Below are 57174 nucleotides of genomic sequence, written 5' to 3' on the forward strand. Positions count from 1 at the left end.
GGGTGGTGGTTCCGGCCCAAGGCGTTAGTGGTCTAGCGCCCTCAGGGGGTAGAATGCCGCTTTTGCCAGTCTGCGACCCGCCATGACCTCGCCAATCGACACCCTTGAGCAACACCTGCTCGCCGCCCTTGACCCCGCCCCACAGGAAACCCGCCGCGTGTTCCACGGTCGCGGCCGCTGCTGGCCGGGCCTGGAGCAGGTCACCGTCGACTGGCTGCAAGGCGTCCTGTCGGTCGCCTTGTTCCGCGAGCCGCCCGAGGGCCAGCTGGCGGAACTCGAGGCCATGCTGCGCCGCCTGGCCGAGCGCCCGCAGTGGACGGCTCAGGCTGTCATCATCCAGCACCGCTACCTGCCCGACAGCCCAGGCCAATGGCTGCTGGGCGAGCCATGCCAGCAACGCGAGGTGGTCGAGGACGGCCTGACCTACCTGCTGGACCTTGGTGTGCGGCAGAACAATGGCCTGTTCCTCGACATGCGATACGGCCGGCGCTGGGTGCGCGAGCAGGCGGCCGGCAAGCGCGTACTGAACCTGTTCGCCTACACCTGTGGTTTCTCGGTCGCGGCCATTGCAGGCGGCGCCGAGCAGGTGGTTAACCTGGACATGGCCAAGTCGGCACTTTCGCGGGGCCGCGACAACCACCGCCTCAATGGCCATGATGCCTCGCGGGTGGCCTACCTTGGGCATGAGCTGTTCAAGTCATGGGGCAAGGTGCGCAAGTACGGGCCTTATGACCTGATTATCATCGACCCGCCGACCTTCCAGCGCGGCAGCTTTGTGCTGACCCAGGACTACGCGAAGATCCTGCGGCGCCTGCCGGAATTGCTGAGTGCGGATGGGACAGTGCTGGCGTGTGTCAACGACCCGGGGATCGGGCCGGAGTTTCTGATTGAAGGGATGGCAGAGCAGGCGCCTGCGCTGGCGTTTGTCGAGCGGCTGGAGAACCCGCCGGAGTTTCCGGATGTGGACCCGGCGGGGGGGCTGAAGGCCTTGGTGTTCCGCCAGGGTTGAGGTTGCCCTTTGCGAGCGGGTTATCCGCGAACAGGCCAGTACAGGCGACATCAAGCCCCGAGGGCCTGCACGGGCAATGGATACACTTGGGCAAAGCTGACATTGTCAGTCTGGTCCACCCGCTTCTTCAGCCGTTCGTTGAATGCCCGGCTGACCGCATATTGCCCGCCAGAAATGGTGCGGAACTGCGCAGTCAGCACAAACCCGTTCAAGTCCATGCGGTCCACCCCGAACACCTGTAGCGGCCCCTGGAGGTTGATGCGCAGCAGCGGATCGTCGCTGATCGACTTGCCCACCTCATGAATCAGCGCCAGGGACGCATCCACATCACTGTCGTAGGTGAACTGCACCGAGAAGAACGCATAGGCAAATTGCCGCGACTGGTTGGTAACCGCCTTGATCTGGCCGAACGGCACCGAGTGCACGAAGCCTTTGCCATCGCGTAGGCGCAGGGTACGGATGGTCAGGCTTTCGACGGTGCCAGCGTGGCCGGAATCCAGCACCACCCAGTCGCCGATGGAAATGGTGTCCTCGATGAGGATGAACAGCCCGGTGATCACATCCTGCACCAGCTGCTGCGAGCCGAAGCCGATGGCCAGGCCGATCACCCCGGCACCGGCCAACAGCGGCGCAACGTTGATGCCCAGGTTGGCCATGGTGGTGATGGTGCAGATGACGATCAGGATCACCTTGATCGCATTGCGCAGCATCGGCAGGATGGTCCGCACCCGGGTGCTTGGCTGGCGCGAGCTGCGGCGGCCGACGGCAGGCTTGAGCGCTTCCTGGATGGCGGTGTCGAGTACCACCCACAGCAGCCAGGTTACCAGCAGGATCAGGCCGATGCTCGACAGCGAGTTACTGATGGCCTGGCCCAGGCTGTTGCTGAGGGCGAAGTCGATCACCGAAAAACCCCAGATGCGCCCCAGCAGCTCGATGAACGCCACGGCCATGACAATGCGCAGCAGAGCGTGGGCGAGGCTGCGCAGCAGTTCCTTGTAGGGCCGCACACGCTGCGTCGGGTCACTTTCGCGGGGTGCCAGCAAGTGCTGCAGCAAGGTGCTGAGGAACACGGTCGAGACCAGCAGCACGGTGGTCAGCAAGGCTTTTTGCAAAGCCTTCTGGCTTTCTGCGCCGGCCCCCACCAGGTGAACCGCCGAGACCAGGATCATCAGCAGGATCGGCAGGTACCACAGTGCCGAGAAGATCCGCAGGGTTTCCTGCACCGCCCGGTGCTGTACGCGGTCTTTGAGTGCGCGGTTGCGGATCAGGTGGGCCACCGGCCGGCGCAGGCGGATGACCAGGCTGGCGAAGATGAAGGTGGCGGTGAGGCCGGTGAGCACGGCAATGCTGGCCGTGATGTTGCCGCCCAGCTGGCGGGCGATCTGCGGGCTGGTCAGGGCGTCGCTCCAGGCGGCAAGAAAGCCGATCAGGAACAGCGGGTGCGGCGCCAGGCGCTTGATCACCCCAACCGCCGCGCGCTTGTGGCCGGCGTCGAACAGCGTGACCAGGCAGAGAATGATCGACGTGGAGAACAGGCCGCTGCTGGTGGCGTAGGCCAGGCTCAGCCCCAGTGCGCGGGCCACCGACGGCTCAAGGAAGCGGCTGATGTACAGCGTCAGTGGCAGGCTGGCCAGGGCTGGCAAGGTATAGGGCAGCAGGTACCCCAGCAGGCTGCTGGCGCGTTTGCGCTCACGCAGCCAAAGGGTAACGGAGGTGCGCTTGGCGACCCAGCGGCCCAGGCACGTGAGCAGGCCGAAGCTGGCAGCCCAGATGAAGCTGAGCAGCAGGAAGTTGCCGGCCAGTTGCAGCGAGTCGCTGGCGGAGTGGCGATCGACCAGGCGTTCGACCTCTTTGGCAGCGCGGTCGGTGCGCAGGCGCCAGGCATCGACCAGGTGGGCGTCCAGGTCCAGTTCCTGCGCCGCGCTGTCCAAACCATCGGCCAAGGCGCCAAGCAGGCCGCCTTGCAGTACCGGTTCGGGGTCGGCGGGTGGTTGTTCGGTGGGGGCGGGGTCGGCAGCCAACAGGTGAGTGCTCAGCAGGCAGCCGAGCAGCAGGGTCGAGAGAAAGCGCAGCACTGGAGTACTCCTTGGGCCGGGGTGAGCGGGGCAGGGTTACTCAAGGAACTGAGGGCGCAAGGGTGGGGAAAGTTCGATCGGGTGTTGCAGGGGCCGGCTTTTTCTAGGGCAAGCCGGCCCTGTTCAGGTCAATTACTGATTGTTGGTGTAGATCTGGTCAAACACGCCACCATCATTGAAGTGGGTCTTCTGCACGGTGCGCCAGTCACCAAAGGTTTTTTCCACCGACAGGAAGTCCACTTTCGGGAAACGGTCGGTGTATTTGGCCAGCACCGTGGCGTCACGCGGGCGCAGGTAGTTGTTGGCGGCGATCTCCTGGGCCTCTGGCGACCACAGGTACTTCAGGTATTCCTCGGCCACGGCCTGGGTGCCTTTCTTGGCCACGACCTTGTCAACCACGCTTACCGGCGGTTCGGCTTCGGCCGACACGCTCGGGTAGACCACTTCGAACTGGTCGCGGCCAAATTCGCGGGCGATCATTTCGGCTTCGTTCTCGAAGGTGACCAGCACGTCGCCGATCTGGTTGGTCATGAAGGTGGTGGTGGCGGCACGGCCACCGGTGTCCAGTACGGGCGCCTGCTTGAACAGCTTGCCGACGAAGTCCTTGGCTTTGGCTTCGTCACCGCCTTGCTTGAGCACATAACCCCAGGCCGACAGGTAGGTGTAGCGGCCGTTGCCCGAGGTCTTCGGGTTGGGCACGATCACTTGCACACCGTCCTTGAGCAGGTCGGGCCAGTCTTTCAGGGCTTTCGGGTTGCCCTTGCGCACGATGAACACAGTGGCCGAGGTGAACGGCGCGCTGTTGTTCGGCAGGCGGGTAACCCAGTTGTCGGGCACCAGCTTGCCGTTGTCGGCCAGGGCGTTGATGTCGGTGGCCATGTTCATGGTGATGACATCGGCCGGCAGGCCATCGATCACCGCACGCGCCTGCTTGCTCGAGCCGCCGAAGGACATCTGCACGTTGACTTTCTCTTTGTGCTCGGCTTCCCAGTGCTTCTGGAAGGCCGGGTTGTAGTCCTTGTAGAAGTCGCGCATCACATCGTAGGAAACGTTGAGCAGGGTCGGGGCGGCCTGGGCGAGGTTGCCCAGGGCCAGGCCTGCGGCGAGCAGCGAGGCGGTGAAGAGTTTTTTCACGTTGCTTCCTTGTTCTTGAAGGGTGTTGGGGCAGATTGCCAGCGACTATAGCGGGTGGGTTCAGACGGGTTAAAGAACAAAAAATGCTTTGGTTATGCTTCTGCCCGTACCGACCTTTTCGCAGGCGCTATTACGTTTTGGGAAACAACCCACTTCCGCAGCGAGAACAGAACGCCGCCCCATGCTCGTGGGTCTTCTTGTGGCAGGTCGGGCAATTATGCTGCAACTGCTCCCCGCGCATGGCATTGGCCAGCTCTGCCGTGAAGATGCCGGTTGGCACGGCAATGATCGAGTAACCGGTAATCATCACCAGGGACGACAGCACCTGCCCAAGCGGGGTCTTCGGCACGATGTCGCCAAAGCCCACCGTGGTCAGGGTAACGATGGCCCAGTAGATGCCTTTGGGGATGCTGGTAAACCCATGTTCCGGGCCTTCGATTACATACATCAGCGTGCCGAACACCGTTACCAGGGTCGATACGCTGACCAGGAACACGATGATCTTCTGCTTGCTGCCGCGCAGTGCCTCCATCAGGTAGTTGGCCTGCTTGAGGTAGGGGCTGAGCTTGAGTACACGGAAGATCCGCAGCATCCGGATGACCCGGATGATGAGCAGGTACTGGGCGTCGCTGTAGTACAGCGCGAGGATCCCCGGCACGATCGCCAGTAAATCGACCAGGCCGTAGAAACTGAAGGCGTAGCGCAGCGGCTTGGGCGAGCAGTACAGGCGGGTGATGTATTCGGCCAGGAAGATCGCGGTAAAGCCCCACTCGATGCCGGCCAGCAGGCCGGCGTAGCCCTGGTGCACCTCATCGATGCTGTCGAGGATCACCGTGACCAGGCTGGCCAGGATGATCAGCAACAGGATCTTGTCGAAGCGGCGACCGGCTACGGTGTCGGTCTGGAAGACGATGACGAAGAGCCGCTCGCGCAGGCTCGCTGGGTTGTTCATTGGCTCGTTCCACAAAAGCGATGGGCTGAGCCTAGGGGTTGCGTATCAGCCGTGCAAGCGGCTGGCGTTGCGCTGCCTGGGTTGCGCCAGGTGACTGCCCAAGTGCATCAGCCAGCAGGCGGCAACGAAGGGGGCGGTCAGGCCAGGCACTGGCAGCAGCTTGAACAGCGGTTGCAACAGCAGGGCCAACGCTATCGCCAGCAGCGTCACCCAAGGTTTTTCACCTTGCCTGCTGAAGGCCAGTGCCGCCAGTGCGCCATTGAAGCCGTACAGGCCTAACCAGGCGGCTTGCGCCTGATCGGTGAGCAACGCCACGCCGCCACCAATGGCCGAGCCGATCACCGCCCACAGCGCCGCATAGGGGTTGGCGATGAACATGCCGACGATGATCAGCAACCCGGCCAAGGGCTGGTCGAGCAGGAAGATCTGGGCCACGCCCCGGGCCAACGCGTACAGCGGGTCAGCTTCGCCGAAGCCGCTGGGCGAGGGGCTGACGACTAGCAGTGTGCCCCAGCCCAGCAGCACGAATGGCGCGGTATAGGCGACCAGCAACTTGCCGCCGCGCTTGCGCCACTGGTGGGTGATGATACTGGACAGGCCGCCGGCGGCGATGATCAGGGGGGGCAATATGACCGACCAGGGCAGCACGGCGCTGATCAGGATGCCGATCAGCACGCCATTGTAGCAATACAGCCCGGCCTGGCGGTCGGCACGGTCATAGCCGCGTGCCTGGGCGGTGAGCAAGCCGGCCAAGGCGCCAAGCAGCGCGCCGCCGACCAGGTTGGGCGCCGTCAGCAGGATGGCCAGCAGGCAGCACAGGCCGCACAGGGGGTTGCGCAGCAGCAGCACCTGGCTGAAGCCGTTGAGTAACGCCGTGGCCCAGTCGGGGCACGGGTTGACGAGATTTTTGGTGTACATGGGGCAGTCAGTGAGGTTGATGGGGGAGCGGTGGGCCTCTTTGGGCCTCGGTTTTCCGCGGTCGGGTAGAGCGGTATTCGGGGAGGGCTTTGCCCTCCAATCGTGACACAAGGCCGCTCCCACAGGGATCGCATGCCCTTGTGCCAGCGTGGCCCTGTGGGAGCGGCCTTGTGTCGCGAAAGGGGCGCAACGCGCCCCCGGCAATCTCAGATCAAAGTCTCGATCCGCAGCGTGTTAGTCGTACCCGGCTTGCCGAAAGGCACGCCAGCGGTGATCAGCAGCGTGTCGCCGCGGCTGGCCATGCCTTGCGCCTGGGCAATCTCCAGGGCGGTGGAAACCACCTCGTCGACCTGACGCAGGCGGTCGTTCACCACCGAATGCACACCCCAAGCCACGCTCAGGCGGCGCGCGGTGTTCAGGTTCGGCGTCAGGTTGAGGATCGGTGCCCGTGGCCGTTCACGTGCCGCGCGCAGGGTCGAGGCACCCGACTCGCTGTAGTTGACCAGCACCGCCACCGGCAGGATGCCGCTGATGCGGCGGATGGCGCAGCTGATGGCGTCCGACACGGTGGCCTCGGCTTTTGGCCGGCCGACGTCGAGCTGGGCCTGGTAGTCCGGGCCGTTCTCAACCTGGCGGATGATCTTGCTCATCATCTGCACGGCTTCGAGCGGGTAGTCACCCGAGGCGGTTTCGGCCGACAGCATCACTGCATCGGCACCTTCGGCCACGGCGTTGGCCACGTCGGTGACTTCGGCACGGGTTGGCGCTGGCGAGAAACGCATCGACTCGAGCATCTGCGTGGCCACCACCACCGGTTTGCCCAGCTGGCGGCAGGTGCCGATGATGCGCTTCTGGATCTGCGGCACGCTCTCGGCCGGCACTTCCACGCCCAGGTCACCACGGGCCACCATGATCGCGTCTGCCAGCTCGGCGATGGCTTGCAGTTGCTCGACGGCCGATGGCTTCTCGATCTTGGCCATCAGGTAGGCGCGGTCGCCAATCAGCTGGCGCGCTTCAACGATGTCTTCAGGGCGCTGGACGAACGACAGGGCGACCCAGTCCACGCCCAGCTCCAGGCCAAAGGCCAAGTCGCGGCGGTCTTTTTCGGTGAGCGGGGAGAGGTCGAGCACCGCTTGCGGCACGTTGACACCTTTGCGGTCGGACAGCTCGCCACCGTTCAGCACTTCGGTATCGATCGCGTCGTTGTGCTTGGCGGTCACCCGCAGGCGCAGCTTGCCGTCGTCCAGCAGCAGGTCCATGCCGGGTTCGAGGGCGGCGATGATTTCCGGGTGCGGCAGGTTGACCCGGCGACTGTCGCCGGGGGTGTTGTCCAGATCCAGGCGCAGGGCCTGGCCGCGTTGCAGCTGCACCTTGCCTTCGGCAAAGCGGCCGACGCGCAGCTTCGGCCCCTGCAGGTCCATGAGGATGCCCAGCGGGTAGTTCAACTGCTGCTCGACTTCGCGGATCCACTGGTAGCGCAGGGCGTGGTCGGCGTGCTCGCCGTGGCTGAAGTTGAGGCGGAAGATGTTCACCCCCGCTTCGACCAGCTGGCGGATGTCGTCGATGCCTTTGATCGCAGGGCCGAGGGTGGCGAGGATCTTTACTTTTTTGTCAGGCGTCATGATTGGGCAGTCTCGAGGATCAGGATGGCGCGGAAGTCGTTGACGTTGGTGCGGGTCGGCTCGGTGACGATCAGTGCATCCAGCGCGGCGAAGTAGCCATAGCCGTTGTTGTTGTCCAGCTCGTCGCTGGCCGACAGGCCCAGGGCTTCGGCGCGGGCGTAGCTGGCCGGGGTCATGAAGGCACCGGCGTTTTCTTCCGAGCCGTCGATGCCGTCGGTGTCACCGGCCAGGGCGTATACGCCTGGCAGGCCTTTGAGGCTTTCGGTGAGGCTGAGCAGGAATTCGGCGTTGCGCCCGCCGCGGCCGTTGCCGCGCACGGTCACGGTGGTTTCGCCGCCGGAGAGGATCACGCAGGGCGCCTTCAGCGGCTGGCCGTGCAGCACGATCTGCCGGGCGATGCCGGCGTGGACCTTGGCCACTTCGCGCGATTCGCCTTCCAGGTCACCGAGGATCAGCGGGCTGAAACCGGCTTGACGGGCTTTGACGGCGGCGGCTTCAAGCGACTGCTGGGGCTTGGCGATCAGCTGGAAGTGGCTGCGGGCCAAGGCCGGGTCATCGGCCTTGACGGTTTCCGAGGCGGGGTTGTTCAACCAGTCGATGACCGCTTTGGGCGCTTCGATGTTGTAACGCTTGAGGATGGCCAGGGCATCGGCCGAGGTGCTCGGGTCGGCAACGGTGGGGCCGGAAGCGATGACCGTGGCGAGGTCGCCCGGTACATCGGAAATGGCATAGGTGTAGACCGTGGCCGGCCAGCAGGCCTTGGCCAGTCGCCCGCCCTTGATCGCCGAGAGGTGCTTGCGCACGCAGTTCATCTCGCCGATGGTGGCGCCGGATTTCAGCAGTGCCTTGTTGATCTGCTGCTTGTCGGCCAGGGTCAGGCCTTCGGCAGGCAGGGCGAGCAGGGCCGAGCCACCGCCAGACAGCAGGAAGATGACGCGGTCTTCTTCGTTGAGGTTGCTGACCAGTTCCAGCACGCGCTTGGCCACAGCCAGGCCGGCAGCGTCGGGGACCGGGTGGGCCGCTTCGACCACCTCGATCTTCTGGCAGTTGGCGCCGTGGCCGTAACGGGTCACGACCAGGCCGGAGACTTCGCCCTGCCAGCTTTTCTCGACCACTTCGGCCATGGCAGCTGCGGCTTTGCCGGCGCCGATGACAATGACCCGGCCACCGCGGTCGGCGGGCAGGTAGGGTTCGAGGACTTGGCGGGGGTGGGCGGCGGCGATGGCTGTGTCGAACAGCTCGCGGAGAATTTTTTGCGGATCGACCGACATGGCAGGCTCCCAATTATTGTTGTTCTGCAAAACCAAAAACGCCCCTGGAACTGCCTCCGTGCAGGCTGAACCAGGGGCGGGTGTTGCTCGGTGTCGCTGGCTGATCTGTGGTCGCAGGTCAGGCGGCGTGTGCTTCATCGCGACCGTAGCGCGCGCTGAAGCCGATAAGGCTTACACGTTATTTTTCGTCGCGGATCGAGAAGTTGGCCATGTGTTCCAGGCCTTTGATCAGCGCCGAGTGGTCCCAGTTGCCGCCACCCAGGGCCTGGCAGGTGTTGAACACTTGCTGGGCATTGGAGGTGTTGGGCAGGTTGATGCCCAGCTCCTTGGCACCTTGCAGGGCCAGGTTCAGGTCTTTCTGGTGCAGGTTGATGCGGAAGCCCGGGTCGAAGGTGCCCTTGATCATGCGTTCGGCGTGTACTTCGAGGATTTTCGACGAAGCAAAGCCGCCCATCAGTGCTTCACGCACCTTCGCAGGGTCGGCGCCGTTCTTGGCGGCGAACAGCAGGGCTTCGGCCACGGCCTGGATGTTCAGGGCGACGATGATCTGGTTGGCAACCTTGGCGGTCTGGCCGTCACCGTTACCGCCGACGCGGGTGATGTTCTTGCCCATGGCTTCGAACAGCGGCAGGGCGCGCTCGAAGGCTTTCGGGCAGCCACCGACCATGATGCTCAGGGTCGCCGCCTTGGCGCCGACTTCACCACCGGACACCGGGGCGTCCAGGTAGGCAGCGCCGGTAGCCTTGATCTTCTCGGCGAAGGCTTTGGTAGCGGTAGGGGAGATCGAGCTCATGTCGATCACCACCTTGTTCGGGCTCACGCCTTCGGCCACGCCGTTCTCACCGAACAGGACGCTTTCGACCTGCGGGGTGTCGGGAACCATGACGATGATGAATTCGGCTTCCTGGGCAACTTCTTTCGGGTTGGCCAGGGCCACTGCACCGGCGGCGATCAGGTCGGCTGGCGCAGCGTCGTGGTGGGTGGAAACGAAGATGCTGTGACCTGCTTTTTGCAGGTTCTGAGCCATGGGCTTGCCCATGATGCCGGTGCCGATGAAACCGATTTTAGCCATGAGAAATTACCTCTTTGTAATTGTGATATCTCAAGCAAGCTTTGGCCCCCTGTGGGAGCGGGCTCGCCCGCGAAGCAGACAACTCGGTGGATGGCACCGGCTTTGCCGGTGTTCGCGGGCGAGCCCGCTCCCACAGGGTCCCGAGTTGTTCCTCAGATTGCGTTGTGGGTTTTCAGCCAGCCCAGGCCCGCTTCGGTGGTGGTCTTGGGCTTGTACTCCGCGCCCACCCAGCCCTGGTAACCAATGCGGTCCAGGTGCTCGAACAGGAAGCGGTAGTTGATTTCGCCAGTACCAGGCTCGTGACGGCCCGGGTTGTCGGCCAGCTGGACGTGGTTGATCAGCTTCAGGTTGGCTTCCAGGGTGCGAGCCAGGTCACCTTCCATGATCTGCATGTGGTAGATGTCGTACTGCAGGAACAGGTTGTCACTGCCCACCTCGGCCTGGATTTCCAGGGCCTGCTGGGTGGTGTTCAGGTAGAAGCCTGGGATGTCGCGGGTGTTGATCATTTCCATGACCAGGCGAATACCGGCGCCCTTGAGCTTGTCAGCGGCGTAGCGCAGGTTCTCGACGAAGGTCTTGCGCACGGTGGCGCAGTCCGGGCCTTGTGGGCGGATACCGGCCAGGGCGTTGACCTGGGTGTTGCCCAGCACCTTGGCGTATTCGATGGCCTTGTCGACACCGGCACGGAATTCTTCGATGCGGTCGGGGTGGCAGGTGATACCGCGCTCACCTTTGGCCCAGTCGCCGGCAGGCAGGTTGAACAGCACCTGGGTCAGGCCGTTGGCTTCCAGCTGCTGCTTGATGTCGGCAGCGCTGAAGTCGTATGGGAACAGGTATTCGACGCCGCTGAAACCAGCATCGGCGGCAGCCTTGAAGCGGGCCAGGAAGTCCTGTTCGGTGAACAGCATGGACAGGTTGGCAGCGAAGCGAGGCATGAGTTGTCTCCTTGCGATGAAGGCCCCCAGGGCGTGCCTGGGGGCGTCAGGCGATCAGTCCAGCATCGAGATGGCGGTTGGCGCGTCGTTGCCGACCAGCGCCAGGTCTTCGAACTCGTTGACCGCGTTGATCTCGGTGCCCATGGAAATGTTGGTCACACGCTCGAGAATCACCTCGACCACGACCGGCACGCGGAACTCTTCGGCCATCTTCTGTGCCTTGAGCAGGGCAGGGGCGATCTCGGCCGGTTCGAACACGCGAATGGCCTTGCAGCCCAGGCCTTCGACCACTGCAACGTGGTCGACGCCATAGGTGGCAGCGTCGGTCGAGTTGATGTTCTCGAACGCCAGTTGTACACAGTAATCCATGTCGAAGCCACGCTGCGCCTGGCGGATCAGGCCCAGGTAGGCGTTGTTCACCAGTACGTGAACGTACGGCAGGTTGAACTGCGCACCCACCGCCAATTCTTCGATCATGAACTGGAAGTCGTAGTCACCCGACAGCGCCACAACCTTGCGCTTCGGATCGGCTTTGACCACGCCCAGCGCAGCAGGGATGGTCCAGCCCAGCGGGCCGGCCTGGCCGCAGTTGATCCAGTGGCGTGGCTTGTACACGTGCAGGAACTGCGCGCCGGCGATCTGCGACAGGCCGATGGTGCTGACGTAGCAGGTGTCCTTGCCGAATACCTGGTTCATTTCTTCGTAGACGCGCTGCGGCTTGACCGGCACGTTGTCGAAGTGGGTCTTGCGCTGCAGGCTCGCCTTGCGCTGTTGGCAGTCTTCCAGCCAGGCCTTGCGGCACTTCAGCTTGCCGGCGGCTTTCCACTCGCGAGCCACTTCGAGGAACACGTCCAGCGCCTTGCCCGCGTCGGAAACGATCCCCAGGTCCGGGGTAAACACACGGCCGATCTGGGTCGGCTCGATGTCCACGTGCACGAACTTGCGGCCTTCGGTGTAGACATCGACCGAGCCGGTGTGGCGGTTGGCCCAGCGGTTGCCGATACCGAACACCAGGTCGGACTTGAGCAGGGTGGCGTTGCCATAGCGGTGCGACGTCTGCAGGCCGACCATGCCGACCATCTGTGCGTGGTCGTCCGGGATGGTGCCCCAGCCCATCAGGGTCGGGATGACCGGTACGCCGGTCAGTTCGGCGAACTCGACCAGCTTGTCGCTGGCATCGGCGTTGATGATGCCGCCACCGGCTACCAGCAGTGGGCGCTCGGCGTCATTGAGCAGGGCCAGGGCTTTCTCGGCCTGTACGCGGGTGGCGGATGGCTTGTTGACTGCCAGTGGTTCGTAGGCGTCGATGTCGAATTCGATTTCGGCCATCTGCACGTCGAACGGCAGGTCGATCAGTACCGGGCCAGGGCGGCCAGTGCGCATTTCATAGAACGCTTTCTGGAAGGCGTAAGGCACCTGGCCTGGCTCCAGAACGGTGGTCGCCCACTTGGTTACCGGTTTGACGATGTTGGTGATGTCGACGGCCTGGAAATCTTCCTTGTGCAGGCGGGCACGTGGGGCCTGGCCGGTGATGCAGAGGATCGGGATGGAGTCGGCCGAGGCGCTGTACAGACCGGTGACCATGTCAGTACCGGCTGGGCCGGAAGTGCCGATGCACACGCCGATGTTACCCGGGTTGGCACGGGTGTAGCCCTCGGCCATGTGCGAGGCACCTTCGACGTGGCGAGCGAGGACGTGATCGATGCCACCGACTTTTTTCAGGGCCGAGTACAACGGGTTGATGGCAGCCCCCGGGATGCCGAACGCGGTATCTACACCTTCACGGCGCATGACCAGAACGGCTGCATCGATTGCTCTCATTTTGCTCATGGTTTGTGCCTCATCGATTTTGTAATTGTATACAACTTGCTTTGCGACAGAGTGTATTCACGCCTGGCGGCTCAGGTCAATGGGTTTTCATCGGGTAGGCTCGCTTTCGTCAAAGCGGCCGTGAAAACGGCTATTTGCGCCATCGCATACGATCGTTTCAAAATATTGTATACAAAAATACATTTCGTTGTGTTCTATTTGCTCTATCGGTTTTCAACTGCCCTTAGGGCTTCTCACAACAAGAAGAGGACCTTTTCATGAACGTCTTGAACCTGAAAGTCGCTGTCAGCCTGGTGAATGCCGCACTGGCGGCGGGCCGCAAGATCAACGCCGCGCCACTGACCGTGGCGGTGCTGGATGCCGGTGGGCACCTGCTGGCGCTGCAGCGCGAGGATGGCGCGAGCTTGATTCGTCCTGAAGTGGCCACTGGCAAAGCCTGGGGTGCGATTGCCCTGGGCAAGGGGTCGCGCTTGCTGGCGCTGGATGCGCAGCAGCGGCCGGCTTTTTTTGCCGCGTTGAACGGGATGGGTGAGCGGCCGGTGGTGCCGGCGCCGGGTGGGGTGCTGATTCGTGATCAGGACGGCAAGGTGCTGGGTGCCGTGGGGATCAGCGGCGATACGTCGGATATCGACGAGCAGTGTGCGATCAGTGCGATCGAGGAGGTGGGGTTGCGGGCAGATGCCGGGGTAGCGGCGTAAGGCTCAAGTCAGCTGGGGCCGCTTTGCGGCCCATTCGCGACACAAGGCCGCTCCCACAGGGGCGTGCGACCCCAGTGGAATGCGGTCCCCATTGGCCATGTCAGGCCACCTCTGGCTCACAACCCTTGAGCACCATGCGGATAATGGTTTCGGCCGCCGCGTCATAATCACTGTCGGCCAGCTTGGCCTTGCCGGTCACCGCAGAAATCTGCCAGTCGAAGTCGGCATAGGTCTGGGTCGCTGCCCAGATGCTGAACATCAGGTGATGCGCGTCCACATGGGCGATCTGCCCTCTGTCGATCCAGCGCTGGATGCACTCGATGTTGTGGCGGGCCTGTTCGTTCAGTTGCTCTACCTGGTTTGCCGACAGGTGCGGGGCGCCATGCATGATTTCGCTGGCGAACACCTTGGAGGCATGCGGCAGGTCGCGCGAAATGCGGATCTTCGAACGAATGTAGGCGCTCAGCACTTCTTTCGGGTCGCCGTCGGCATTGAACGGCGTAGATGCCTGCATGATCGGCGCAATGATGCTTTCCAGGACCTCGCGGTAGAGATTGTCCTTGGACTTGAAGTAGTAATACACGTTCGGCTTGGGCAGGCCGGCCTTGGCCGCGATATCGCTGGTCTTGGTGGCAGCGAAGCCCTTGTCGGCGAATTCCTCGCTTGCCGCGCGCAGGATCAATTCCTTGTTGCGCTCGCGAATGGTGCTCATGGTCAGGGATCTTCCTCGTGTCTGGCCACCTCTAAGAGGGATCGGGCATGGTAGCACCGGCCTCGACGGGCGCTCAAGGCAGCGGCTTTGGGCTAGAATCCGGCACATTGACTTATTTGGATACAAGCAAACATGGCAGGAAGCAGTCTACTGGTACTGATCGACGATATCGCCACGCTGCTGGACGACGTCTCTCTGATGACCAAGGTAGCGGCAAAAAAAACCGCAGGCGTGCTGGGTGATGACCTGGCGCTGAATGCCCAGCAGGTCACTGGCGTGCGTGCCGATCGTGAGTTGCCGGTGGTGTGGGCGGTGGCCAAAGGGTCGTTGCTGAACAAGGCCATTCTGGTGCCGGCGGCCTTGCTGATCAGCGCCTTCATCCCCTGGGCAGTGACGCCCCTGCTGATGCTGGGCGGTGCGTACCTGTGCTTCGAGGGTTTCGAGAAGCTGGCGCACAAGTTCTTGCACAGCAAGGAAGAGGATGAGGCGCAGCACGCGGCGCGCAAGGAGGCCGTTGCCGATGCCAGTGTGGACCTGGTGGCTTTTGAAAAAGCCAAGATCAAGGGAGCGGTGCGTACCGACTTCATCCTGTCGGCGGAAATCATCGCCATTACCTTGGGCATCGTGGCTGACTCGCCGCTGACGCAGCAGATCATCGTGCTGTCGGGCATTGCGGTGGTGATGACCATTGGTGTGTATGGGTTGGTGGGCGGGATCGTAAAGCTTGACGACCTTGGGCTGTGGATGGCCCGCAAAACCTCCAGGCTGAGTCAGGCAGTGGGTAACGGCATCCTGCGGGCGGCACCGTACATGATGAAAAGCCTGTCGGTGATCGGTACTGCGGCGATGTTCCTGGTAGGGGGTGGGATCCTGGTGCATGGCATCGAGCCGCTGCATCATGCCATCGAGGCGTTCAGCGAAGGGCGTGGTGGGGCGCTGACCGGGGCGTTGCTCAACGGCGGGGTCGGAGTCATCGCAGGTGCTGTGGTGCTGGCGGTGGTAAGCGTTGCGGGGAAATTGTGGCGGGCAGTTCGGCCAGCCAATTGAGGCGTGTGGCCGGGGCTTTGCCCCGGTTCGCGGGTGAACCCGCTCCTACCAGGTACCGCGTTTGCCTTGAACCCGGCGCGGTCCCTGTAGGAGCGGGTTTACCCGCGAATGGGCCGCAGCGCGGCCCCGAGCGATCCGTTCAGAAGTGAACCTTGACCAAGAAGCTCATGGTGTTCTGGTCGGTAGTGAAGGCATCGCTGTCCTTGATGCCGTACTTGTTCTTCCAGTAGTCATACTCCACACCCACGTACAGCTGTTTTTCACCCAGGTGCAGTGCCTTGCCCAGGTCATACTTGATCTGCGGGTTGAAGTGCAGGTTGGCCTGGTAGGTGCCACGGCGGTTCTCGTCGTTGTCCACCACCCAGTCCATGAAGCCATCGATCAGCACATCGGAATCACCGACCGGAATGGTGTACGACCACACCGGGGTGATCTGCCACACGTTGTCGCCAGCGCGGCTGCCGTCGGTGGTGCGGTTGTAGAAGTTCAGCTGGAAGTAGTCGAAGCCCGGGATGGCCAGGTCGAAGCCCGGGCCGATCAGGTAAGACTCGGTGTCACCCTCGCCAAACTCGTAGGTCATCGCCAGCAGCACGTCCTTGACCGGGCCAAACTCGATCTTCTGGTCGAAAATCTTGCCGAACGACAGGCGTGGGCTGATCTCACCGTAGTAGGTGTTCGGGCCGTTGCCGGCGTCTTCCTGGCCCTGGTAGAAGATCTTGTCGACGAAAATGAAGTTGTCGCCGTACTTCCAGCCATCGGCGTGCTCGAAGGTGACGGTTTGCTGAATCGCCGGGTTGACCTTGAAGTTCTTGCCCCACAGGTAGGTCAGGCTGTTGTTCTGCCATTGCAGCAGGTCGCCGCCGAAGGTGGTGCCGCAGGCCAGCAGGCCGCCGGCGAGGATCAGGCTGTTGATGGTACGCATTGCGAGTGTCGCTCCCTTGATTGATCTGTTGTCAGCGCTCGTTATCGGCGCTTTTTTGTCTTTTAAGTCAGCTTTTTTCGATAGGCCACAGCTGTTTGGCAAGGGTCGAGCCAACTTTTCCGGGTTGGCAAAACCTTCCTGCTCGACTTCGTTCTGAACGGATGAAAAGGGTCTTTCAGGCTGGCAACACGTTGGCCAACCGCCCGTATTCATTGACTGAGCGGTCAGTAAACGCAGGCAGAATCCGTTCTGCCCTGATCGAGGGGGCGCGCAGATTACTGGCTTGCGCGCCGCGCCTCAAGTGCTCCGTCCTGGAGCGGGGTGATTCAATCTTGTGCGTTTGGTCAACTTCCTAGAAGTGTACCTTGATCAGCGCACTGGCCACGCTCTGGTTGCTGTCCAGGTTGCCGCGGCTATCGATGCCGTACTTGTCTTTCCAGTAGCTGTACTCGAAGCCGACATAGAGCTGCTTGGCACCCAGGTTCAGTGCCTTGCCCAGGTCGTATTTGACCTGCGGGTTGAAGTGCAGGTTGGCGTGATAGGTGCCACGTCGGGTCTGGTCGTTGTCGGTGACCCAGTCCATGTAACCGTCGATCAGAATGTCGGAGCGGCCTACGGGAATGGTGTACGACCAGCCTGGGGTGATCTGCCAGACATTGTCGCCGGGGCGGCTGCCCTCGGTGTTGCGCACGTAGAAGTTGAGGGTGAAGTAGTTGAAGCCAGGGATATCCAGGTCGAAGCCGGGGCCGATCAGGTAGGCCTCGTTGTCGCCTTCGCCACGCTCGTAGGTCATGGCCAGCAACACGTCCTTGATCGGGCCGAAGGCCAGCTTCTTGTCGAAGATCTTGCCGAACGACAGCCGCGGGCTGAACTCACCGTAGTAGGTGGTCCCGCCTTTGCTGGCGTCGGGTTTGCCGTTGTAGAAGATCTTGTCGACGAACATGAAGGTGTCGCCGTACTTCCATTTGTTGGCGTGTTCGAAGGTCACCGTCTGCTGGATGCTGGGGTTGACCTTGAAGTCCTTGCCGTACAGGTAGGTCAGGCTTTCGCCGTGCCACTGCAGCCATTCGCCAGCGTGGGCGGGGACGGTAGCCAGCAGGCTGCTGCCCAGCAAGAGGGACGTGGTGATGCGTTTCATGTTGTGGTTCCCGGACTTATTGTTTTTTTTGGGTTTTTTCGGCGCGCAGGCGCCCCGGGCGGCCCATTCCGGCGGGCCGACGGTATAGCGTTTACGGCGAGGTCGAGGCAGGGGCGGCAGTGCGCCGCCCCCTCTTGCTCAATGCTGGTGACAAGCGTCGTTGTGCACCGCGCGGTCGGCACCGCCAAGGATGTTGAACAGCACGTTCAACACCAGGGCACAGACCGTGGCCATGGCGATACCGCTGTGGGTGATGGGTTCCATCCACTGTGGCATCTGCGCGAAGAACTCCGGACGCACCACGGGGATCAACCCGAAGCCGACGCTCACGGCAACCAGCAACTGGTTGCGGCGGTCGCCGATGTCCGCTTCCTGCAGAATCTTGATCCCGGTAGCGGTGACCATGCCGAACATGGCAATGGACGCGCCCCCCAGTACCGCAGGCGGGATCGAGGCAATAAGGAAGGCCGCCTTGGGCAACAGGCTGAGCAGAATCAACAGTGCACCGGCGACGATGGTGACATAGCGGCAGCGCACCCCGGTCATCTGCACCAGGCCGATGTTCTGGGCGAACGAGGAGTGGGTGAAGGTGTTGAAGAAGCCGGCGACGAACGATGCACCGGCATCGCACAGCAGCCCGCGACGCAGCATCCCTGGGGTGACTTCGCGATCGGTCACCTTGCCCAGGGCCAGGAACATGCCGGTGGACTCGACGAAGATGATCACCACGACCAGGCACATGGACAGGATCGGCGCCAGGCTGAAGGTTGGCATGCCGAAGTGCAGGGGGGTGACCACCTGCAACCACGGTGCTTCGTTCAGGCCCGACAGGTCGACCATGCCGATGGAGCCGGCCAGGATGTAGCCAAGGCCCATGCCCACCAGCACCGACACGTTGACCCAGAAGCCGCGCATGAAGCGGTTGATCAACAGGATCACGGCCAGCACCAGGCCGGCCACCAGCAGGTAGATCGGCGAGCCGAACGTGCTGGCATCCTGGCCGCCGCCGGCCCAGTTGACCGCCACCGGGAACAGCGACAGGCCAATCGAGGTGATCACCGTGCCGGTGACCAACGGCGGGAAGAAACGCACCACCTTGGACATGAACGGGGCAATCAGCATGCCGAAGAACCCGGCAGCGATCGTGGCGCCGAAGATCCCCTGCAGGCCTACGCCGGGCATGCCGGCCATGGCCACCATGCTGCCGACGGCAGCGAAACTGGCACCCATCATCACGGGCATGCGGATGCCCACGGGGCCGATACCGAACGATTGGATGATGGTGGCGACGCCTGCGACCAGCAGGTCGGCGTTGATCAGGAAAGCGACTTCTTCACGGGACAACCCGGCAGCCTGGCCGATGATGAGCGGCACGGCGATGGCGCCACCGTACATCAGCAGAACGTGTTGCAGGCCAACCAGGATCAGTTGGAACAGGGGCAAGGGTTCGCGCGGCGGCGCAATGGGGATGTACGCCTTGCGTGACTCGGACATGCAGCACCTCGAGTTTTGTTTTTATTCTCGGATCCAAGCGGCAGGCCTCATGCCTGCGCGCTCGATGCTTGCTTGTTGCGTTACACATGAAGCCTGAGGCTGGGTTACCGGCCTCTTCGCGGGCAAGCCCGCTCCTACAGGGAATGGTGATTCCCTGAGGGCGGGTTGCCTGGCGAGGTGCTGTCAGTTGACCTGGGCGCCTTTGGCGATCCAGTCGCCGACCAGCTTGCGCTCTTCGGTGGTCATCTGGGTGATGTTGCCCAGCGGCATGATCTGGCTGGCGACCGCTTGCGCCTGGATGCGCGCGGCCTGGGCCTGGATCTGCTGCGGGGTGTCGAACATCACGCCGGCAGGGGCGGCGCTGAACAGTGGGCTGGTCGGCTTGGACGAGTGGCACACGGTGCAGCGTTCCTGGATGACATTGTGGATCTTGTCGAAGTCGCCACCGGCGGCCTGGGCAACGGCCTGAGCCGGTGCTTCAGCGGCAGCTGCGGGTGCTTCGGCAGCCTTGGCGGCGTCCTCGGCGCGCTGCTCGGCGGCGGTCTTGCCCCCCACAGCGGTCGCTGGCAGCGGCTGGTACTCGATCTTCGCTGCGGCCTGCTCAGGGCTGACTGCCATCGGTTTCGGGCCGGTGACGTAGGCCAGGCAGATCATTGCCAGAGCGCCGACAGGCAAGGTCCAGGCGTACTTGTTGCTGTCGTGGCGGGTGTTGAAGTAGTGGCGGATCAGCACCGCAGCTACAGCGATACCGGCCAGGATCAGCCAGTTGTACTGGCTACCGTAGGTGCTCGGGAAATGGTTGCTGATCATGATGAACAGCACCGGCAGGGTGAAGTAGTTGTTGTGACGCGAGCGCAGCAGGCCTTTGGCCGGCAGCACTGGGTCGGGCGTCTGGTTGTTCTCGATCGCCGCCACCAGCTGGCGCTGTGCCGGCATGATGATACGGAACACGTTACCGACCATGATGGTGCCGATGATCGCGCCGGTGTGCAGGTAGGCACCACGGCCGCTGAACACCAGGCTGAAGCCCCAGCAGGCGGCAATGATCAGCACGAACAGTACACCACCGAGCAGCGCTGGCTTCTTGCCCAGGGGCGAGTCGCACAGGAAGTCGTAGACGAACCAGCCAGCGATCAGCGAGCCGATACCGATGGCCACGCCTTCGGCACCGCTAAGGGTGCTGCCAGGGGCCAGCAGGTACAGCGCCGGGTTCCAGTAGAACACCACGCACAGCAGGGCGATACCGGACATCCAGGTGAAGTAGGCTTCCCATTTGAACCAGTGCAGGTTCTCGGGCATTTTCGGGGGTGCGAGCTTGTATTTCTCCAGGTGGTAGATACCACCGCCGTGAATCGCCCAGAGATCACCCGACAACCCATCGCGCGGGTTGCTTCGGTTCAGGTGGTTCTCCAGCCAGACGAAGTAGAACGATGCACCGATCCAGGCGACACCGGTGATCATGTGAACCCAGCGAATGCTCAGGTTCAGCCATTCGTGAAGGTGTGCTTCCACAGTATGTACCTCTGCCAATCACCGTGAACGATGATCGACCTTTTCTTATTGGTGGGGATTGAGGATCAGCATCTGTTCCTCGGTGAAGTAATGCTCATCGCAGTTGTTGCCAGAACCGCTGCGATCAACCACCAGGAAATCATCCCGCTTTTCGATCGTCAGCACCGGGTGGTGCCAGACGCCGCGATGGTAATTAACGCCCTGCCTGCCGTTACTGCGGAAGGCGCGGACCAAGCCTGATACAGGTGCATCGCCAACGGGCGCGACCACGATCAGAAAGGGGTTGCCGAGCAGCGGGATAAAAGCCTGGCTGCCCAGCGGATGGCGTTCCAGCATGCGCACGGTCAGCGGCATGTCCAGCGCGTCGGCGCGGAAGATGCTGATGATCGCCTTGTCTTCAGGCTCGGCGGTTTCCACCGTGGCGAGCTTGTGGAAGCGCATGGTCGAGCCGTTGTTGATCATGAAGTGGTCGCTGCCGTCGGTTTCGATCACGTCTCCGAACTGGGCGAAGGCTTCTTTGGTCAGGGGCTCGATCATCAGGGTGCGCATGCGGTTATCTCTTCTATTGTTCGTTTTCTGAATAAGGTTCGGCTGATGCTTACAGCTGCAGCAGGCGGAACAGGGCGATCAGGTTGATCTGCGCCAGGGCTTCCTTGAATTCGGCATCGCTGTCGTTGTGGATGCGTTTTTCGAAGGCGGCGAGGATCTGGTGCCGATTGCTGCCTTTTACCGCCATGATGAACGGGAACTGGAACTTGGCCTTGTAGGCATCGTTCAGCTCGGTGAACCGGGCGAACTCTTCGGCGGTGCACTGGTGGATACCGGCACCGGCCTGTTCGTTGGTGCTCGATTCGGTCAGTTCGCCCTGGATGGCGGCCTTGCCTGCCAGGTCCGGGTGAGCATTGATCAGCGCGAGCTGGTCAGCGTGGTTGGCACTGAGCAGGATGTCGCTCATGCGCTGGTGCAGCGCCTCGATCTCGTCCAGCTCGTCCAACTGGCCCAAGTCGTAGGCCTTTTCGGCAACCCACGGCGAGTGCTCGTAGATATCGGCGAAGGCCTTGACGAAGGCGTCACGGCCCAGGGCGGATGGCTTGAGGGTGTTGAAGGCGGTCATCAGGCGTTCTCTTTCTTGTACGGGTGGGTGGTGTGCCAGTGGCGGGCGATGTCCACGCGACGGGCGAACCAGACCTGGTCATGGCTCTTGGCGTAATCGACGAAGCGCTTCAGCGCGGCCAGCCGCGCCGGGCGGCCGACCAGCCGGCAGTGCAGGCCAATGGAAAGCATTTTCGGCGCTTCGGCGCCTTCGGCGTACAGCACATCGAATGCGTCCTTCAGGTACTGGAAGAACTGCTCGCCGCAGTTGAAGCCCTGTACCTGGGTGAAGCGCATATCGTTGGTGTCGAGGGTGTACGGGATCACCAGGTGCGGCTTGCCGGTAGGGTTGTTCGGCTCCCAGTAGGGCAGGTCGTCGTCATAGGTGTCGCTGTCGTAGAGAAAACCGCCTTCTTCCATGACCAGGCGACGGGTGTTCGGGCCGGTACGCCCGGTGTACCAGCCCAACGGGCGCTCGCCGGTGAGTTCGGTGAGGATGCGGATGGCTTCGAGCATGTGCTCGCGCTCCTGGGCCTCGTCCATGTTCTGGTAGTCGATCCAGCGGTAGCCGTGGCTGCAGATTTCATGGCCGGCTTCGACCATGGCGCGGATCACGTCCGGGTGGCGCTGGGCGGCCATGGCCACGGCGAAGATGGTCAGTGGTACGCCGCTGTCCTTGAACAGCTTCAGCAGGCGCCATACGCCGGCACGGCTGCCGTATTCGTACAACGATTCCATGCTCATGTTGCGCTGGCCCTGCAGTGGCTGGGCAGCGACCATCTCGGACAGGAAGGCTTCGGATTCCTTGTCACCATGAAGGATGTTGCGTTCGCCACCTTCCTCGTAGTTGAGGACGAAAGACAGCGCGATGCGAGCGTTGCCCGGCCATTGCGGGTGAGGAGGGTTATTGCCGTAACCGATCAGGTCGCGAGGGTAGTCAGCGCTCACTGCAGTCTTCCTTCTTGTGCGTTAGTGCGGGGGTGGGCGGGCCGCGTCGGTATGTCGCACCACCGGATGGGCTGATTGTATACAACTTCTGAAATCTTTTGTAAGCCTGTTTTTCCGCATTTCTTCCCTTTTGTCGCCTGACAGCGACCTGGAAATACAGTGCAAGAAACCTGCCTGATTGGTCAGCTAATGAGGTTGGCATCGTTATGGTGCGTGTATTTGCGACCGATGGGTCGTTAATGGGCAGCAAATGAAGGGTCTGGCAGAGAGGGTTAAAAAATTGTGTACAATCCTTCGGTGGAATGTCTTAATAACGTCATCCCGCCTGCCGCAGGCGCTAAGCTGGTGCGATGGCTGAGTATTTTTTGCCCACAGATTGAACAAGAGGCGACACGCAATGGGACGTTTGACCACACACGTACTGGATGCCGCGCATGGCTGCCCGGGTAGCTCGATCAAGGTCGAGCTGTACCGCGTCGAAGGCCAGCAGCTGGAGCTGGTGAATACCGCCCTGACCAATAGCGATGGCCGCGTCGATGCGCCGCTGCTGCAGGGTGACGACTACCGCACCGGCGTTTATCAACTGCAGTTCAGCGCTGGCGACTACTACCGCGCCCGTGGCGTACAGCTGCCGGCCCAGGCGTTTCTGGATGTTGTCGTGCTGCGCTTTGGCATCGACGAGCAGCAGGAGCACTACCACGTGCCGCTGCTGATTTCGCCGTACAGCTATTCGACCTATCGTGGAAGCTAGTTGGTCGCTAGAAGAATCTTCGTAGGTCCTTTGGCCCGCTCTCACACTGGCGGGCTTTTTTTCGTCTGCAGGAAAGTGGGGATGTGGGGTGTTCGGCGTGATTTTTGTAGCGGGCATGAAATCGAGCGCCGCCCGCGCGGCGCATCGCGAGCTGCGCTCGCTCCTACGTTTTTTTCTGGCCAGAAACGCCTGTGACGGGCGCGCGCGACCGCCTTGTTCGTACGTCGCGATATCGCGTCATGCGCCAAGGCGTACGCGCGCAAATCCCTCAGAAATAACTGGCCCGAAACAACCGTAGGAGCGAGCGCAGCTCGCGATGCGCCGCGCGGGCGGCGCTCGATCGTGAAAACACTAAACCTCTACAGCCAGACGACCGGTGCTCAGAGGAACACGAACTTGGCAATGAAGATGGCGCACAGCACCCACAGGCTGGCCGAGATTTCCTTGTACTTGCCGGTACCTGCCTTCAAAGCGACGTAGGTGATGAAACCCAGCGCGATACCATCGGCAACGGAGAAGGTCAGCGGCATCATGATGACCGTGACAATCGCCGGAATGCTGTCGGTGGCTTCGTCCCAATGAATGTGCGCCATGCTGCCCATCATCAGCATCGCCACGTAGATCAGCGCGCCTGCTGTCGCGTAAGCCGGGATCATTCCCGCCAGCGGGGCGAAAAACATCGCTGCGACGAACAGTAAGCCGACCACCACAGCCGTGAGACCGGTACGGCCACCTGCGGCGACACCTGCGGCACTCTCCACATAACTGGTCACTGGCGGCACGCCGACCACAGCACCGAATACGCTTGATGCACTGTCGGCCTTCAAGGCGCGCGACAGGCCTTCGATACGCCCGTCTGGCGCTACCAGGTTCGCTCGCTGGGCGACCCCCATCAGCGTGCCGGCGGTGTCGAACATGTGCACGAACAGGAATGCCAGCACCACGCTGATCATGCTGACATTGAAGACGCCAGCCACGTCCATGGCCATCCAGGTCGGTGCCAGGCTTGGGGGCATCGACATCACCCCGCCAAACTTGACCAGGCCCAGGCCCCAGCCCGCCAGGGTGACACCAATGATGCTGATCAGGATCGCGCCGAACACCCGCTTGTAGCTGAGGATGGCAATCAGCAGGAAGCACACGGCCGCCAGCAGTGGCCCCGGCTCGTGCAGCGAACCCAGCTTGATCAGGGTGGCGGGGCTGTCGACGATGATGCCAGCCGTCTTCAGGCCGATCAGCCCGAGAAACAATCCGACGCCAGCCCCCATGGCATGGCGCAGGCTGACCGGAATGCTGTTCAGCAACCATTCGCGCACTTTCGACAAGGTCAGGAACATGAACAGCACGCCCGAGACGAATACCGCCCCCAGCGCTGTTTCCCAGTTGTAGCCCATGGTGCCGACCACGGTGTAGGTGAAGAAGGCGTTGAGGCCCATGCCCGGTGCCAGGCCGACCGGCCAGTTGGCGTAAAGGCCCATCAGCAGGCAGCCCAGCGCAGCGGCGATGCAAGTGGCGACGAAAGCGGCACCATGGTCGATGCCAGCATCGGCCATGATGTTGGGGTTGACGAAGATGATGTAGGCCATGGTGATGAAGGTCGTCACCCCGGCGATCAGCTCGGTCCTGACAGTACTGCCGTGTTGCTTGAGTTTGAAAATCCGCTCCAGCCAGCTCGTTTCGAGCGGTGGGGCAAGATCCAGCGTAGGGGCTTCGGATTTGCGGCTTTCCACAGCGAGTACTCCTCAAGTCTTTCTTGTTGTTGTAGGGACCTTTTCCTGAGCAATGCACTTGGAGGCCCCACGAGGGAAGGCAGACGTCTGACCGGTTTGTTGACCCATGGGTCAGGAAGTTGCTCGGTGGATTATGCTTTTGTGTACAAAGAATGCAAATAATGTTTTATGTTTTGTGTGCGCAATGTGCCGTACAAAGGCTATATAGGTAAAACGCCCCCTGCGGAATCGCCTCAGCCTGTGTACAATGGCGCCATACTTTCTCTTCGTGCCTCGAGAGCCCATGAACGAACAGCTGCAACCTCTGAAGAAACCTGCACGTGTCGGCAAGGCCGGCCGCAGCGGTACCCAGGACGACATCGTCTACGCGCATATTTTCGAGGCGATCCTCGAGCAGCGTCTGGCTCCGGGCACCAAGTTGAGCGAGGAAGCGCTGGGCGAGATCTTCGGCGTCAGCCGCACCATCATTCGTCGCGCGCTGTCGCGCCTGGCCCACGAGAGTGTGGTGCTGCTGCGGCCAAACCGCGGCGCGGTGGTGGCCAGCCCGACGGTTGAAGAAGCGCGCCAGGTGTTCTTCTCGCGGCGCATGGTCGAACGTGCCATCACCGAACTGGCCGTGCAGCACGCCACCCTGGACCAGCTGAACGAGCTGCGGCAGATGGTGCGTGAAGAGCGGGACAGCTTCTCGCGCGGTGACCGCGGTGCCGGCATTCGCCTTTCCGGCGAGTTCCATCTCAAACTGGCCGAAGCCGCGGGCAATGCGCCGCTGGTGAGCTTCCAGCGCAGCCTTGTGTCGCAGACCTCGCTAATCATTGCCCAGTACGAAAGCGGCACCCGTTCGCACTGCTCATATGACGAACACATGCAGCTGATCGATGCCATCGAAGCGCGTGATGCCGAGCAGGCTGTGAGCCTGATGATGCACCACATGGACCACATCGACAGCAAGCTGAACCTGGACGAGGAAAGCGCCTCGGACGACCTGCATGCGGTGTTCTCGCATTTGCTGAAAAAGCCCAAGGTTTCAGCCAAGGGTTGATCGTTTGCCTGAGTGATTGAAGGGGACTGCACAGCGGTTCCCCCACACATTTCTGGCCATTAACCAAGCGTCTGCTAAATTCTTGTGGGCAAACCTTCATCAAGCAGTTGGGCTTGCGCATCCATTGCGTTCCACTACTTGAGGAAAGGTCCATGACCATGTCTCTGGGTAAACGAATGGGTGCCGAGCTGATCGGCACCTTTTGGTTAGTGCTTGGCGGCTGTGGCAGTGCGGTACTCGCAGCCAGTTCCCCGGTCGGCATCGGTGTTCTTGGTGTCGCTTTCGCCTTCGGCCTCACCGTACTGACCATGGCTTTCGCCATCGGGCATATCTCCGGTTGCCATCTCAACCCCGCCGTGTCCTTCGGGTTAGTGGTGGGCGGCCGTTTCCCGGCCAAAGAGCTACTGCCCTACGTGATCGCCCAGGTGATCGGCGCCATCCTGGCAGCGGGGGTCATCTACCTGATTGCCAGCGGCAAGGCGGGTTTCGAGCTGTCTTCGGGATTGGCTTCGAATGGCTACGCCGACCACTCGCCCGGTGGTTATACGCTGGGTGCGGGTTTCGTCAGTGAGGTGGTGATGACGGCGATGTTCCTGGTGGTGATCATGGGCGCGACCGACGCCCGCGCACCGGCAGGCTTCGCGCCAATCGCGATCGGCTTGGCCCTGACCTTGATCCACCTGATCTCTATCCCGGTGACGAATACTTCGGTCAACCCCGCGCGTAGCACGGGGCCGGCCTTGTTCGTCGGCGGCTGGGCCCTGCAACAGCTGTGGCTGTTCTGGGTGGCGCCGCTGATAGGTGCTGCAATCGGCGGCGCGCTGTACCGGGGGCTTGCCAAAGAACCTTAGCGCTGGTGCACGCAACGCCCTGCAGCATAGGTTTCCCGCACAGTGCGGTCGTCACCCAGGGTGGTGAGCACGAACAAGGTTTCTTCAATGCTGTTGGACTGCTGAATGCGGTAGTCCAGCAGTGGCGTGGCCTTGTAGTCCAGTACCACGAAGTCGGCGTCGTTGCCCGGGCGCAGGCTGCCGATGCGGTCGTCCAGGCGCAGGGCGCGAGCGCCGCCGAGGGTCGCCAGGTACAGCGATTTGTACGGGTGCAGGCGCGCGCCTTGCAGCTGCATGACCTTGTAGGCCTCGTTCAGGGTGTTGAGCAGCGAGAAACTGGTACCAGCGCCAACGTCGGTGCCCAGGCCCACATTGACCTTGAAGCGCTCGGCCTGCGGCAGGTTGAACAGCCCGCTGCCGAGGAACAGGTTGGAGGTGGGGCAGAAGGCCACGGCCGAGCCGGTTTCGGCCAGGCGCTGGCATTCCTCGTCGCACAGGTGTACGCCGTGGGCGAACACCGAGCGCTCGCCGAGCAGCTCGAAGTGGTCGTAGACGTCCAGGTAGCCCTTCTGCTCGGGGAACAGTGACTTTACCCAGTCGATTTCCTTGAGGTTTTCCGACAGATGCGTGTGCATGTACACGCCCGGGTGCTCCTTGAGCAATTGGCCGGCCAGGGTCAATTGTTCCGGCGTGCTGGTCGGGGCGAACCGCGGGGTAACGGCATAATGCAGGCGGCCCTTGCCATGCCAGCGCTCGATCAGTGCCTTGCTTTCGGCGTAGCCCGATTCGGCGGTGTCGGTCAGGTAGTCCGGCGCGTTGCGGTCCATCATCACCTTGCCGGCGATCAGGCGCAGGTCCAAGCGTTCAGCCTCTTCGAACAGGGCATTCACCGACTCCGGGTGCACGCTGCCGAACACCAGCGCAGTGGTGGTGCCGTTGCGCAGCAGCTCCTTGAGGAAGATCTTCGCCACCTGGTCGGCGTGGCTTTTATCGGCGAACTGCTTTTCGCAAGGGAAGGTGTAGGTGTTCAGCCAGTCCAGCAACTGCTCGCCGTACGACCCGATCATGCCGGTCTGCGGGAAGTGGATATGGGTGTCGATGAAACCTGGGGTAATCAGCGCATCCTGATAGTGCTCGACCGGGATATCGGCATCCAGGGTCGGCAACAGTTCGCTGGCATGGCCAATGGCACTGATACGACCATCGTCGACCACCAGCAGGCCGTCCTCGAAGTATTCATGGGAAGCCTCCAGGCCCACCTCGGCCGGGTCGGCGATGCTGTGCAGGATGGCGGCACGGTAGGCTTTGCGGGTAACGGTCATAACACACTCGTCATATGGCTTGGCTGCGGCGTGAGGGCGGCAGCAACTGGGCAATGGGGCCGGCATTGGCGGCAGCGTCGTGCTGGCCGAAGCAGGCGTTGTAGGTGGCGATGATTTCACCGGCGATGGACACGGCAATCTCGATGGGCAGCTTGCCCTTGACCTCGGCCAGGCCCATCGGGCAGCGCATGCGGGCCATGACGGCCTCGTCGTAGCCGCGCTCGCGCAGGCGGTGCTCGAACTTGACCCGTTTGGTCTTCGAGCCGATCAGGCCGAACCAGGTGAAGTCGTTGCGTTTGAGAATGGCAGCAGTCAGTTCCAGGTCGAGCTGGTGGTTGTGGGTCATGACGATGCAGTAGCTGCCGGGTGGCAGGGCTGCGACTTCGTCGACCGGCTCCTCACTGACCACCTTGGTCACCCCGTTGGGGATGAGTTCGGGGAATTCCTGTTCACGCGAGTCGATCCAGCGTACGCGGCATGGCAGCGCGGCGAGCAAGGGTACCAGAGCCCGGCCGACATGGCCCGCGCCGAACACGGCGATCTGGGCCTGCACGGCGGCCATGGGTTCGAACAGCAGCACGGTCACACCGCCGCAGCACTGGCCCAGGCTGGCGCCGAGGCTGAAGCGCTCAAGGTGCGGCGTGGTGCGCTGCTCTTCGAGCATTTGCCGGGCGATGTGCAGCGCCTTGTATTCCAGGTGGCCGCCGCCGATAGTGTCGAACAGACCGCTGGCGCTGACCACCATCTTCGAGCCTGCGTTACGCGGGGTCGAGCCGCGCTCCTCGATGATGGTCACCAGCACGCACGCTTCGCCACGGGACTGGTGGTCGGCGAGGGCGTTGATCCATTGGTGCATGATGCAGATCCTCTTCAGTGCAACGCGGTCCGCTCCCACAGAAAAAGCGGAGCGCGGCGTTACTGGGTGACGGTTTCCAGCTCCGGTTCTGCGGACTGAGTGGCAGCCACCGCCTTGCGCATCTGCTCACACCCCCACAGCACCCTCTCCGGCGTTGCTGGCGCGTCCACCTGTGGCTGCACACGGTAGTCGGCCAGGCTGGCCACGGCATCCTTGATCGCGCACCAGGCGGCAATGCCCAGCATGAACGGCGGCTCGCCCACGGCCTTGGAGTGGAACACGGTGTCTTCCGGGTTCTTGCGGTTTTCCACCAGCTTTACGCGCAGGTCCAGCGGCATGTCGGCCACTGCCGGGATCTTGTAGCTGGCCGGGCCGTTGGTCATCAGCTTGCCCTTGGCGTTCCACACCAGTTCTTCGGTGGTCAGCCAGCCCATGCCCTGGATGAAACCGCCTTCCACCTGGCCGATGTCGATGGCCGGGTTAAGCGAATCGCCCACGTCGTGCAGGATGTCGGCGCGCAGCATCTTGTATTCGCCGGTCAGGGTGTCGACGATCACTTCCACGCAGGCGGCGCCAAAGGCGAAGTAGTAGAACGGCCGGCCGCGTGCCTGGCTGCGGTCGTAGAAGATTTTCGGCGTGCGGTAGAACCCCGTGCTGGACAGCGACACCTGGGCGAAGTAGGCCTGCTGCACCAGTTGCTCAAAGCTGACGATCTGGTCGCGCACGCGTACATGGCCGTTGCGGAATTCGACATCTTCCTCGGTCACCTGATAGTGCCGTGCAGCAAACTCGGTCAGGCGCCGCTTGAGGATTTCGGCCGCGTTCTGCGCCGCCTTGCCGTTCAGGTCGGCACCACTCGACGCTGCGGTTGGCGAGGTGTTGGGTACCTTGTCGGTGTTGGTGGCGGTGATCTGGATGCGGCTGAAATCAACCTGGAAGATCTGCGCCACCACCTGGGCCACCTTGGTGTTAAGGCCCTGGCCCATCTCGGTGCCGCCGTGGTTCAGGTGGATGCTGCCATCTGTATAGATGTGGATCAGCGCACCGGCCTGGTTGAGGAAGGTGGCGGTGAACGAGATACCGAACTTGACCGGCGTCAGCGCCAGGCCCTTCTTCAGCACCGGGCTGTTGGCGTTGAAGCGGCGGATCGACTCGCGTCGCTCGGCGTAGTCGCTGCTGGCTTCAAGTTCGGCAGTCATCTCCTCGAGCATGTTGTGCTCGACGGTCTGGTAGTAGTGAGTGATGTTGCGTTCGGTCTTGCCGTAGTAGTTGGCTTTGCGCACCGCCAGCGGGTCGCGGCCCAGGTGGCGGGCGATATGGTCCATCACCTGTTCGATGGCGACCATGCCCTGCGGGCCGCCAAAGCCGCGGTAGGCGGTGTTGGAGGCGGTGTTGGTCTTGCAGCGGTGGCCATGCACAGTGGCATCGCCCAGGTAGTAGGCATTGTCAGAGTGGAACATGGCGCGGTCGACGATCGAGCCGGAAAGGTCAGGCGAGTAGCCGCAGTTGCCGGCCAGGTCGAAATTGATGCCATGCAGGCGACCGTTGTCGTCGAAGCCTACGTCGTACTCGACGTAGAACGGGTGGCGCTTGCCGGTCATGGTCATGTCCTCGACCCGGGGCAGGCGCATCTTGGTTGGCTGGCCGGTCAGGCGCGCCACCACCGCGCACAGGCATGCCGGGCTGGCGGCTTGGGTTTCCTTGCCGCCAAAGCCGCCACCCATGCGGCGCATGTCCAGCACCACCTTGTTCATCGGCACATCGAGTACTTCGGCAACCAGCTTCTGCACTTCGGTGGGGTTCTGCGTGGAGCAGTAGACGATCATGCCGCCGTCTTCGGTGGGCATCACCGAGGAAATCTGCGTTTCCAGGTAGAAGTGCTCCTGGCCGCCGATGTGCAGGGTGCCCTGAATGCGGTGCGGGGCACTGGCCAGGGCGGCAGCGGAATCGCCACGCTGGTGGGTGTGGCTGTCGAGCACGAAGTGCTTTTTGCGTAGCGCATCGACCACATCCAGCACCGGCTCCAGGTCTTCGTACTCGACGATGGCGGCCATGGCCGCTTTGCGTGCGGTTTCAAGATCGCGGGCAGCGACAGCGAGCACCGGCTGACCGAAGAACTCGACCTTGTCGATGGCCAGCAGCGGGTCGCCGGCCGCCACCGGGCCGATGTCTTTCAGGCCGGGGATGTCCTCATGGGTGATGGCAATGCGCACGCCCTCGAAGGCGTAGCACGGTGTGGTATCGATGCGCAGGATACGCGCATGGGCGCGGTCGGCGGTGCGGGCATAGACGTGCAACTGGTTAGGGAATTCCAGGCGGTCGTCGATGTACACAGCCTCGCCGGATACATGCTTGTCGGCGCTGTCGTGCTTGACGCTGCGGCCGACCCCGGTGGTCAGGTCCTGGCTGAACAGTTCGGCCATCTCGGCCTGGCTCTTGGCTACGTGATGGTTAGACATAAGCGGTCACCCGGGTTTCGATATGCGGCGTTTGCTGTTCGATGAAGTACTTGCGCAGCAGGTTCTGCGCGGTCAGCAGGCGGTATTCCTTGCTGGCGCGGAAGTCGCTGAGCGGGGTGAAGTCCTCGGCCAGGGCCTGGCAGGCGCGCTCGATGGCGGCCTGGTTCCACGGCTTGCCGCGCAGCGCGGCCTCGCAGGCACGGGCGCGCTTGGGTATTGCCGCCATGCCGCCGAAGGCGATCCGCACACCGCTGACCACACCGTCTTCGATGCTCAGGTTGAAGGCTGCACACACGGCGGAGATGTCGTCGTCCAGGCGCTTGGACACTTTATAGGCGCGGAACGCCCAGTCACTGGAGGCGCGCGGCACGATGATCTTCTCGATGAACTCGCTGTCCTGGCGAGCCGTGATGCGGTAGTCGATGAAGTAGTCTTCCAGCGGCATCACCCGTTGGCGTTCACCCTGGCGCAGCACCACCTGCGCGTCCAGGGCGATCAGCAGGGGGGGCGAGTCGCCGATTGGCGAGGCGTTGCCGATGTTGCCGCCGAGGGTGCCCTGGTTGCGGATTTGCAGCGAGGCAAAACGGTGCAGCAGGGCGCCGAAGTCGGGATATTCCTCGTTAAGCGCGCCATAGCAGTCGGTGAGCGGGGTGGCGGCGCCGATTTCCAGGTGGCTGGCGGTTTTCTCGATGCGCTTGAGCTCAGCCACGTGGCCGACGTAGATCATCACGGGCAAGGTCTTGTGGAACTGGGTGACTTCCAGCGCCAGGTCGGTACCACCGGCCAGCAGTCGCGCTTCAGGGTGCGAGCTGTACAGGTCGGCCAGATCCGCCACGGTCAGCGGCACCAAGCAGCGCTTGTCGCCGCTGTTCAGCTCGCCGGTCTGCGTCGGGGCAATGGCCTTGAGGCGGCTGATGGTCTGCGCCTGCTGGGCATCGAACTGGTCACGGCAGGGCTGGCGGCAGCTTTGCTCGGCGGCGTCGAGGATCGGCCGGTAGCCAGTGCAGCGGCACAGGTTGCCGGCCAGGGCTTCCTGAGCCTGGTGCAGGTCGGGGCCACTGCTGTTCTTTTGCAGGGCGAACAGCGACATGACAAAGCCTGGGGTGCAGAAGCCGCACTGCGAGCCATGGCAATCGGCCATGGCTTGTTGCACGCTGTGCAGTTGGCCTTGATGCTTGAGCCCTTCGACGCTGATCAGTTGCTTGCCGTGCAGCGACGAGACAAAGGTGAGGCACGAGTTGAGGCTGCGGTAGCGCAGGCTGTCGTTGCCTTGGTCGTCCTGGCTCAGTTCGCCGACCACCACGGTGCACGCACCGCAGTCACCACTGGCGCAACCCTCCTTCGTGCCGGGTTTGCCCAGGTGCTCGCGCAGGTACTGCAGCACTGTCATGTTAGGGTCCAGGGCGTGCTCACTACGCAGCTCCTGGTTGACGAGAAACTGGATCACGGGGATGGCCTCGCAATGGTTTTATTGTTGTTGGGCGGACTCTAAGCAACAGCTGTCCAGCAGGTCAATATTTTTCTGACTCAAAGGTCAAGAAAATGCTCATATCCATGCCCGGCTTGTCATATCGCCCATATTACAAGCATAGATCGCGCCGCGTGAGGGCTGGCCATAGTGGTCAAATAAAGCGCCTGGCCCCTCTGCGCGATTACCGCCCAAGTACGCTACAATCCGCCACTTGTGCCCAGTTCAATGATTTTGAAGGAAAACCATGACGTTCAAGGCCCCGGACAGCCTCTCCGAGCAGATTGCCGACTACCTGGCCGAACGCATCATCCGCGGCGAACTGGCGCCAGGCGAGCGTATCCAGGAGCTGAAGGTTACCCAGGCGCTCAATGTCAGCCGCGGCTCGGTGCGCGAAGCACTGCTTATCCTCGAACGTCGCCACCTGGTAGCCATCCTGCCGCGCCGTGGTGCCCATGTCACCGAACTGGACGAGCGCAGCGTGCGCAGCCTGTGTTCCTTGATGGGCGAGTTCTACATCCTGCTGGGCAACGCGGTTGCGCAAAAATGGCGCACCGAAGCCGACCTGCGCCCGTTTCTGGAGATTCAGCAGCGCCTGCAGCGTGCCCACGACCAGCTGGACATCAAGACCTTTGTCGCTGACAGCTTTGCCGTGATGCGTGCGGCCTACCCGTTCGCCGACAACCCGTTCCTGCAGGAAACCGTAGAGAACCTGCAGCCGGCCATGAGCCGCGCCTACTACCTGTCGCTGGACCAGCGCCAGGCCAACATGATCGACTACCTCGACCTGTTCGCCCGCCTGCTCGAAGCCGTGGTCGCCCGCGACCTGCCGCGCATTCGCGAAGTGCTGACTGCCTATGGCCAGCGCAGCTGCGAGCTGGTGCTGGCGGCACTGGCCCGAGGCTGACCAATGCGCCTGAAGTGCATTCGGCTGGCCGGCTTCAAATCGTTCGTTGACCCGACCACGGTCAATTTCCCCAGCAACATGGCGGCCGTGGTTGGCCCCAACGGCTGCGGCAAGTCCAACATCATCGACGCGGTGCGCTGGGTGATGGGCGAAAGTTCGGCGAAGAACCTGCGCGGCGAGTCAATGACCGACGTCATTTTCAATGGCTCCAGTGGTCGCAAGCCGGTCAGCCAGGCCAGCATCGAGCTGGTGTTCGACAACAGTGAAACCACCTTGGTTGGCGAGTACGCCGCCTACGCCGAGATTTCCATCCGCCGCAAGGTCACCCGCGACGGGCAGAACAGCTACTACCTGAATGGCACCAAGTGCCGCCGGCGCGACATTACCGATATCTTCCTGGGTACCGGCCTGGGGCCGCGCAGTTATTCGATCATCGAACAGGGCATGATCTCCAAGCTGATCGAGGCCAAGCCCGAGGAGCTGCGCAACTTCATCGAGGAAGCCGCCGGCATTTCCAAGTACAAGGAGCGCCGTCGCGAAACCGAGAGCCGCATCCGCCGCACCCAGGAAAACCTGGCGCGTCTGACCGACCTGCGCGAAGAGCTGGAGCGCCAGCTGGAGCGCTTGCACCGGCAGGCCCAGGCGGCCGAGAAGTACCGTGAGTACAAGGCTCAGGAGCGGCAGATGAAAGCGCGCCTGTCGGCCTTGCGCTGGCGCGACCTGGACGAACGGGTGCGCCAGCGTGAGGCGGTGATCGGTGACCAGGACGTGTCCCACGAGGCGCTGGTGGCCGAGCAGCGCAATGCCGATGCCAGCATCGAGCGCCTGCGTGACGGCCATCATGAACTGTCCGAACGCTTCAACCAGGTGCAGGGCCGGTTCTATTCGGTGGCTGGCGACATCGCCCGGGTCGAGCAGAGTATCCAGCATGGCCAGCAGCGCCTGCGCCAGTTGCAGGACGACTTCAAGGAAGCCGAGCGGACACGGCTGGAAACCGAATCGCACCTGGGCCACGACCGCACCTTGCTGGCAACTCTGGGCGAAGAGCTGGCCATGCTCGAGCCTGAGCAGGAAATGACCTTGGCCGCTGCCGAAGAAGCCGCTGCCGCGCTGGAAGAGGCGGAGCTGGGTATGCACGGCTGGCAGGAGCAGTGGGACAGTTTCAACAACCGTTCCGCCGAGCCGCGCCGACAAGCCGAAGTCCAGCAGGCGCGCCTGCAGCAGCTGGAAACCAGCCTGGAGCGCCAGGCCGAGCGCCAGCGCAAGCTGGGCGAAGAGCGCGAGCAGTTGGGCAGTGATCCCCAGGACGCCGCCATGCTCGAACTGGCCGAGCAGTTGGCCAGCAGCGAAATGCTGCTGGAGGAATTGCAGTTATCCGAAGAACAGGTGGTCGAGCGCCTGGAAGGCCTGCGCGAGCAACTGCAGCAGGCCACTCACGCCCAACAGCAGGCACAGGGCGACCTGCAGCGCCTGGGCGGCCGCCTGGCCTCGCTGGAGGCCTTGCAGCAGGCCGCCCTGGAACCGGGGGCAGGGGCCGCTGACTGGCTGCATGGCCAAGGCCTGGAGCAACAACCGCGCCTGGCCGAGGGGTTGCGGGTCGAGCCGGGCTGGGAGCTTGCGGTGGAAACCGTGCTGGGCGCTGACTTGCAGGCCGTGCTGGTGGATGACTTCGACGGCCTCGATTTCACCGGCCTGGAACAGGGCGAGTTGCGCCTGCTGGTGGCAAGCGGCGCCGGTACCTCGTTGCCCGGCAGCCTGCTGGAAAAGGTCGAAGGCCGTGTCGACCTGGCACCTTGGCTGGGCCAGATCAAGCCTGTGGATGACCTGGCCCAGGCGCTGGCACAGCGTGCCTCGCTCGATGAGGGGCAGAGCCTGGTCAGCCGCGACGGCTACTGGGTTGGCCGGCAGTTCCTGCGGGTACGGCGCGGGGGTGAGGCCGAAGGCGGCGTGCTGGCGCGCGGCCAGGAAATCGAACGCCTGGGCGAGGAGCAACTGGCTCAGGAGGCGGCGCTGGAGCAGCTTGATCAACAGTTGCACGCGCTGCGCGAACAGCAGTTGGACTTCGAAGAACAGCGCGAACAACTGCGCCGCCGTACCCAGGAAGAAAACCGCCTGCACGGTGAGCTGAAGGCCAACCTTTCTGGCAGCCGCGCCCGTGCCGAGCAGGTTGAACTGCGCCGACGGCGCCTGCAGGAAGAACTGATCGAGCTGGAAGAACAGCGCGCCCTGGAGCACGAGCAACTGGGCGAGGCCCGCCTGCTGCTGCAAGAAGCCCTGGAGCTGATGGCCCAGGACACCGAACAGCGCGAGCAGCTGATGGCCCGCCGTGACACCCTGCGCGAAAGCCTTGACCGGGTGCGCCAGGAGGCCCGCCAGCACAAGGATCACGCCCACCAGTTGGCTGTGCGCCTGGGCTCGCTGCGGGCCCAGCACGATTCCACCCGGCAGGCCCTGGAGCGCCTGGAGCAGCAAGCCGCGCGGCTGACCGAGCGCCAGGAACAGCTGAGCCTGAACCTGGAAGAGGGCGAAGCCCCGCAGGAAGAGCTGCGCCTGAAGCTGGAAGCGCTGCTGGAACTGCGCATGAGCGTCGACGAGGAAATGCGCCAGGCCCGCCTGCACATGGATGAAGCGGACCGCGAGCTGCGCGATGCCGAAAAGCGCCGTACCCAGGCCGAGCAGCAGGCTCAGTTGCTGCGTGGCCAACTGGAACAGCTGCGGCTGGAGTGCCAGGGCCTGGATGTGCGGCGCAAGACCCTGCAGGAGCAGTTGCTGGCCGACGGTTACGACCTGCAAGGCGTGCTCGCCACCCTGGAGGCCGAGGCCAGCGAGCAGGGCACCGAGCAGGAGCTGGAGCAGCTTGAGGCGCGTATCCAGCGGCTGGGGGCAATCAACCTGGCGGCCATCGAGGAATACGAGCAGCAGTCCGAACGCAAGCGCTACCTGGATGCCCAGGACGCCGACCTGGTTGAAGCGCTAGAGACGCTGGAAAACGTCATTCGCAAGATCGACAAGGAAACCCGCAACCGCTTCAAGGATACCTTTGATCAGATAAATGCCGGATTACAGGCACTTTTCCCAAAAGTTTTCGGTGGTGGCAGCGCTTATCTGGAACTGACGGGCGAAGATCTACTCGATACAGGGGTGACGATCATGGCGCGACCACCGGGCAAGAAGAACAGCACCATCCATCTGCTGTCCGGCGGCGAAAAGGCACTGACCGCATTGGCGCTGGTGTTTGCCATCTTCAAGTTGAACCCCGCACCGTTCTGCATGCTCGACGAGGTCGATGCGCCGCTGGACGATGCCAACGTCGGGCGCTATGCGCGTCTGGTAAAGGAAATGAGTGAAAGCGTGCAGTTCATCTACATCACCCACAACAAGATCGCCATGGAGATGGCGGACCAATTGATGGGGGTGACCATGCATGAACCCGGTTGTTCACGGCTTGTCGCTGTTGATGTGGAGGCGGCCATGGCCATGGTCGATGCTTGATGCGCGACGATGGGGGCACATTCTGTAGCGAAATGCCCCCGCCATGTGCGACAGACGGTGTAAAGTTGTCTTTGGTCGTGCTAGCTTAATGTCACTCGTTTTTTGCGTGGGTAAAACGCCTGTCAGAACATAGAGTTGGCGCCACGTGTTAAAGGGCTTTGAACCCTTTGTTTTCAAGCATATTTTTATAGAGGCACGGGATTACATGGAAATCGGTCTGCGCGAGTGGCTGATCGTCATCGGCATCATTGTCATTGCCGGTATTCTTTTCGACGGCTGGCGCCGCATGCGCGGCGGCAAGGGCAAGTTGAAATTCCGTCTGGACCGCAGTTATTCCAACCTGCCGGACGAAGAAGGCGCCAGTGCCGAAGTGCTCGGCCCGTCGCGGGTGCTGGACACCCACAAGGAGCCTGAGCTGGACGAAAGCGATCTGCCTTCGCTCAGCGCTTCTGGGCGTGACCGCGAGCGCGAGCCCAAGCCGGCCAAGGCCAGCAAGCGTGCCAAGCGCACCACCGCAGCTGCCGACGCACAGCAGGGCGACCTGAACCTCAGCGCCGAGCCGCGCGAGCCCGACCTGTTCGCCGACAGCGACGAGGACTTTGCCGCTGACAATACCCGCGGAAATGCAGCGCCTGCCGCCAGCAGCAGCGTCAAGGAGCTGCCGCCGGCCGAGGAAGTGCTGGTCATCAGCGTGATCTCGCGCGATGAGGGTGGCTTCAAGGGCCCTGCGTTGCTGCAGAATATTCTCGAAAGCGGCCTGCGCTTCGGTGAAATGGACATCTTCCACCGCCACGAGAGCATGGCCGGTCACGGCGAAGTGCTGTTCTCCATGGCCAACGCGGTCAAGCCGGGTGTATTCGATCTTGATGACATCGACCACTTCAGCACCCGTGCGGTGAGCTTCTTCCTCGGACTGCCGGGCCCGCGTCATCCGAAGCAGGCCTTCGACGTGATGGTGGCAGCAGCACGCAAGCTGGCCCACGAATTGAACGGCGAGCTCAAGGACGACCAGCGTAGCGTGCTGACCGCCCAGACCATCGAGCACTACCGCCAGCGCATCGTCGAGTTCGAGCGCCGTGCGCTGACCCAGAAGCGCTGATCTGCCCAAGTGGGCAGGCCTGGCCTGGTTCTGCCCACCCTGTTTCAAGTGCAAGAGCAGCCCAGTGCTGCTCTTTTGCTTTGCAAGAGATCCTGATAAATGACCGCCGAAACCCGTATCCACGAACTGCGTGCCGAGCTCGACCAGCACAACTATCGCTATTACGTGCTCGACGAGCCCAGCGTGCCTGATGCCGAATACGACCGTCTGTTCAACGAGCTCAAGGCGCTGGAAGCCGAACACCCGCACCTGGTAACCCCCGACTCGCCCACCCAGCGTGTGGGTGGAACTGCCTTGGCTGCGTTCAGCCAGGTGCGCCACGAAGTGCCCATGCTCAGCCTGGGCAACGCCTTCGAAGAAGCCGACTTGCGTGAGTTCGGCCGCCGTGTGGTAGAAGGCCTGGATCAGCCGGGCGCGGTCGACTACAGCTGCGAACCCAAGCTCGATGGCCTGGCCGTGAGCCTGCTGTACCGCGACGGACAGCTGGTGCAGGGCGCCACCCGGGGCGACGGCACCACTGGCGAAGACATCAGCGCCAACGTACGCACCGTGCGCAACATCCCGCTCAAGTTGCAGGGTAAAGGTTGGCCGGCAGTGCTGGAGGTGCGCGGCGAGGTGTACATGAGCAAGGCCGGTTTCGACCGGCTCAATGCCGCCCAGGCCGAAGCCGGTGGCAAGACCTTCGCCAACCCGCGCAATGCCGCCGCTGGCAGCTTGCGCCAGCTGGACTCGAAAATCACCGCCAGCCGCCCGCTGGAGTTCTGCTGCTATGGCGTCGGCCAGCTGTCCGCAAGCATCGGCGACAGCCATATTGGCATCCTCGAGCAACTCAAGGCCTGGGGCCTGCCGATCAGCCGCGAGCTCAAGCATGCGGCCGGCATCGAAGAATGCCTGGCCTACTACCGCGACATTGGCGAGCGGCGTAACAGCCTGCCGTACGAGATCGACGGTGTAGTGTTCAAGGTCAATAGCCTGGCCGCCCAGCGCGAACTGGGCTTCCGCGCCCGTGAGCCGCGCTGGGCGATTGCCCACAAGTTCCCGGCGATGGAAGAGCTGACCGAGGTGCTGGACGTCGAGTTCCAGGTTGGTCGTACGGGTGCAGTAACGCCTGTAGCGCGGCTGAAGCCGGTCAAGGTGGCCGGTGTGACCGTGTCCAACGCCACTTTGCACAACATGGACGAAATCGCCCGCCTGGGCCTGCGCATCGGCGACACGGTGATCATTCGCAGGGCCGGCGACGTGATCCCGCAGGTGATGCAGGTGGTGCTGGAGCGCCGTCCGCAAGACGCCCGCCCGGTAGAGGTGCCAAGCGAGTGCCCAGTGTGTGGTTCGCAGGTCGAGCGCACCCAGCTGGTCAAACGCAGCAAAGGCAAGGAAACCACCAGCGAAGGTGCGGTGTACCGCTGCGTCGGTCGCCTGGCCTGTGGCGCCCAGCTCAAGCAGGCGATCATTCACTACGTATCGCGTCGGGCCATGGATATCGACGGCCTGGGCGAGAAAAGCGTCGAGCAATTGGTGGACGAGGGCCTGATTGGCTCGCCGGCTGACCTGTACAAGCTGCAGTTCGAGCAGGTTGTCGGCCTTGAAGGCTTCGCCGAGGTCTCTACCCAGAAGCTGCTGGATGCCATCGAAGCCAGCAAACGCCCGAGCCTGGCCCGCTTCATCTACGCGCTGGGCATCCCGGATGTCGGCGAGGAGACTGCCAAGGTGCTGGCCCGCTCGCTGGGCAGCCTGGCGCGCGTGCAGCAGGCATTGCCGCAGGTGCTGACCTATTTGCCGGACATCGGTCTCGAAGTTGCCTACGAGATCCACAATTTCTTTGAAGACGAGCACAACCAGAAAGTTATCCAGCAGCTGCTCGACAGCGGTATGCAGTTGCAGGACGAGGGCGAGTTGGCTGCCGAATTTGCCGCCAGCACCACCTTGGCCGGGATGATCGCCAAGCTCGACATTGCCTCCGTCGGCCCGACCGGTGCCGAGAAGTTGGTGGCCAAGCTCGACAGCCTGGACAAGATCATCGCCGCCGACGGCATCGACTTGCGCCAGGCCCTGGCGGCCAAGCAGGCCGACGCAGTGCGAGAGTTCTTCAAGGATGAAGCGAACCAGAAACTGGCCCGGGACATTGAAGCGCAGCTGCTGGCGTTCGGCATGCACTGGAGCAGCGAGAAGAAGGTAGCCGAAGGCTTGCCGCTGGCCGGCCAGACCTGGGTGCTGACCGGTACGCTGGAGCGCATGAGCCGGGACATTGCCAAGGACAAGCTGGAAAGCCTGGGGGCCAAGGTTGCCGGTTCCGTTTCCGGCAAGACCCACTGCGTGGTGGCAGGGCCGGGGGCAGGTTCCAAGCTGGCCAAGGCTGCTGAGCTGGGTGTGAAGGTACTGGACGAAGATACCTTCGTTACCTTCCTGGCCGAACAGGGCATAGCAGTCTAGGCATCCCGCCCCCCTCTGTGGGGGGCAACTGTCTTGCTCAAAATATGAAAAGCCTGCGCGGTCGCCCGTAGGGGCGGGTTTACCCGCGAAGAGGCCCGTCCAGGCCGTCTCGACCCTGACAAGTCATTGAGAAATGATGACTTTTTCTGTCCCAGTGGTTGTATCTGCCCCAAAGACCGGTACAATGGCGCCACTCGCTGCTCAGCGAGGCATGTTGTGGTGGCCCCATCGGTCCCCCCGCATTGATTACCCGTTAACCTGGTCAGGCCCGGAAGGGAGCAGCCATAGCGGGAACATCGAGTGCCGGGGTGTGGCTGGTGGGGCCGCCTCCATTACGCAATTCCTTGAATTCTCAAGGTTTTCTCGCTCAAAAATCTCGAAGTGGACCAGTGCAGTAGTACACCTCAGTGGTGCACTGTGCTGTCGATCCTACCGTGAACACGTCTTTGTATCTATAGCAACTGTATGTTGCTCTCGGGGCGCTAGGTTGATGGGATTGCTTCCTTTTTTCCTGTATCCCTTTATTCGAACTGACACTGGTCCATCTCTCGTCCTCTACGTCAAATCATTGGTGGCTAGCACTAGAGGCTGATTGCCAGCATATTCTATTTGAGTTACTGTCTCCGGCAGCATGGAGGGAACCAAATGAATATTGATAAATTGAAGCTGGCATATCGCGACAAAAACACAAATATTTGGCTCGTCAGAGCGTCAGGCGGGAAGTTTGTCGAGCATTTTAGGCAAAACTCGCTGGTTTCGATTGGTCATTTAGATGATGTTTATGAACACTCGAGTGGGAAGTCTGAAGATTTACCTGTCTACGATGAAGTGCAGCGCCTGATTAAGAGGAAGGCTAAGTATTCGAAGATCGTAGAGGGGACGAAGAATGTTAGAAAGCTCAATGGTAGCGGTACAAAGAAGCTTCATCAGTTCGATACTTTTGCATCAAAGATAAAGGTCGGTGATTTAATAGTTTCTGCTGATGGTGATGCACTTATTGTCGGTGTGTGCTCTAGTGCGGCCTATCTTGACTCAAGTCCTGTACTAATTGATCAGAGTCCTGAGCAGAAAGCGCTCAATCCTGCTCCGCAATTAAATCACCTTGTTCGTAGGGAGGTGGTGTGGGGGCCTAAGTTTTCACGTAGCAAACTGCCTAATGCGGTAAAGAAGACATTGCAAGGTCAGCAAACAATTATTGACCTGCGTAAGCATTGGGATAAGTTTTATCACCTTATTTATCCCTTCTTTGTTGATGAGCATTTCCTTTATATTTCTAACAAGATTACTACAAGGAATGATGTTAACAATCTGTTGGTTGCGGGGCTGCTTCAAAATATTTCTTTAATGCAGCAGTTTGCTAAAGAGATTGAGATAAATGGAGTTGTTGATCTTAACTCGATCCGTAAGTTGCTTAATTTTGAGATCGGTTTGGATGTACTTTCTTCAACAACAAAAGCGGAGTTCGGTTCGCCCGGAGATTTGTGGAGTCGAATACCGCTTAACGGGTTTGCTGATAAAGCTCAAGCGGCTATTTTATGCGTAGCATTAACACTGATTCTCGCTGGGCATGCGCAGGCTAGTGATTTCGATACATTGCCTTCGAATCCTGTTGCTGTGGATGAAAAAATTACTCCGTCGGATATGGTGAAAGACATATTTAGAGCTCCTAAGAAAAAGGTTAAAAAGCAGAGTGAGGCTGTGCGTTCCATTTCCAAAAACTCCAAGCAGCTTCATAAAGCAAGTGTGAAGCGAAATAGCGATAAAATACAATCCGGTCTTGCGCTTTCATTGCCTTTGGTGGATACAAGGGCCATTGAAGACTTCCAATTTGGTATTCCTGCGATCAGGGTGTTTGGAGACCCAAACAATGGTAAGTAAATTGCTTGAATCACTCAGTGCGACGTTTCTTCTTACGGCGTCCGCATATGCAGCAGGAGTAGTTCAAAGTAAAGAACTTTATCGAGAGTTGGGTGTAGAGCCTGAAGTTGTTTCCATAGATTTCCAGAAAGCATTATATGATGGTGGGCTACTGGTTTTTTCTGAGCTTTCCAAGGACTTGCTGTTATTGCTCCCCTACTTTTTAGGCATGGCAGTGATTGCTGGGGTTTGCCTATTGGTGGGGCCGTTACGTACTTGGATGATGGCTAATAAGACAGCATTATTTAATGTCCTGCATGGAGTCTCGATTGTTGCTTTGCTATGGGTTCTGTATGACACCACAGTGTCTTCATTTGCAAGTGGAAGGCAAATTGGTGGTGAGTTTGCTATTCACCTTAAGTCTGTGTGTACTCTGGCTTCGGTTCAATACGAAGGTGGAGTTAAAAAGGGGCTCTGCTCTGTGGGTAGAACCACGGATTTGATCTGGTTTTATGATCCGAAGGCTGATAAGGCTGTGGCATTTGGGAAGGATAAAATTATTAAGCTGGAGTCCGGTTAATGATTCGTCCTGAGACTTTTCGATGGCTATATGTCTTGGGTAATGATGGAGTAAAGTTTCCGCAATCTCAGGCTCGGTGCTTGAGACCATTTTAAAGCGGCCTCATCGTGACTATATCTCACGGTTAACTTTGTCCTGAGCGTAAACGGGCAATCGCTGCTCGGATACCTATCTGATTGAATTGGAATAGTACAAGGGTGTCGGCAGCAGTAGTGGCTTTGCCCATGGTCAGGCTCTGTAGGTTTGTTCGCGTAAACCTAAACCCTATTGTCAAAAAACCAATTCCCCCGTGATTTCAGGTTTGGTTTCGAGTCAAACCAGAATTTTGCACAGACCGAAATCCCTGCGATACAGCACCACTGCTCGACCGCAAACCACGGGCCAGGGTAGGAGTAAGTCAATTTCCATGAAATCCCTACATGGCTGGCAACACAAACAAGAACGCCCCGCCACAGCACCGTAGAGGCGTCATGGCGGGGCGATTGGTCTGTGAGGTATTGGTATGTGTTGGTGTCGAGCGTTCTCAGTTCGAAGCTGTGAGCCTTATGCTGCTTTCATTGCTCGCTGTACAGTGCTGAGGCTTACGCCCAGGTCGGCAGCTACTTTACGGAATGACGCACCTTCCTGACTCATCGCATCACGTATCGCTTGGTCATCGACCTTTTTCACACGACCTTTGTAGACACCCTTGGCTTTCGCTTTCGCTATGCCCTCTCGTTGACGTTCCTTGATGATGGCTCGTTCAAACTCAGCGACAGCACCCATCATGCTCAGCATGAGTTCCTGTGTAGGGTTCACCTCTGTAGTGAACAACAAAGATTCTTTGTGGAAGTGAACACACACACCTGCTTTGCGCAGGTCAGTAACCAGTGCCAGCAGGTCAACCAGCGAGCGAGCCAGACGGTCAATCGAGTGAACATGGATGGTGTCACCATCACGAACATAGCTCAGCATCTCTTTCAGTGCTGGACGCTCAGTGGTTGCCCCTGACACCTTGTCAGTGAATGTGCGATCTACAGCAATGCCATCAAGCTGACGGTCGGTGTTCTGGTCTTCACTGCTGACCCGGATGTACGCAACGTGTGCCATGTCTGCCTGCCTGTATTCAATAGCCTCTAGATGTAGGCAGTATCTCGTGTTCATAGACTCAAATCAATCCTATTGAATACATTTCTACTCAACGTATCCGGGTGCTGATGTATTCACGCATCTGTGTTTTTTAGAGTACACCCATTTGAACTCAATCTCTCGATCTGCCGAGGTGATACATCATTAGAGCTCTTGATTGTTATCGCTGACACCCCGCGCTAACCTAGCTGGCAATCGAACGTCACAACGAAGGATTTGTCACCATGGTGGAAAGGACACAACTGGATCAAGCCAGGAGTAGAGCTTTTGAGATTGCTGAAGCCCTTCATGGTCGCCATATCAATACAGACCTTAGGTCGAAACTCTGTGCTGCATGCTTTGCCATATCCCAACAGCACCACAACTCAATTTTAATACTGTTGTCATGCAACCCTCCGCTACAAGCGTCTGCTTTTGCACTGCTGAGGCCGCTGGTAGAGTCCACGATTAGAGGGCTTTGGCTTTGCCATGTCGCTACCGACGAAGCTATAGAAAGCTATATCCATTCTGGAACCAAGCTGGATATGGCCAGCATGCTGAGGGCGCTAGGCAAAGCGGCCGACGTTGATGCCCATGGGGCAATCTATCAACACTGGAGTGCACTTTCTGCATATACCCATACTGGAGAGAAGCAGGTTCAACGGTGGCTGCTGACTGACAATATCGAACCGAATTATACCGAGTCAGAGTTAGCGGAGCTCGTCAAGCTATCAGGTTTGGTAGCCGAAATGGGCCTTCAAACAGTCCTCTCAACCCTGTCAGTCAAGTGAAGACTGGTCTTTCAAGCAATGATACTGATGATGTTCGTCTCCGACTACACAGGTCACACCAGAAGATACCATCAGTACATTCCAGTGATCGCAGGTGAGCGAACGAAGTGAGTGAATGCTTTTCAATAGGGAGGCAGACAGCCTACCAAGCTCTTGATCTGTCTTCTGTATTCAGTACAGGAAAGCAATATTCATAGCGAAGCTATGAGTAATGATCTCTTTATTTTGATGGGTTTTGTACCTATCTCCTCTTCCATTTTTCCTAGATTATTTATTGCAGGGTGTACACCCTGAAGAAAGCTTATCCTGTGGACAATCTCCACAGAAGAACAGCACGTTCGCTTCGCTCTCTTATTATATCCTGCCGTAATTCAATCGTAGCTCCATGCGGCACTCCAGATCAACAGTTCCGTCCGTCATATACCCATCTTCATCAATGTCGCCTTCCTCATTCTGAGCTTGTGACTCTAAAACCTTATTCTCCAAGCGAAGCTTTTCTGATGGATGAGTGTTCAAATACCGCTCGATGCTATGAATTGCAACACGGCCTGCCGCAGCAAGGTAACGAATATAGCGCTCTTTAATGGGCTCTAGGTCGTGGTTGCGGAAGGTGGTGCTACTCTCAATCGCTTCAGTCGAAATCACTGCCATTGTTATGACCTTCCGGACGTAGTTCGGTCGAATGTTCAGCTTTCCATTGCTGCTTCCGGCAGCAATGTAAGTACCTGCCATAACGGCATTTTCAACCCAATGGGCATTCTCGCTGATTGCCTTTTTGATGATCGCCGCAAATGGGTTCAAGAATAATTTAGGCTTGGGACCGCGTTTCGGCTTTGGGGTGAGTATATCGATAACGGGTGTTGGGGTTTCAGCCTTCGCCCCTCCAAAATCTACATGCACCACGTTGCAGACTTTCTTCATTTCCATCAAATGCTTGTACTGAGTCTGACTGTCTGCAGATCGTGGAATCCCGCCGGGGTATCGCTCGATGTTGGTCTGGAGGGGTGATGTGACGAACTGCCCATAGATTTCTCCAGTATGCTTATCGACCCTGAAACCATCGATAACACTGGTGTGGCAATGACTGGCTTGGGATGAGGATGTAAGCAGGGTTATTGGGGTGGTCGCGTTGGCGATAAAATTTAGGGCGACAGCATGCTGCATGGTGATTCTCCTTTTTCATGTTCAATTCATAGGCATTTCCTCTTGGGTGGTGCCATGTGTGTGTGGTGGTGTGCTTGCTCAAATCGCAGGCACGGCAAAAGCCCCTACGATGCACAATTCGTCTGAAGAACGTGGTCGTGTGGAGATGGGTGCGTTGCACCGGGGCGTACTGGATTGAGGTTGCGAATTCTACACGAAACCGGACTCAAATGCAAGCAATTCTTATTTAGATAAAATCAATTCTCATTTATCACACATAAAGCCTCTGCAAGCCCCATAGAGCCCCATACAGCGATCCTAACCTCTACCCGCTACCCTAGTTGGAAAAATCAAAGAAAACGCTCAGAATCGCTCTCTTAACGCCTTCCTGCCACACGACCCATAGCATTTGGTAGTGGATGAGATTAAAGCGTCTTATCTGTTGATAATTGGGATGTTTTCATTGATCTAGGAAGGTGTGTTAAGCAACCCACAGAACAATCCTCAATGAACATCGGATCACCACCACTTTTCTTTAGGCACAAAAAAGCCCACCACCAGCGTTAACCAGTAGTAGGCATCCTGTTAATTTCATGTTACTGACCCAGGTCGTATTGGTGGTTACTCTGGAATCTCAAGCGGCTTGTAGCATGCCTGCACTTCTTTTTCAATCTCAGCCATCTGCTTTGCTTTTGCCTGTTCGGCAGCTTTACGATCTTTTTCTTCCTGAGCCCGAATCAGTTGTTGACGAAGAAGTTGTTGATAACGCTCACGCTCAGATTCCAGATATGCAACATACTCAGCTTTTACATCCTTCTTGATTTCCTCAATGTCAGCCTGCTGTTGTTCCAATGGTTTGACCATCCAGGTACTGTAATCCAATGGTGAGTGCTTCACGTCTTTCTTCGAAGTGACAGTGTAACCTGCATTGGCTTTATCAATGACACGCTGTAGAAACTCATGACCGAATGGTGCCTGTACCAGTTCCATGCTTCGTTCAGTTTGATGATATACATTAACCCAAGCGTCAACACGTCGGTTGAACTCTTCATCCGACCATTTCGCCGGAGTGCCCGTAATCTTAATCTTGTCTGTCACGCTGTAGCTCCTCTCTGTTTGATTATGTGTGCAATAGCCTTACTGATAATGTCCAGTCGGTATGATTCAAGGTTGAATGTAAGCTGTTGCTGCGCAACGGGCTTTACTGCTTGTTTTTGTGTGGTTGGTTTAGTTGGAGTGTTTACAGCTTTCGTTTGCTGTTGCTTACGTTGAACTGTAGCTCGCTTTATACCTTTGGTGAATGCATCCACGTTCATTATTTGAATGTTCCTCCTACCAAGTATCCAGACAACATTTCAATCAGGTCACTACAACGCTGACCTTCTGCACGGTTACCAGTACAGGCTGCTGCTTGACGAAGACTTTTATAGTGCTTAATTTGTTTGTAAATCTCTTTATTGGTCATTTTAGGTTCCTTGTGAATAGTTGTTGGTCAGATGATCACTAACCACATTGTTGAGATAAGCATTTACACCTTGATTACATGCATGGGCTGCTAAAAACAAATCGGTATGCAGCACTATTGGCATACGGAAGCTTACCAGCACTGACTTCTCTTTGTTGACACGCCAGATTTTGCACCGGCATTTACCTGAACACGTTTTCGCATCAATTCTCTTGTGTTCTAGACTGCCATTGCAGCCTAGGCATAGAAGTACTTTTTTCATTAATAAAACCTCCGAGATATATAAGTGTAATGGTGTCTATCGAACGAATGTTCTGACAGACAAAAGAAAACCTCTCGCCACAATGAAGTGAACGAGAGGAAAGGAAATATGTATACCACCATGTTGAGAGCCACAGCGGCAAGAACAACTGCAAACCAAGAAAAGGAAAGACTATTAATTACAGTTGTTCGACAACGCCGAGGGACGACGTTAGAGGTATTGAGAGGATAGCTAGTAAACCCAGCAAAGTGCTAAGCTTTTACCTCTTGACATGGTACATTATGTCACGAATGATTCTCATTTGTCAATACGTTACATGTGTTTCCTGCAATTTATTTCAACTTCTAGGGGTTGTGTTGAGTCATTTGATAGATAATAAAGCTTCCCGCATAGCCGCTATCGGGGTCCGACTGCCATAGATGCCAAAAGTTACTGAACTATCCTCGTGTCCAACCATGCGCTTGATTAATGAATCTTGTATCGCTGCATCACGAAGGTCATCAATGAACGTGTGGCGAAAGCTGTGAAAGGTCTTTCGGGTGTCAGTGATGGCAAGCTTCGTTTTGTACCTGCTAAACCATTTAGAAGGAGCGTGGCCCAGCTTCCCACGTACTGCTACCAGATCAGGGAACAGGCGATAAGCACCGGCCACCTTGACTGCTTCAACGTGCTGTAACAACCCCAGGTCGATAAGGATAGGGTGGATTGGGAGCAAACGCCGACTACCTGTGTTCTTAAGATTCTGGCCTTCACAGCTGTCATCAATACGGAAGCACTGGATACCTTGTTGCTCGATGAAATCATCAGCCCTCAACTGGCATAGCTCTTCAAGTCGTGCCCCTGTGTATCGACCTAGTAGTGGTAACCAAAATCGCCACTGATGTTTGACGGCTTCCTTTCGCAAGGCTTCATGGTCCAGCAGGGCCACTAGATCGTGGCGATCAAATGACAGTCGAGCTTCCTTTGCTGAGCCAGTCATTACCTTCATGCCCGCCAAAGGGTTTTCAGCAACGTACCTGTTCACCTTGCACCAGTTGAAGAATGCTGTGAGCTTGCGCAGCCGGTTGTTCACCGTGACGGCGGTGATGGTCTTGTAGGTGCTGCCCGACTCAACCACCTGCTTTAATGTCTTCCCCTTGAACTCTGGCCGTAAGCCGAAATACTGGGGGCAGCGGCTAAGCCGTTCTTTGAGTAGGCGGGCTTGCTGGGCATCGAAGGCTACCGCAGGCATGTCACCCATTAGCTCAAACAGGTCAGCTAGGGCACGTTCAATGTCATCGGTGCTGGTTTGTCGCCATGTTCCACCGCGTTTACCCTCATCTATATACAGCTTGGAAAGGGTGGCCAGGGTTGGGCCTTCACTTTTCGGCTTCGCGGTAGCCGCTGGAGCAGTCCGAGGTGCAGCCGTAATTGAAGGTTGGGGTATCTCTGCACGCCATTGCTCACACAGCGCCCGTAGCGTCTGAGGAGCTGTTAAAGGATGTTCCCTCAGGTGGCTGTTCACCTGCTGAGCTAAGGAAGAGGCGAGGAAGAGGGCTGCCTGACGCTCACGTACACGCAGAGAAATTCGAAGTGTGTGCCGGTTGGGAAACAGGTGCTTTGGCAGTCGAAGGTTGAGGTAGTAAACGGACTGGCGGCGGACGATGTAGGCCATGAATGAACACCAGAGTGGACCAGTAAAGTGGACCAATTGAGTGGAACAATTCTGGTCACACCCCAATCTCTGCGAGTCCGTGCTGAGTGTCTGCACGTGTAGATGGCATGCTACCCCATCAGCCTGAAACCCTTGCCCCATAAGGCCTGCATTGATTCCCGAGCATGCTTGCATGCCATCTGGTCAGGCCCGGAAGGGAGCAGCCATAGCGGGAACATCGAGTGCCGGGGTGTGGCTGGTGGGGCCGCCTCCATTTCCGGGGTTGGAAAACCTCAATCGGCAACGAACGCCTTCGTTCTTCCCTGCTTCTCGCCCAATGCTCCCGCCGCCGACAGCTTCATCAGCCGCTGGAATTTCGGGCATGCCAGATGATCCTGCTCAGGACACTGCGCGGCATGTCGCAACCCCTTGCTCATCGCCTGCAACCGCTTGATCCGCGCATCCAGCTCGTCCGCCTTGGTCATCAGCATCTGCCGGTCGACCTGCAGGTCCACCAGCATCGCCCCGACTTCATCCAGCGAAAACCCCGCAGCCTGCCCCAGGGCGATCAGCGCCAACCGGTCTGCCACATCGGCTGCAAACTGTCGACGCTGCCCCTGCCCGGCAAGCGACTTGAGCAAGCCTTTCTTCTCGTAGTAACGCAGTGTCGATGCGGGTACGCCTGTGCGTTTGGCGACGTCGGCAATGTCCATTTCGGGCCCTTGACTTGAAGTTGACTTCAACTTCTATGCTGCGCGGCATGGTAATGACCGTCAACCGTCGAGGGCTTGTTCAAATGGCGTTTACTGCGATGTTTCTAGCTGCATTGCCGATTGGCATTGGTGCCACTGTAGTGATGGACCTGTGGGGGCTGCTGCTGAGGCGGTTGGGTGTGGCAACGCTGAACTTTGCCATGGTTGGGCGTTGGGCGGGGCACCTGCTAGGCGGGCGTGTTTCGCACCAAGCGATTGCCAAAGCTGAACCGGTGCGAAATGAGTTCGCGTGGGGATGGGTGATTCACTACGCCACCGGCGTGCTTTTCGCGATGCTGCTGGTTGTGATCGTAGGGGAGGGCTGGTTGCGGTCGCCTACTCTTTTACCTGCAGTAGTTGTGGGTGTGGGTACAGTCGTGGCGCCGTTTTGCCTCATGCAGCCAGCGATGGGGGCAGGGTTCTTTGCGTCCAGGACGCCGACACCTGCTCGCAACTGCCTGAAGAGTCTGGCCACGCATTTTGTGTTTGGTGTGGGGTTGTTCTTGAGTGCGTATTTACGGGCTTTGGTGTGAAGACAGGGATCCCGATAACAGTAAGCACATGATCAGAGTGCCCACTTTAAGATAGGTCTGATAACAGTCTAGGAAAGCCCCTACACGTCAGGCAGGCATAGCGAATTATCCTACGTGTTCCGTCGACTCCCGTCTGATTGTCCCGGTCAACCTCGCCCACTAGACTTTCGCGGTCGCTGTCAGTTCAGCGATCGGGTGTGGAAGCCTGGGTGGCACATGGGACAGTTGTCATTTTTGGCGGCTGTGCGCGGGAGGTATTCGTACCTGCCGGGTCTACCGTGTGCCTGGTCTTCCACCCCGCGTACAGTTGCCACCCTAATGTGTGGAAGCAGAAGGGGACAACACAGCCAACACGGAGCTGTCATGAAAAAACTGGTCCCCGATCCACCCCACGTCTTCGATCTTCCCCAAGGCAAATCCCTTTCCCGCGCGATCAGCGAAGGCATCGTCCCGATGGAGTTCGCGTTGATGAATGTTTCCCACTACCTGATGTTCGCCTACAGCGATAGCCGGCGGGCGCTTGAGCGCATTCAGGACGAAGAAACCAGGCAGTTATTGGAGCATGGGTTGCGGGCCATGCAGATTGCCTGGGGGCAGGCGGATGCGGTCAGCTTGGCGTTCGAGCGTAAAGGCCGGTGACATTGAGTTTGTGATAGAGATTGTGAGTGTGCCGCACAATGCTGTGGGAGCGGGCAAGCCCGCGAAGAATGTAACGCGGTGGATGGCACCGGCTATGCCGGTGTTCGCGGGCAAGCCCGCTCCCACAGTGTTTGCGCAAGCGTTCGCGAAATGAGCAGGGCGTTAGTTGCGCTGGCTGTGTGCCGGCATTCTGGGTATTTCGGGCCGGGCCACAGACATGTTGTCCGGGTCGCCCGCTCCCCCATACCGCTGAACAATCCGCTCGATCTCCCCCGACTGCTTCATTCTTACCAACGCCCGCAACAGCCCTTGTGTCGGTATCGCCGGATCGTTGCGCACCATGCACCCCAAATCCTGTTCGTCCAGCACTGCCAGCGCTTGCAATTGCTGCTCCGCTGGCAACCCTTGGTTGAACCACTGCAACGACAACTGGTTGCTCACCGCATGGCGATACCGGCCGGCCTGCAGCTTTTGCAGCACCAGCAACTGGCTGCGGCTGTCCTCGCGGTGCAGCTGGCCTTGGTCCAGCAGCGGTTGCAGGGTCGAATAGGTGTAGCCCAGCACCGTGCCGATCGCCTGAGGTGGCAGTTGCTCCGGGGGTGTCGGGTGGCTGTCGCCGGCGCGGCCAACCAGCACGTCGCGCTGATGAATCAGCGGGATACTCCATACAAAATCCCTTGGGCGGTCGTTGAGCCATTGGGTACTGACGTAACAACGGACATCAATATCGCCGCTGCTCATGGCCTCTTCCAGGCGCAGGCGGGCCATGACGTGGAACTCGGGGCGAGCACCCACTTGCCTGGCAACGGCTTGCATCAGGTCGTAAAGCAACCCCTCGACTGGCTGATCGCCTTCGATGCGTACCAGCGGCATGCTCCAGCTCTCGGCTACGGAAAAGCGCAGCACCGGCTGGTCAGCCAGGCTGTGGGTACACCACAGCAGTAACAGGGCCAGCAGTCTTCGCAAAAGCAATCCTCCCTGGACAATGCGCCATTCCAAGCTTAGACGAGTTGCACAGGGTGCAATTTTGCCCCCGCTCCGCTAGCATTAGCGATCTTTCGCTCGATCAGGCTACGATGGTTTTTCGATGAGTTATCAGGTTCTTGCACGAAAATGGCGTCCGCGCTCGTTCCGCGAAATGGTCGGCCAGACCCATGTGCTCAAGGCCTTGATCAATGCCTTGGACAACCAGCGCCTGCACCACGCCTACCTGTTCACCGGTACGCGTGGCGTGGGCAAGACCACCATCGCCCGTATTATCGCCAAGTGCCTGAACTGTGAAACCGGCATCACCTCCACCCCCTGTGGCACCTGTTCGGTGTGCCGTGAAATCGACGAAGGCCGTTTCGTCGACCTGATCGAGATCGACGCCGCCAGCCGGACCAAGGTCGAGGACACCCGCGAACTGCTGGACAACGTGCAGTATGCCCCGAGCCGTGGGCGCTTCAAGGTCTACCTGATCGACGAAGTGCACATGCTCTCGACCCACTCGTTCAACGCCTTGCTCAAAACGCTGGAAGAGCCGCCGCCCTACGTCAAGTTCATCCTCGCTACCACCGACCCGCAGAAGCTGCCGGCCACCATCCTGTCGCGCTGCCTGCAGTTCTCGTTGAAGAACATGAGCCCGGAGCGGGTGGTCGAGCACCTGAGTCACGTACTGGCTGCCGAGAACGTGCCGTTCGAACCGGATGCCCTGTGGCTGCTGGGCCGCGCGGCCGATGGCTCGATGCGTGATGCCATGAGCCTGACCGACCAGGCCATCGCCTTTGGCGAAGGCAAGGTGCTGGCTGCTGATGTGCGGGCCATGCTTGGCAGCCTGGATCACGGCCAGGTCTATGGCGTGTTGCAAGCGTTGCTCGAAGGCGATGCCCGGGCATTGCTGGAGGCTGTGCGCAACCTGGCCGAGCAGGGGCCGGACTGGGCGGGCGTGTTGGCCGAAATGCTAAACGTGCTGCACCGTGTGGCCATTGCCCAGGCGTTGCCGGAAGCAGTGGACAATGGCCAGGGCGACCGCGAGCGAGTGCTGGCGCTGGCCTCGGCATTGCCGGCCGAGGACGTACAGTTCTACTACCAGATGGGCCTGATTGGCCGCCGAGACCTGCCGTTGGCGCCGAACCCGCGTGGCGGTTTCGAGATGGTCCTGCTACGCATGCTGGCGTTCCGCCCGGCCGATACCGACGACGCGCCGAAACCGGTGCTAAAGCCAGTGGGGATCAGCCAGGCCACAGCTGATCCTGCAGCTCCGGTGGCAGCTTCGGCCTCGGTCGAGCCCTCATCGCCTGTCGCGCCCCTGCCGGCAGAGCCTGAGGCGGCAGCACCACGGCTGGAGGTGCCTGCACCTGCGACAGCCGACCATGAGCCGGAGGCCGAGCCAGACGTTGAGTTACAGGCCGAGATCCAGGCCATTTCGGTACCCGAGCCTGTCGCTGAGGTGATCGACCTGCCGTGGGAAGAGCCAGCGGCTGCACCCGCACCGGTAGCGTCTGAACCTGCGCAAAAGCCCGAGCCGGTTGCCCCTGCCGCAGCGCCACAGCCCGCCCCGGCAGACGACGCGCCACCTTTCGACCCGTCCGCCTATGCTGCCGTAGGCATGGACCGCGACGATGAGCCGCCGCTGGACGAAGACTATTACGGCGGTGAAACCGACCCGGTTGGTTTCAGCTACCTGGACGAGTTGGCCGAGCATGTTCAGGAAGAGGTGTCCAAGTCGGCTGCCGAACCGCTGCCAGCAGCCAAACCGGCCACCGGTCTGGCCCTGCAATGGCTGGAATTATTCCCACAGTTGCCTGTGTCCGGTATGACAGGCAACATCGCGGCAAACTGTACACTGATTGCTGCCGATGGCGATGATTGGCTGCTGCACCTGGACCCTGGCCAAGGCGCGCTGTTCAATACTACCCAGCAGCGCCGCCTGAACGAAGCGCTCAACCAGCACCTGGGGCGTACGCTGAACCTGCGTATCGAGCTGATCCTGCCCGAGCAGGAAACCCCGGCCCAGGCTGCATCGCGCAAGCGTGCCGAGCGTCAGCAAGACGCCATCACCTCGATCGAGCAGGATCCGTTGATCCAGCAGATGATCAAGTTGTTCGGTGCCAAGGTGCGGCAGGATACTATTGAGCCTGTAGAAGCCCTGGCCAATCAGGGCCAGTAACGGATAACCATGCGGCTGGCCCTGGGCCGGGCCGCATCACATGACCCAATCGAGGTATACCCCATGATGAAAGGTGGCATGGCCGGCCTGATGAAGCAGGCCCAGCAGATGCAGGAAAAGATGCAGAAGATGCAGGAAGAGCTGGCCAACGCTGAAGTCACCGGTCAGTCCGGTGGTGGCCTGGTGAGCGTGGTGATGACCGGTCGTCACGACGTCAAGCGCGTTAGCATCGACCAGAGCCTGATGTCGACTGACGAAGACGACAAGGAAGTGCTGGAAGACCTGATCGCCGCCGCGTTGAACGATGCCGTGCGCAAGATCGAGCAAAGCAGCCAGGAAAAGATGGGCGGCATGACCGCCGGCATGCAACTGCCGCCGGGCTTCAAGATGCCGTTCTAAGGGCATTGCGATACCAAAAAACGCCGCTGATATCAGCGGCGTTTTTTTTGCGTAGATTTCAACCCGGCTGCGGTCTGCTCTTTAAGTGGGAGCGGCCTTGTGTCGCGAAAGGGGCGCGAAGCGGCCCCCGGATTCCAGCTTTGCAGCATAGAGTGCCGGGGCTGCTTCGCAGCCCTTTCGCGACACAAGGCCGCTCCCACAAAAAAGCAGACCTTGCAGGCTTTGGGCGAGGTAATTTGACGCCATCGCCCCCGCTGGGTATAAACCGCCTCTTATTGATTTGTCAGGCCATTCCCATGAGCTTCAGCCCCCTTATCCGCCAACTGATCGACGGCCTGCGCATCTTGCCAGGCGTTGGCCAGAAAACCGCCCAGCGCATGGCCCTGCAATTGCTGGAGCGCGACCGCAGTGGCGGGCTGCGCCTGGCGCAGGCCTTGACCCAGGCCATGGAAGGGGTAGGGCATTGCCGCCAGTGTCGCACCCTCACCGAGCAGGAACTGTGCCCGCAGTGCGCCGACCCGCGCCGTGACGACACCCAGCTGTGCGTGGTCGAGGGGCCGACCGATGTGTATGCGGTGGAGCAGACCGGCTACCGTGGCCGTTACTTCGTGCTCAAGGGCCACCTGTCACCGCTGGACGGCCTTGGGCCTGAGGCGATCGGCATTCCGCAGCTGATGGCGCGGATCGAGGAGCAGGGCACCTTTACCGAGGTGATCCTGGCGACCAACCCGACGGTGGAAGGGGAGGCGACGGCGCATTACATTGCGCAATTGCTGAGCGAGAAAGGCTTGGTGGCGTCTCGCATTGCCCATGGTGTACCGCTGGGCGGCGAGCTGGAGATGGTGGATGGCGGTACCTTGGCCCATGCCTTTGCAGGGCGTCGGCCAATTTCGCTCTGATTCAGAAATGCTGGGGCTGCAAAGCAGCCCCAAAAGCCAACTCAGTACTCGCTGAGGGAAAACTCGGTCAGGCAGAAGGTTGGTACACCCGCAGCCTGCAGCCGGCGCGAGCCGTCCAGTTCCGGCAGGTCGATGATCGCCGCCGCCTCGAACACCTGCGCCCCGGTGCGACGCACCAGGTTGGCTGCCGCCAGCAGGGTCCCGCCAGTTGCGATCAAATCATCGAAGATCAACACCGAATCGCCTTCACACAGGCTGTCGGCATGCACTTCCAGGAAGGCCTCGCCGTACTCGGTCTGGTAACCCTCGCTCAGCACGTCGGCCGGCAGCTTGCCTTGCTTGCGGAACAGGATCAGCGGCTTGTTCAACTGGTGGGCGATGATCGAGCCGATCAGGAAACCCCGCGCGTCCATGGCACCAATGTGGCTGAATTCAGCCTCGACGTAGCGCTCGATGAACTGGTCGGCCACATAGCGCAGCCCACGCGGCGACTGAAACAGCGGGGTGATATCGCGGAAGATCACACCCGGTTTGGGAAAGTCCACCACCGGGCGGATCAGGGCTTTGAGGTCGAAGGCGTCGCTGTGCATTGTTGCGGGTATCCTGGGAAAACGAATGCCCAAGTATACCCGCTAAAGACCGGCCTCAGGCCTCGATTGCACCACCGGCCAGCGCGCACAGCTGGATCGGGTCCAGGATGTGCACTTCCTTGCCCTCGGCGCGCAGCAGGCCGTTCTGCTGGAAGCGGGTGAACACCCGCGACACGGTTTCTACCGCCAGGCCAAGGTAGTTGCCGATTTCGTTGCGCGACATGCTCAGGCGGAACTGGTTGGCGGAATAGCCACGGGCGCGGAAGCGCGCCGACAGGTTGACCAGGAAGGTGGCAATGCGCTCGTCGGCGGTCTTTTTCGACAGCAACAGCATCATTTGCTGGTCGTCGCGGATTTCCCGGCTCATCACCCGCATCAGCTGGCGGCGTAGCTGGGGCAGTTGCACCGACAGCTCATCAAGGCGGTCGAAGGGGATTTCGCAGACCGAGGTGGTTTCCTGGGCCTGGGCCGATACCGGGTAGGCCTCGGTGTCCATGCCCGATAGGCCGACCAGCTCGCTGGGTAAATGGAAGCCGGTGATCTGCTCTTCGCCGCTGTCGCTGAGGCTGAAGGTTTTCAGGGCGCCGGAACGTACGGCGTAGACCGAGC

General features: G+C 60.1%; 50 protein-coding genes and 1 other RNA gene (1 of these 51 only partly in view). 19 read left to right on the plus strand and 32 right to left on the minus strand.

Going from position 1 to position 57174, the window contains the following annotated elements:
- Positions 1-82 precede the first annotated feature (82 nt).
- Positions 83-1009, plus strand: coding sequence for a class I SAM-dependent methyltransferase (locus tag DMX11_RS20955; protein ID WP_110746392.1), 927 nt, complete (start codon positions 83-85; stop codon positions 1007-1009).
- 50 nt (positions 1010-1059) lie between these two features.
- Here the strand turns inward: DMX11_RS20955 and DMX11_RS20960 are convergent, their stop codons facing one another.
- The 9 genes from DMX11_RS20960 to gcl all read right to left on the minus strand — a co-directional run bounded on the left by DMX11_RS20960 (position 1060) and on the right by gcl (position 12818).
- Positions 1060-3084 carry a mechanosensitive ion channel family protein gene (locus DMX11_RS20960; RefSeq protein ID WP_110746394.1) on the minus strand — a complete coding sequence of 675 codons (2025 nt, stop codon included), beginning with the start codon at positions 3082-3084 and terminating at the stop codon, positions 1060-1062.
- A 132-nt stretch (positions 3085-3216) separates the two neighbouring features.
- Positions 3217-4218: a sulfate ABC transporter substrate-binding protein gene (locus tag DMX11_RS20965; protein WP_110746397.1), complete on the minus strand. Its 1002-nt coding sequence runs from the start codon at positions 4216-4218 to the stop codon at positions 3217-3219.
- A 130-nt stretch (positions 4219-4348) separates the two neighbouring features.
- Positions 4349-5170 carry an ion transporter gene (locus tag DMX11_RS20970; protein WP_110746399.1) on the minus strand — a complete coding sequence of 274 codons (822 nt, stop codon included), beginning with the start codon at positions 5168-5170 and terminating at the stop codon, positions 4349-4351.
- A gap of 45 nt (positions 5171-5215) precedes the next feature.
- Positions 5216-6088 (minus strand): urea transporter, encoded by an 873-nt coding sequence (locus tag DMX11_RS20975; protein WP_110746401.1) that lies wholly within the window; start codon positions 6086-6088, stop codon positions 5216-5218.
- Between the two features lie 206 nt (positions 6089-6294).
- Entirely contained in the window at positions 6295-7710 is a 1416-nt protein-coding gene (gene pyk / locus DMX11_RS20980; RefSeq protein ID WP_110746403.1) for a pyruvate kinase, read from the minus strand.
- A complete protein-coding gene (locus DMX11_RS20985) occupies positions 7707-8981 on the minus strand; it encodes a glycerate kinase (RefSeq protein ID WP_110746405.1) in 1275 nt (424 codons plus the stop codon). Before DMX11_RS20985 ends, pyk begins: the two co-directional genes overlap by 4 nt.
- 178 nt (positions 8982-9159) lie before the next feature.
- Positions 9160-10053 carry a 2-hydroxy-3-oxopropionate reductase gene (locus DMX11_RS20990; protein ID WP_110746407.1) on the minus strand — a complete coding sequence of 298 codons (894 nt, stop codon included), beginning with the start codon at positions 10051-10053 and terminating at the stop codon, positions 9160-9162.
- A 152-nt stretch (positions 10054-10205) separates the two neighbouring features.
- Entirely contained in the window at positions 10206-10988 is a 783-nt protein-coding gene (gene hyi, locus DMX11_RS21000) for a hydroxypyruvate isomerase (protein WP_110746409.1), read from the minus strand.
- 54 nt (positions 10989-11042) lie between these two features.
- On the minus strand, positions 11043-12818 hold the full coding sequence (gcl, locus tag DMX11_RS21005; RefSeq protein WP_110746412.1) for a glyoxylate carboligase: 1776 nt from the start codon (positions 12816-12818) through the stop codon (positions 11043-11045).
- Between the two features lie 257 nt (positions 12819-13075).
- Here gcl and DMX11_RS21010 point away from each other — a divergent pair, with 257 nt between their 5' ends.
- Positions 13076-13516, plus strand: coding sequence for a heme-binding protein (locus DMX11_RS21010; RefSeq protein WP_043197231.1), 441 nt, complete (start codon positions 13076-13078; stop codon positions 13514-13516).
- Between the two features lie 100 nt (positions 13517-13616).
- Here DMX11_RS21010 and DMX11_RS21015 read toward each other — a convergent pair whose 3' ends face one another.
- A complete protein-coding gene (locus DMX11_RS21015; RefSeq protein ID WP_003254343.1) occupies positions 13617-14228 on the minus strand; it encodes a TetR/AcrR family transcriptional regulator in 612 nt (203 codons plus the stop codon).
- A gap of 132 nt (positions 14229-14360) precedes the next feature.
- Between DMX11_RS21015 and DMX11_RS21020 the strand changes: the two genes are divergently transcribed.
- On the plus strand, positions 14361-15275 hold the full coding sequence (locus DMX11_RS21020; RefSeq protein WP_110746415.1) for a DUF808 domain-containing protein: 915 nt from the start codon (positions 14361-14363) through the stop codon (positions 15273-15275).
- A gap of 139 nt (positions 15276-15414) precedes the next feature.
- Here DMX11_RS21020 and DMX11_RS21025 read toward each other — a convergent pair whose 3' ends face one another.
- The 7 genes from DMX11_RS21025 to puuE form a co-directional block, all read right to left on the minus strand.
- A complete protein-coding gene (locus DMX11_RS21025; RefSeq protein WP_110746418.1) occupies positions 15415-16197 on the minus strand; it encodes an outer membrane protein OmpK in 783 nt (260 codons plus the stop codon).
- A 352-nt stretch (positions 16198-16549) separates the two neighbouring features.
- Positions 16550-17335, minus strand: coding sequence for an outer membrane protein OmpK (locus tag DMX11_RS21030; RefSeq protein ID WP_110746421.1), 786 nt, complete (start codon positions 17333-17335; stop codon positions 16550-16552).
- Positions 17336-17473: 138 nt separating this feature from the next.
- On the minus strand, positions 17474-18829 hold the full coding sequence (locus DMX11_RS21035) for a nucleobase:cation symporter-2 family protein (RefSeq protein WP_110746424.1): 1356 nt from the start codon (positions 18827-18829) through the stop codon (positions 17474-17476).
- A gap of 183 nt (positions 18830-19012) precedes the next feature.
- Complete coding sequence (locus DMX11_RS21040; RefSeq protein ID WP_110746426.1) at positions 19013-20341, minus strand: urate hydroxylase PuuD; 1329 nt, start codon at positions 20339-20341, stop codon at positions 19013-19015.
- Positions 20342-20386: 45 nt separating this feature from the next.
- Positions 20387-20890 carry an ureidoglycolate lyase gene (locus DMX11_RS21045; protein ID WP_110746428.1) on the minus strand — a complete coding sequence of 168 codons (504 nt, stop codon included), beginning with the start codon at positions 20888-20890 and terminating at the stop codon, positions 20387-20389.
- 49 nt (positions 20891-20939) lie between these two features.
- Entirely contained in the window at positions 20940-21455 is a 516-nt protein-coding gene (uraD, locus tag DMX11_RS21050; protein ID WP_110746430.1) for a 2-oxo-4-hydroxy-4-carboxy-5-ureidoimidazoline decarboxylase, read from the minus strand.
- Complete coding sequence (puuE, locus tag DMX11_RS21055) at positions 21455-22381, minus strand: allantoinase PuuE (protein ID WP_021783015.1); 927 nt, start codon at positions 22379-22381, stop codon at positions 21455-21457. Before puuE ends, uraD begins: the two co-directional genes overlap by 1 nt.
- A gap of 397 nt (positions 22382-22778) precedes the next feature.
- On the opposite strand from puuE, the gene uraH reads away from it, so the two are divergent.
- A complete protein-coding gene (uraH, locus tag DMX11_RS21060; protein ID WP_003259496.1) occupies positions 22779-23132 on the plus strand; it encodes a hydroxyisourate hydrolase in 354 nt (117 codons plus the stop codon).
- Between the two features lie 380 nt (positions 23133-23512).
- Here the strand turns inward: uraH and DMX11_RS21065 are convergent, their stop codons facing one another.
- Positions 23513-24862: an NCS2 family permease gene (locus DMX11_RS21065; RefSeq protein ID WP_110746432.1), complete on the minus strand. Its 1350-nt coding sequence runs from the start codon at positions 24860-24862 to the stop codon at positions 23513-23515.
- Positions 24863-25145: 283 nt separating this feature from the next.
- Between DMX11_RS21065 and DMX11_RS21070 the strand changes: the two genes are divergently transcribed.
- Positions 25146-25901, plus strand: a complete 756-nt coding sequence (locus DMX11_RS21070; protein WP_110746434.1) for a GntR family transcriptional regulator — start codon at positions 25146-25148, stop codon at positions 25899-25901.
- Between the two features lie 152 nt (positions 25902-26053).
- Positions 26054-26752: an aquaporin Z gene (gene aqpZ / locus DMX11_RS21075; RefSeq protein ID WP_056801451.1), complete on the plus strand. Its 699-nt coding sequence runs from the start codon at positions 26054-26056 to the stop codon at positions 26750-26752.
- Here aqpZ and guaD read toward each other — a convergent pair.
- From guaD to xdhA, 4 genes are read right to left on the minus strand one after another with little or no spacing between them, the layout of a single operon-like run.
- The gene (gene guaD / locus DMX11_RS21080) at positions 26749-28053 is read right to left on the minus strand and encodes a guanine deaminase (RefSeq protein ID WP_110746436.1); all 1305 of its coding nucleotides are present in this window, start codon (positions 28051-28053) and stop codon (positions 26749-26751) included. The two genes, aqpZ and guaD, sit on opposite strands and share 4 nt — an antisense overlap.
- A gap of 10 nt (positions 28054-28063) precedes the next feature.
- Positions 28064-28909, minus strand: coding sequence for a xanthine dehydrogenase accessory protein XdhC (gene xdhC / locus DMX11_RS21085; protein WP_110746439.1), 846 nt, complete (start codon positions 28907-28909; stop codon positions 28064-28066).
- 59 nt (positions 28910-28968) lie between these two features.
- The gene (gene xdhB / locus DMX11_RS21090; RefSeq protein WP_110746441.1) at positions 28969-31368 is read right to left on the minus strand and encodes a xanthine dehydrogenase molybdopterin binding subunit; all 2400 of its coding nucleotides are present in this window, start codon (positions 31366-31368) and stop codon (positions 28969-28971) included.
- Positions 31361-32815 (minus strand): xanthine dehydrogenase small subunit, encoded by a 1455-nt coding sequence (gene xdhA / locus DMX11_RS21095; protein ID WP_003254319.1) that lies wholly within the window; start codon positions 32813-32815, stop codon positions 31361-31363. The genes xdhB and xdhA overlap by 8 nt, the downstream gene beginning before the upstream one ends.
- 268 nt (positions 32816-33083) lie before the next feature.
- Between xdhA and DMX11_RS21100 the strand changes: the two genes are divergently transcribed.
- From DMX11_RS21100 to DMX11_RS21130, 7 genes are all read left to right on the plus strand, one after another.
- Positions 33084-33743, plus strand: coding sequence for a GntR family transcriptional regulator (locus DMX11_RS21100; protein WP_110746443.1), 660 nt, complete (start codon positions 33084-33086; stop codon positions 33741-33743).
- Between the two features lie 3 nt (positions 33744-33746).
- Positions 33747-37235, plus strand: a complete 3489-nt coding sequence (gene smc, locus DMX11_RS21105) for a chromosome segregation protein SMC (RefSeq protein WP_110746446.1) — start codon at positions 33747-33749, stop codon at positions 37233-37235.
- A 205-nt stretch (positions 37236-37440) separates the two neighbouring features.
- On the plus strand, positions 37441-38334 hold the full coding sequence (zipA, locus tag DMX11_RS21110) for a cell division protein ZipA (RefSeq protein WP_110746448.1): 894 nt from the start codon (positions 37441-37443) through the stop codon (positions 38332-38334).
- A 99-nt stretch (positions 38335-38433) separates the two neighbouring features.
- Positions 38434-40764 (plus strand): NAD-dependent DNA ligase LigA, encoded by a 2331-nt coding sequence (gene ligA, locus DMX11_RS21115; protein WP_110746451.1) that lies wholly within the window; start codon positions 38434-38436, stop codon positions 40762-40764.
- 226 nt (positions 40765-40990) lie between these two features.
- Positions 40991-41087, plus strand: an RNA gene (gene ffs, locus DMX11_RS21120) — signal recognition particle sRNA small type.
- 322 nt (positions 41088-41409) lie between these two features.
- The gene (locus DMX11_RS21125) at positions 41410-42642 is read left to right on the plus strand and encodes a hypothetical protein (RefSeq protein ID WP_110746453.1); all 1233 of its coding nucleotides are present in this window, start codon (positions 41410-41412) and stop codon (positions 42640-42642) included.
- Complete coding sequence (locus DMX11_RS21130) at positions 42632-43201, plus strand: hypothetical protein (protein ID WP_146230371.1); 570 nt, start codon at positions 42632-42634, stop codon at positions 43199-43201. The genes DMX11_RS21125 and DMX11_RS21130 overlap by 11 nt, the downstream gene beginning before the upstream one ends.
- Positions 43202-43744: 543 nt before the next feature.
- Here DMX11_RS21130 and DMX11_RS21135 read toward each other — a convergent pair.
- Positions 43745-44290 (minus strand): recombinase family protein, encoded by a 546-nt coding sequence (locus DMX11_RS21135; protein WP_110746458.1) that lies wholly within the window; start codon positions 44288-44290, stop codon positions 43745-43747.
- Between the two features lie 263 nt (positions 44291-44553).
- On the opposite strand from DMX11_RS21135, the gene DMX11_RS21140 reads away from it, so the two are divergent.
- A complete protein-coding gene (locus DMX11_RS21140; protein WP_110746460.1) occupies positions 44554-45099 on the plus strand; it encodes a hypothetical protein in 546 nt (181 codons plus the stop codon).
- Positions 45100-45453: 354 nt separating this feature from the next.
- Here the strand turns inward: DMX11_RS21140 and DMX11_RS21145 are convergent, their stop codons facing one another.
- From DMX11_RS21145 to DMX11_RS21160, 6 genes are all read right to left on the minus strand, one after another.
- Positions 45454-46263, minus strand: coding sequence for a hypothetical protein (locus DMX11_RS21145; RefSeq protein ID WP_110746462.1), 810 nt, complete (start codon positions 46261-46263; stop codon positions 45454-45456).
- A 600-nt stretch (positions 46264-46863) separates the two neighbouring features.
- Entirely contained in the window at positions 46864-47340 is a 477-nt protein-coding gene (locus DMX11_RS21150; RefSeq protein WP_146230372.1) for a hypothetical protein, read from the minus strand.
- A complete protein-coding gene (locus tag DMX11_RS25900; RefSeq protein ID WP_146230373.1) occupies positions 47337-47558 on the minus strand; it encodes a hypothetical protein in 222 nt (73 codons plus the stop codon). Before DMX11_RS25900 ends, DMX11_RS21150 begins: the two co-directional genes overlap by 4 nt.
- On the minus strand, positions 47558-47707 hold the full coding sequence (locus DMX11_RS25985; RefSeq protein WP_158286181.1) for a hypothetical protein: 150 nt from the start codon (positions 47705-47707) through the stop codon (positions 47558-47560). Before DMX11_RS25985 ends, DMX11_RS25900 begins: the two co-directional genes overlap by 1 nt.
- Before the next feature lie 623 nt (positions 47708-48330).
- The gene (locus DMX11_RS21155; protein ID WP_110746467.1) at positions 48331-49623 is read right to left on the minus strand and encodes a site-specific integrase; all 1293 of its coding nucleotides are present in this window, start codon (positions 49621-49623) and stop codon (positions 48331-48333) included.
- Between the two features lie 272 nt (positions 49624-49895).
- Positions 49896-50315 (minus strand): helix-turn-helix domain-containing protein, encoded by a 420-nt coding sequence (locus DMX11_RS21160; RefSeq protein WP_110746470.1) that lies wholly within the window; start codon positions 50313-50315, stop codon positions 49896-49898.
- Positions 50316-50398: 83 nt separating this feature from the next.
- Here DMX11_RS21160 and DMX11_RS21165 point away from each other — a divergent pair, with 83 nt between their 5' ends.
- Together DMX11_RS21165 and DMX11_RS21170 are read left to right on the plus strand one after the other, a co-directional pair.
- Positions 50399-50887 carry a DUF2938 domain-containing protein gene (locus tag DMX11_RS21165; protein ID WP_110746503.1) on the plus strand — a complete coding sequence of 163 codons (489 nt, stop codon included), beginning with the start codon at positions 50399-50401 and terminating at the stop codon, positions 50885-50887.
- A 363-nt stretch (positions 50888-51250) separates the two neighbouring features.
- A complete protein-coding gene (locus DMX11_RS21170; RefSeq protein WP_012051686.1) occupies positions 51251-51526 on the plus strand; it encodes a hypothetical protein in 276 nt (91 codons plus the stop codon).
- Between the two features lie 162 nt (positions 51527-51688).
- On the opposite strand, the gene DMX11_RS21180 is transcribed toward DMX11_RS21170, so the two are convergent.
- Complete coding sequence (locus DMX11_RS21180) at positions 51689-52492, minus strand: ABC transporter substrate-binding protein (RefSeq protein WP_110746475.1); 804 nt, start codon at positions 52490-52492, stop codon at positions 51689-51691.
- Between the two features lie 121 nt (positions 52493-52613).
- Between DMX11_RS21180 and dnaX the strand changes: the two genes are divergently transcribed.
- From dnaX to recR, 3 genes are all read left to right on the plus strand, one after another.
- On the plus strand, positions 52614-54677 hold the full coding sequence (gene dnaX, locus DMX11_RS21185; protein ID WP_110746477.1) for a DNA polymerase III subunit gamma/tau: 2064 nt from the start codon (positions 52614-52616) through the stop codon (positions 54675-54677).
- Between the two features lie 63 nt (positions 54678-54740).
- A complete protein-coding gene (locus DMX11_RS21190; protein ID WP_016488349.1) occupies positions 54741-55076 on the plus strand; it encodes a YbaB/EbfC family nucleoid-associated protein in 336 nt (111 codons plus the stop codon).
- A 296-nt stretch (positions 55077-55372) separates the two neighbouring features.
- Complete coding sequence (gene recR, locus DMX11_RS21195) at positions 55373-55975, plus strand: recombination mediator RecR (RefSeq protein ID WP_003254304.1); 603 nt, start codon at positions 55373-55375, stop codon at positions 55973-55975.
- Positions 55976-56016: 41 nt separating this feature from the next.
- Here the strand turns inward: recR and DMX11_RS21200 are convergent, their stop codons facing one another.
- Together DMX11_RS21200 and fnrA are read right to left on the minus strand one after the other, a co-directional pair.
- Positions 56017-56565, minus strand: a complete 549-nt coding sequence (locus DMX11_RS21200) for an adenine phosphoribosyltransferase (protein ID WP_009683910.1) — start codon at positions 56563-56565, stop codon at positions 56017-56019.
- Positions 56566-56620: 55 nt separating this feature from the next.
- A protein-coding gene (fnrA, locus tag DMX11_RS21205; RefSeq protein WP_110746481.1) for a Crp/Fnr family transcriptional regulator FnrA crosses the window boundary here: on the minus strand, positions 56621-57174 show its 3' portion. 181 nt of this gene lie beyond the right edge of the window; 554 of the gene's 735 nt are visible here — the last part of the coding sequence; its start codon lies off the right edge, out of view — the gene reads right to left on this strand; the stop codon is at positions 56621-56623.

It is taken from the genome of Pseudomonas sp. LB-090624, assembly GCF_003205205.1.
Taxonomy (GTDB): domain Bacteria; phylum Pseudomonadota; class Gammaproteobacteria; order Pseudomonadales; family Pseudomonadaceae; genus Aquipseudomonas.

Bases quoted from the DNA above. Each gene is read 5' to 3' on its own strand.
- DMX11_RS20955 (WP_110746392.1), top strand. From the start codon at position 83: ATGACCTCGCCAATCGACACCCTTGAGCAACACCTGCTCGCCGCCCTT.
- DMX11_RS20970 (WP_110746399.1), bottom strand. From the start codon at position 5,170: ATGAACAACCCAGCGAGCCTGCGCGAGCGGCTCTTCGTCATCGTCTTC.
- DMX11_RS20975 (WP_110746401.1), bottom strand. From the start codon at position 6,088: ATGTACACCAAAAATCTCGTCAACCCGTGCCCCGACTGGGCCACGGCG.
- pyk (WP_110746403.1), bottom strand. From the start codon at position 7,710: ATGACGCCTGACAAAAAAGTAAAGATCCTCGCCACCCTCGGCCCTGCG.
- DMX11_RS20985 (WP_110746405.1), bottom strand. From the start codon at position 8,981: ATGTCGGTCGATCCGCAAAAAATTCTCCGCGAGCTGTTCGACACAGCC.
- DMX11_RS20990 (WP_110746407.1), bottom strand. From the start codon at position 10,053: ATGGCTAAAATCGGTTTCATCGGCACCGGCATCATGGGCAAGCCCATG.
- hyi (WP_110746409.1), bottom strand. From the start codon at position 10,988: ATGCCTCGCTTCGCTGCCAACCTGTCCATGCTGTTCACCGAACAGGAC.
- gcl (WP_110746412.1), bottom strand. From the start codon at position 12,818: ATGAGCAAAATGAGAGCAATCGATGCAGCCGTTCTGGTCATGCGCCGT.
- DMX11_RS21010 (WP_043197231.1), top strand. From the start codon at position 13,076: ATGAACGTCTTGAACCTGAAAGTCGCTGTCAGCCTGGTGAATGCCGCA.
- DMX11_RS21015 (WP_003254343.1), bottom strand. From the start codon at position 14,228: ATGAGCACCATTCGCGAGCGCAACAAGGAATTGATCCTGCGCGCGGCA.
- DMX11_RS21020 (WP_110746415.1), top strand. From the start codon at position 14,361: ATGGCAGGAAGCAGTCTACTGGTACTGATCGACGATATCGCCACGCTG.
- DMX11_RS21025 (WP_110746418.1), bottom strand. From the start codon at position 16,197: ATGCGTACCATCAACAGCCTGATCCTCGCCGGCGGCCTGCTGGCCTGC.
- DMX11_RS21030 (WP_110746421.1), bottom strand. From the start codon at position 17,335: ATGAAACGCATCACCACGTCCCTCTTGCTGGGCAGCAGCCTGCTGGCT.
- DMX11_RS21035 (WP_110746424.1), bottom strand. From the start codon at position 18,829: ATGTCCGAGTCACGCAAGGCGTACATCCCCATTGCGCCGCCGCGCGAA.
- DMX11_RS21045 (WP_110746428.1), bottom strand. From the start codon at position 20,890: ATGCGCACCCTGATGATCGAGCCCCTGACCAAAGAAGCCTTCGCCCAG.
- uraD (WP_110746430.1), bottom strand. From the start codon at position 21,455: ATGACCGCCTTCAACACCCTCAAGCCATCCGCCCTGGGCCGTGACGCC.
- uraH (WP_003259496.1), top strand. From the start codon at position 22,779: ATGGGACGTTTGACCACACACGTACTGGATGCCGCGCATGGCTGCCCG.
- DMX11_RS21070 (WP_110746434.1), top strand. From the start codon at position 25,146: ATGAACGAACAGCTGCAACCTCTGAAGAAACCTGCACGTGTCGGCAAG.
- aqpZ (WP_056801451.1), top strand. From the start codon at position 26,054: ATGACCATGTCTCTGGGTAAACGAATGGGTGCCGAGCTGATCGGCACC.
- guaD (WP_110746436.1), bottom strand. From the start codon at position 28,053: ATGACCGTTACCCGCAAAGCCTACCGTGCCGCCATCCTGCACAGCATC.
- xdhC (WP_110746439.1), bottom strand. From the start codon at position 28,909: ATGCACCAATGGATCAACGCCCTCGCCGACCACCAGTCCCGTGGCGAA.
- xdhB (WP_110746441.1), bottom strand. From the start codon at position 31,368: ATGTCTAACCATCACGTAGCCAAGAGCCAGGCCGAGATGGCCGAACTG.
- DMX11_RS21100 (WP_110746443.1), top strand. From the start codon at position 33,084: ATGACGTTCAAGGCCCCGGACAGCCTCTCCGAGCAGATTGCCGACTAC.
- smc (WP_110746446.1), top strand. From the start codon at position 33,747: ATGCGCCTGAAGTGCATTCGGCTGGCCGGCTTCAAATCGTTCGTTGAC.
- zipA (WP_110746448.1), top strand. From the start codon at position 37,441: ATGGAAATCGGTCTGCGCGAGTGGCTGATCGTCATCGGCATCATTGTC.
- ligA (WP_110746451.1), top strand. From the start codon at position 38,434: ATGACCGCCGAAACCCGTATCCACGAACTGCGTGCCGAGCTCGACCAG.
- DMX11_RS21125 (WP_110746453.1), top strand. From the start codon at position 41,410: ATGAATATTGATAAATTGAAGCTGGCATATCGCGACAAAAACACAAAT.
- DMX11_RS21130 (WP_146230371.1), top strand. From the start codon at position 42,632: ATGGTAAGTAAATTGCTTGAATCACTCAGTGCGACGTTTCTTCTTACG.
- DMX11_RS21135 (WP_110746458.1), bottom strand. From the start codon at position 44,290: ATGGCACACGTTGCGTACATCCGGGTCAGCAGTGAAGACCAGAACACC.
- DMX11_RS21140 (WP_110746460.1), top strand. From the start codon at position 44,554: ATGGTGGAAAGGACACAACTGGATCAAGCCAGGAGTAGAGCTTTTGAG.
- DMX11_RS21145 (WP_110746462.1), bottom strand. From the start codon at position 46,263: ATGCAGCATGCTGTCGCCCTAAATTTTATCGCCAACGCGACCACCCCA.
- DMX11_RS25900 (WP_146230373.1), bottom strand. From the start codon at position 47,558: ATGAACGTGGATGCATTCACCAAAGGTATAAAGCGAGCTACAGTTCAA.
- DMX11_RS25985 (WP_158286181.1), bottom strand. From the start codon at position 47,707: ATGACCAATAAAGAGATTTACAAACAAATTAAGCACTATAAAAGTCTT.
- DMX11_RS21155 (WP_110746467.1), bottom strand. From the start codon at position 49,623: ATGGCCTACATCGTCCGCCGCCAGTCCGTTTACTACCTCAACCTTCGA.
- DMX11_RS21160 (WP_110746470.1), bottom strand. From the start codon at position 50,315: ATGGACATTGCCGACGTCGCCAAACGCACAGGCGTACCCGCATCGACA.
- DMX11_RS21165 (WP_110746503.1), top strand. From the start codon at position 50,399: ATGGCGTTTACTGCGATGTTTCTAGCTGCATTGCCGATTGGCATTGGT.
- DMX11_RS21170 (WP_012051686.1), top strand. From the start codon at position 51,251: ATGAAAAAACTGGTCCCCGATCCACCCCACGTCTTCGATCTTCCCCAA.
- dnaX (WP_110746477.1), top strand. From the start codon at position 52,614: ATGAGTTATCAGGTTCTTGCACGAAAATGGCGTCCGCGCTCGTTCCGC.
- DMX11_RS21190 (WP_016488349.1), top strand. From the start codon at position 54,741: ATGATGAAAGGTGGCATGGCCGGCCTGATGAAGCAGGCCCAGCAGATG.
- recR (WP_003254304.1), top strand. From the start codon at position 55,373: ATGAGCTTCAGCCCCCTTATCCGCCAACTGATCGACGGCCTGCGCATC.
- DMX11_RS21200 (WP_009683910.1), bottom strand. From the start codon at position 56,565: ATGCACAGCGACGCCTTCGACCTCAAAGCCCTGATCCGCCCGGTGGTG.